This window comes from Nonomuraea roseola (genome assembly GCF_039535395.1).
GTDB lineage: Bacteria > Actinomycetota > Actinomycetes > Streptosporangiales > Streptosporangiaceae > Nonomuraea > Nonomuraea roseola.
In genome coordinates this window covers 1011062-1067601 of sequence record NZ_BAAAXC010000015.1, presented here as the reverse complement: position 1 = coordinate 1067601, position 56540 = coordinate 1011062, and the positions used below count along the sequence as shown (strand labels likewise).

General features: G+C 70.3%; 53 protein-coding genes (2 of these 53 running past the window's edge). 42 read left to right on the top strand and 11 right to left on the bottom strand.

The window, feature by feature from the left end; all coding sequences use genetic code 11:
- On the bottom strand, nt 1-1220 hold the 5' portion of the coding sequence (locus ABFX55_RS28070) for an asparagine synthetase B family protein (protein ID WP_346125768.1). Its footprint begins 424 nt before the window's first position; 1220 of the gene's 1644 nt are visible here — the first part of the coding sequence; the start codon lies at nt 1218-1220; the stop codon falls past the left edge of the window.
- Nucleotides 1221-1290: 70 nt separating this feature from the next.
- On the opposite strand from ABFX55_RS28070, the gene ABFX55_RS28065 reads away from it, so the two are divergent.
- From ABFX55_RS28065 to ABFX55_RS28050, 4 genes are all read left to right on the top strand, one after another.
- On the top strand, nt 1291-3135 hold the full coding sequence (locus ABFX55_RS28065; protein WP_346125767.1) for a hypothetical protein: 1845 nt from the start codon (nt 1291-1293) through the stop codon (nt 3133-3135).
- Between the two features lie 84 nt (nt 3136-3219).
- Nucleotides 3220-3843 carry an anticodon-binding protein gene (locus ABFX55_RS28060; protein ID WP_346125766.1) on the top strand — a complete coding sequence of 208 codons (624 nt, stop codon included), beginning with the start codon at nt 3220-3222 and terminating at the stop codon, nt 3841-3843.
- Between the two features lie 115 nt (nt 3844-3958).
- A complete protein-coding gene (gene lysA / locus ABFX55_RS28055) occupies nt 3959-5341 on the top strand; it encodes a diaminopimelate decarboxylase (protein WP_346125765.1) in 1383 nt (460 codons plus the stop codon).
- Nucleotides 5338-6618: a homoserine dehydrogenase gene (locus ABFX55_RS28050; protein ID WP_346125764.1), complete on the top strand. Its 1281-nt coding sequence runs from the start codon at nt 5338-5340 to the stop codon at nt 6616-6618. Before lysA ends, ABFX55_RS28050 begins: the two co-directional genes overlap by 4 nt.
- 72 nt (nt 6619-6690) lie before the next feature.
- Here ABFX55_RS28050 and ABFX55_RS28045 read toward each other — a convergent pair whose 3' ends face one another.
- Nucleotides 6691-7203 (bottom strand): DoxX family protein, encoded by a 513-nt coding sequence (locus tag ABFX55_RS28045; RefSeq protein ID WP_346125763.1) that lies wholly within the window; start codon nt 7201-7203, stop codon nt 6691-6693.
- 143 nt (nt 7204-7346) lie between these two features.
- Here ABFX55_RS28045 and ABFX55_RS28040 point away from each other — a divergent pair, with 143 nt between their 5' ends.
- On the top strand, nt 7347-8348 hold the full coding sequence (locus tag ABFX55_RS28040; protein WP_346125762.1) for a hypothetical protein: 1002 nt from the start codon (nt 7347-7349) through the stop codon (nt 8346-8348).
- 24 nt (nt 8349-8372) lie between these two features.
- Here ABFX55_RS28040 and ABFX55_RS28035 read toward each other — a convergent pair whose 3' ends face one another.
- From ABFX55_RS28035 to ABFX55_RS28020, 4 genes are read right to left on the bottom strand one after another with little or no spacing between them, the layout of a single operon-like run.
- Complete coding sequence (locus ABFX55_RS28035; protein WP_346125761.1) at nt 8373-10010, bottom strand: glycosyltransferase; 1638 nt, start codon at nt 10008-10010, stop codon at nt 8373-8375.
- A complete protein-coding gene (locus ABFX55_RS28030) occupies nt 10007-11854 on the bottom strand; it encodes a glycosyltransferase (RefSeq protein ID WP_346125760.1) in 1848 nt (615 codons plus the stop codon). Before ABFX55_RS28030 ends, ABFX55_RS28035 begins: the two co-directional genes overlap by 4 nt.
- On the bottom strand, nt 11851-13302 hold the full coding sequence (locus ABFX55_RS28025) for a glycosyltransferase family 2 protein (protein WP_346125759.1): 1452 nt from the start codon (nt 13300-13302) through the stop codon (nt 11851-11853). The genes ABFX55_RS28030 and ABFX55_RS28025 overlap by 4 nt, the downstream gene beginning before the upstream one ends.
- Nucleotides 13299-13733 carry a hypothetical protein gene (locus tag ABFX55_RS28020; protein ID WP_346125758.1) on the bottom strand — a complete coding sequence of 145 codons (435 nt, stop codon included), beginning with the start codon at nt 13731-13733 and terminating at the stop codon, nt 13299-13301. Before ABFX55_RS28020 ends, ABFX55_RS28025 begins: the two co-directional genes overlap by 4 nt.
- Before the next feature lie 224 nt (nt 13734-13957).
- Between ABFX55_RS28020 and ABFX55_RS28015 the strand changes: the two genes are divergently transcribed.
- Nucleotides 13958-15067: a family 2 glycosyl transferase gene (locus ABFX55_RS28015; RefSeq protein WP_346125757.1), complete on the top strand. Its 1110-nt coding sequence runs from the start codon at nt 13958-13960 to the stop codon at nt 15065-15067.
- A complete protein-coding gene (locus ABFX55_RS28010; protein ID WP_346125756.1) occupies nt 15064-16677 on the top strand; it encodes a glycosyltransferase family 2 protein in 1614 nt (537 codons plus the stop codon). The genes ABFX55_RS28015 and ABFX55_RS28010 overlap by 4 nt, the downstream gene beginning before the upstream one ends.
- A 33-nt stretch (nt 16678-16710) precedes the next feature.
- On the opposite strand, the gene ABFX55_RS28005 is transcribed toward ABFX55_RS28010, so the two are convergent.
- Complete coding sequence (locus tag ABFX55_RS28005) at nt 16711-18156, bottom strand: glycosyltransferase family 2 protein (protein ID WP_346125755.1); 1446 nt, start codon at nt 18154-18156, stop codon at nt 16711-16713.
- Nucleotides 18157-18322: 166 nt separating this feature from the next.
- Here ABFX55_RS28005 and thrC point away from each other — a divergent pair, with 166 nt between their 5' ends.
- The 3 genes from thrC (at nt 18323) to rho (ending at nt 23055) form a co-directional block, all read left to right on the top strand.
- Nucleotides 18323-19363 carry a threonine synthase gene (gene thrC / locus ABFX55_RS28000; RefSeq protein ID WP_183649148.1) on the top strand — a complete coding sequence of 347 codons (1041 nt, stop codon included), beginning with the start codon at nt 18323-18325 and terminating at the stop codon, nt 19361-19363.
- A 149-nt stretch (nt 19364-19512) separates the two neighbouring features.
- Nucleotides 19513-20514, top strand: coding sequence for a homoserine kinase (locus tag ABFX55_RS27995; RefSeq protein WP_346125754.1), 1002 nt, complete (start codon nt 19513-19515; stop codon nt 20512-20514).
- 444 nt (nt 20515-20958) lie between these two features.
- Nucleotides 20959-23055 carry a transcription termination factor Rho gene (rho, locus tag ABFX55_RS27990; protein WP_346125753.1) on the top strand — a complete coding sequence of 699 codons (2097 nt, stop codon included), beginning with the start codon at nt 20959-20961 and terminating at the stop codon, nt 23053-23055.
- Nucleotides 23056-23345: 290 nt separating this feature from the next.
- Here rho and ABFX55_RS27985 read toward each other — a convergent pair whose 3' ends face one another.
- Nucleotides 23346-24440 carry a COG1361 family protein gene (locus ABFX55_RS27985; RefSeq protein ID WP_346125752.1) on the bottom strand — a complete coding sequence of 365 codons (1095 nt, stop codon included), beginning with the start codon at nt 24438-24440 and terminating at the stop codon, nt 23346-23348.
- 250 nt (nt 24441-24690) lie between these two features.
- Here ABFX55_RS27985 and rpmE point away from each other — a divergent pair, with 250 nt between their 5' ends.
- From rpmE to ABFX55_RS27890, 19 genes are all read left to right on the top strand, one after another.
- A complete protein-coding gene (gene rpmE, locus ABFX55_RS27980; protein ID WP_183649136.1) occupies nt 24691-24906 on the top strand; it encodes a 50S ribosomal protein L31 in 216 nt (71 codons plus the stop codon).
- Nucleotides 24907-24998: 92 nt separating this feature from the next.
- Complete coding sequence (gene prfA, locus ABFX55_RS27975) at nt 24999-26051, top strand: peptide chain release factor 1 (RefSeq protein ID WP_346125751.1); 1053 nt, start codon at nt 24999-25001, stop codon at nt 26049-26051.
- The gene (gene prmC / locus ABFX55_RS27970) at nt 26048-26902 is read left to right on the top strand and encodes a peptide chain release factor N(5)-glutamine methyltransferase (RefSeq protein WP_346125750.1); all 855 of its coding nucleotides are present in this window, start codon (nt 26048-26050) and stop codon (nt 26900-26902) included. Before prfA ends, prmC begins: the two co-directional genes overlap by 4 nt.
- 11 nt (nt 26903-26913) lie before the next feature.
- Nucleotides 26914-27558 (top strand): L-threonylcarbamoyladenylate synthase, encoded by a 645-nt coding sequence (locus ABFX55_RS27965; protein WP_346125749.1) that lies wholly within the window; start codon nt 26914-26916, stop codon nt 27556-27558.
- 60 nt (nt 27559-27618) lie between these two features.
- The gene (locus ABFX55_RS27960; RefSeq protein WP_346125748.1) at nt 27619-29604 is read left to right on the top strand and encodes a hypothetical protein; all 1986 of its coding nucleotides are present in this window, start codon (nt 27619-27621) and stop codon (nt 29602-29604) included.
- Nucleotides 29605-29616: 12 nt separating this feature from the next.
- Nucleotides 29617-29994: a hypothetical protein gene (locus tag ABFX55_RS27955; protein WP_183649121.1), complete on the top strand. Its 378-nt coding sequence runs from the start codon at nt 29617-29619 to the stop codon at nt 29992-29994.
- Nucleotides 29995-30040: 46 nt separating this feature from the next.
- Entirely contained in the window at nt 30041-31288 is a 1248-nt protein-coding gene (locus ABFX55_RS27950) for a serine hydroxymethyltransferase (protein ID WP_183649118.1), read from the top strand.
- 57 nt (nt 31289-31345) lie between these two features.
- Nucleotides 31346-32590, top strand: coding sequence for a glycosyltransferase family 4 protein (locus ABFX55_RS27945; protein WP_346125747.1), 1245 nt, complete (start codon nt 31346-31348; stop codon nt 32588-32590).
- A gap of 131 nt (nt 32591-32721) precedes the next feature.
- Entirely contained in the window at nt 32722-33147 is a 426-nt protein-coding gene (locus ABFX55_RS27940; protein WP_346125746.1) for a Cg1360 family ATP-synthase-associated protein, read from the top strand.
- Nucleotides 33148-33213: 66 nt separating this feature from the next.
- Entirely contained in the window at nt 33214-33429 is a 216-nt protein-coding gene (locus ABFX55_RS27935) for an AtpZ/AtpI family protein (protein ID WP_346125745.1), read from the top strand.
- Nucleotides 33430-33498: 69 nt separating this feature from the next.
- Nucleotides 33499-34293 (top strand): F0F1 ATP synthase subunit A, encoded by a 795-nt coding sequence (atpB, locus tag ABFX55_RS27930; RefSeq protein ID WP_346125744.1) that lies wholly within the window; start codon nt 33499-33501, stop codon nt 34291-34293.
- Nucleotides 34294-34364: 71 nt separating this feature from the next.
- The gene (gene atpE / locus ABFX55_RS27925; RefSeq protein ID WP_183649102.1) at nt 34365-34595 is read left to right on the top strand and encodes an ATP synthase F0 subunit C; all 231 of its coding nucleotides are present in this window, start codon (nt 34365-34367) and stop codon (nt 34593-34595) included.
- A 35-nt stretch (nt 34596-34630) separates the two neighbouring features.
- Nucleotides 34631-35182, top strand: coding sequence for a F0F1 ATP synthase subunit B (locus ABFX55_RS27920; RefSeq protein WP_183649100.1), 552 nt, complete (start codon nt 34631-34633; stop codon nt 35180-35182).
- Nucleotides 35182-35991, top strand: a complete 810-nt coding sequence (locus ABFX55_RS27915) for a F0F1 ATP synthase subunit delta (protein ID WP_183649097.1) — start codon at nt 35182-35184, stop codon at nt 35989-35991. Before ABFX55_RS27920 ends, ABFX55_RS27915 begins: the two co-directional genes overlap by 1 nt.
- A gap of 23 nt (nt 35992-36014) precedes the next feature.
- Nucleotides 36015-37664 (top strand): F0F1 ATP synthase subunit alpha, encoded by a 1650-nt coding sequence (gene atpA / locus ABFX55_RS27910; RefSeq protein WP_346125743.1) that lies wholly within the window; start codon nt 36015-36017, stop codon nt 37662-37664.
- A 3-nt stretch (nt 37665-37667) separates the two neighbouring features.
- A complete protein-coding gene (locus ABFX55_RS27905; protein ID WP_346125742.1) occupies nt 37668-38570 on the top strand; it encodes a F0F1 ATP synthase subunit gamma in 903 nt (300 codons plus the stop codon).
- 1 nt (nt 38571) lies between these two features.
- A complete protein-coding gene (gene atpD / locus ABFX55_RS27900) occupies nt 38572-40005 on the top strand; it encodes a F0F1 ATP synthase subunit beta (protein WP_346125741.1) in 1434 nt (477 codons plus the stop codon).
- 68 nt (nt 40006-40073) lie between these two features.
- Entirely contained in the window at nt 40074-40478 is a 405-nt protein-coding gene (locus ABFX55_RS27895; RefSeq protein ID WP_183649088.1) for a F0F1 ATP synthase subunit epsilon, read from the top strand.
- 25 nt (nt 40479-40503) lie between these two features.
- Nucleotides 40504-40881, top strand: coding sequence for a DUF2550 family protein (locus ABFX55_RS27890; RefSeq protein WP_346125740.1), 378 nt, complete (start codon nt 40504-40506; stop codon nt 40879-40881).
- Between the two features lie 21 nt (nt 40882-40902).
- Here the strand turns inward: ABFX55_RS27890 and ABFX55_RS27885 are convergent, their stop codons facing one another.
- Nucleotides 40903-41493 (bottom strand): cob(I)yrinic acid a,c-diamide adenosyltransferase, encoded by a 591-nt coding sequence (locus tag ABFX55_RS27885; RefSeq protein WP_346125739.1) that lies wholly within the window; start codon nt 41491-41493, stop codon nt 40903-40905.
- Between the two features lie 126 nt (nt 41494-41619).
- Between ABFX55_RS27885 and ABFX55_RS27880 the strand changes: the two genes are divergently transcribed.
- From ABFX55_RS27880 to ABFX55_RS27860, 5 genes are all read left to right on the top strand, one after another.
- The gene (locus tag ABFX55_RS27880; RefSeq protein ID WP_346125738.1) at nt 41620-42570 is read left to right on the top strand and encodes an ABC transporter ATP-binding protein; all 951 of its coding nucleotides are present in this window, start codon (nt 41620-41622) and stop codon (nt 42568-42570) included.
- Nucleotides 42567-43283: an ABC transporter permease gene (locus tag ABFX55_RS27875; RefSeq protein ID WP_346125737.1), complete on the top strand. Its 717-nt coding sequence runs from the start codon at nt 42567-42569 to the stop codon at nt 43281-43283. Before ABFX55_RS27880 ends, ABFX55_RS27875 begins: the two co-directional genes overlap by 4 nt.
- Before the next feature lie 13 nt (nt 43284-43296).
- On the top strand, nt 43297-44376 hold the full coding sequence (locus ABFX55_RS27870) for a sensor histidine kinase (RefSeq protein WP_346125736.1): 1080 nt from the start codon (nt 43297-43299) through the stop codon (nt 44374-44376).
- Nucleotides 44373-44966 carry a response regulator gene (locus ABFX55_RS27865; protein WP_346125735.1) on the top strand — a complete coding sequence of 198 codons (594 nt, stop codon included), beginning with the start codon at nt 44373-44375 and terminating at the stop codon, nt 44964-44966. The genes ABFX55_RS27870 and ABFX55_RS27865 overlap by 4 nt, the downstream gene beginning before the upstream one ends.
- A gap of 101 nt (nt 44967-45067) precedes the next feature.
- Nucleotides 45068-45385 carry an STAS domain-containing protein gene (locus ABFX55_RS27860; protein ID WP_183649070.1) on the top strand — a complete coding sequence of 106 codons (318 nt, stop codon included), beginning with the start codon at nt 45068-45070 and terminating at the stop codon, nt 45383-45385.
- Between the two features lie 161 nt (nt 45386-45546).
- On the opposite strand, the gene ABFX55_RS27855 is transcribed toward ABFX55_RS27860, so the two are convergent.
- Nucleotides 45547-46140, bottom strand: a complete 594-nt coding sequence (locus ABFX55_RS27855; RefSeq protein WP_346125734.1) for a TetR/AcrR family transcriptional regulator — start codon at nt 46138-46140, stop codon at nt 45547-45549.
- A 103-nt stretch (nt 46141-46243) separates the two neighbouring features.
- Entirely contained in the window at nt 46244-47707 is a 1464-nt protein-coding gene (locus tag ABFX55_RS27850) for an aldehyde dehydrogenase family protein (RefSeq protein WP_346125733.1), read from the bottom strand.
- Nucleotides 47708-47890: 183 nt separating this feature from the next.
- Between ABFX55_RS27850 and ABFX55_RS27845 the strand changes: the two genes are divergently transcribed.
- The 8 genes in view from ABFX55_RS27845 to ABFX55_RS27810 are tightly spaced (at most 34 nt apart) and all read left to right on the top strand, a layout consistent with a single transcriptional unit that may run on beyond the window.
- Nucleotides 47891-48301, top strand: coding sequence for a hypothetical protein (locus ABFX55_RS27845; RefSeq protein WP_346125732.1), 411 nt, complete (start codon nt 47891-47893; stop codon nt 48299-48301).
- Nucleotides 48302-48316: 15 nt separating this feature from the next.
- Complete coding sequence (locus ABFX55_RS27840) at nt 48317-50218, top strand: Hsp70 family protein (protein WP_346125731.1); 1902 nt, start codon at nt 48317-48319, stop codon at nt 50216-50218.
- Entirely contained in the window at nt 50205-51683 is a 1479-nt protein-coding gene (locus ABFX55_RS27835) for a hypothetical protein (RefSeq protein ID WP_346125730.1), read from the top strand. Before ABFX55_RS27840 ends, ABFX55_RS27835 begins: the two co-directional genes overlap by 14 nt.
- Nucleotides 51680-53182: a DEAD/DEAH box helicase gene (locus ABFX55_RS27830; protein WP_346125729.1), complete on the top strand. Its 1503-nt coding sequence runs from the start codon at nt 51680-51682 to the stop codon at nt 53180-53182. The genes ABFX55_RS27835 and ABFX55_RS27830 overlap by 4 nt, the downstream gene beginning before the upstream one ends.
- Nucleotides 53175-53462 carry a hypothetical protein gene (locus tag ABFX55_RS27825; protein ID WP_183649054.1) on the top strand — a complete coding sequence of 96 codons (288 nt, stop codon included), beginning with the start codon at nt 53175-53177 and terminating at the stop codon, nt 53460-53462. The genes ABFX55_RS27830 and ABFX55_RS27825 overlap by 8 nt, the downstream gene beginning before the upstream one ends.
- Nucleotides 53463-53474: 12 nt before the next feature.
- Nucleotides 53475-53840 (top strand): hypothetical protein, encoded by a 366-nt coding sequence (locus tag ABFX55_RS27820; RefSeq protein WP_346125728.1) that lies wholly within the window; start codon nt 53475-53477, stop codon nt 53838-53840.
- Nucleotides 53841-53874: 34 nt separating this feature from the next.
- Nucleotides 53875-55266 (top strand): tetratricopeptide repeat protein, encoded by a 1392-nt coding sequence (locus ABFX55_RS27815; RefSeq protein ID WP_346125727.1) that lies wholly within the window; start codon nt 53875-53877, stop codon nt 55264-55266.
- Nucleotides 55266-56540, top strand: the 5' portion of a protein-coding gene (locus ABFX55_RS27810) for a TIR domain-containing protein (RefSeq protein ID WP_346125726.1). It continues 393 nt past the right edge of the window; only the first 1275 of its 1668 coding nucleotides appear in the window; it begins with the start codon at nt 55266-55268; the stop codon falls past the right edge of the window. The genes ABFX55_RS27815 and ABFX55_RS27810 overlap by 1 nt, the downstream gene beginning before the upstream one ends.

Here is a 56540-nt window from a genome sequence, read left to right as displayed (position 1 = left end):
AGGTTGACCGCCGAGCGGGCGATGCCGCGCACGGTGCGGGTGTGCAGCACCGACAGCGGCAGCTCGGCCCTGTGCCCGTGGAGCATCGAGGTGGAGGCGTCGAACTGCTCGCGCACGACCTGCCCGATCCAGCCCTCGGCCGCCTCGGACAGGAACGGCGCGGACGGCGCGCCGAGCGAGAGCGAGTTCAGCACCGCGGCCGAGCGCTCCTGCTGCGTCCTGGCCCCCAGCGCCGCACCGCTGACCATGAAGTTCTTCAGCAGCGGCCCGCCCGCCAGGCCGTCGATCAGGACGCGGCCGGAGCCGTGCACCTCCTTGGCGAAGGGCGCGTACCAGGCGTGGTGCGGCGTCATGAACTCGAGCCGCCGCGCCACCTCCAGCGCGTCGCCCGGGTAGGCGGCGGCGTCCTGGGTGATCACGCGGTGCCGTACGCCGAGCTCGCGGGTGATCGCGCGGGCGAAGGCGATGTCGGTGTCGGTGCCGTCGTCGGGACTGGTCGTCCACGACTCCACGTCGGCGCCCTTCGCCACCGCCACCGAGCACAGCAGCCGCGAGTCGTAGCCGCCGCTGACCGGCACCAGGAGCGGGCGCCCCTCGTACTCGTCGTAGACCGCGTGCAGGATCTCCAGCAACTCCCCGGCGCTGCGCCAGGCCTCGTAGGGCTCCTGCCGCAGCCAGCGCGGCAGCCGCCGCTCGGTGGACAGCCCTTCGGCGGTGTGCACCAGCGCGCTGGAGCCGGGCAGCCGCCTGATCCCCGCGTACGGCGTGGCGTCGCCCAGCGGGAAGGTCACCTGGATGATCGAGGCCCACGCCGCCCAGTCGATGTCGACGGGCACGAGCTCGAGCAGCGGCTTCAGCAGCGAGGAGAAGTAGATCGCCTCGTCGGTGCGCACGTAGTAGACGTCGACCAGGCCGAGCGCGCCCGCGTGCAGGATCGTGCGCGCGCCGTCGGAGATCAGCCCGGGTGTCTCGTAGGTCTCGGCGACCGTGATCCAGTCGGCGGCCTCCGCGGGCCTGCGCTCGCCCCAGGAGAAGGCGAACGTCGTGGGCGTGCGATGGTAGGGCGGCAGCGGCTGCGAGCTGTAGAGGGCCGCCTCCGCCGTCTGCAGGGCGGGGCGCACCTTCGGCCCCGACCCGGCGAGTTTGTCGAGCAGGCCCGTGTCGAAGCGGCCGAGGGCGCCGCATACGTACGGCCTCACATTGAACGCCGGCCACTGCACGCGATCTCACTCCTCCACGCCGATTCCAAGCGAAAGAGTATCCTTTGCCGGGCCGAGAGACGGAGGGCCTGTGACTACTGAGCTTGAGAGCACGCGACGCGCGCTGCGCGACGCCATCGCCGAGGCGGAGCGCGCCGCGGAGCTGGCAAGGCTGCTGGACGCCGCCCAGGCCAAGCTCGCGGAGGCCGAGAGGGCCACCGAGGAGCTCAGGTCGATGAACGAGCGACTGGCCGAGGCCGAGGGCGAGCTCGAGACCGAGCGCACCGCCGCGGAGCGGCTCCGCAAGGAGCTGGCCGAGCAGCGCTACCAGGCCGAGGTGGCCCAGTGGAAGCTGTCCTCGCTCAAGGTCGCGAGGTGGAACCGCATCGGCGACGCGATCAAGACGGGCAAGAGCAACCCCGTCCGGCTGGCCAAGGGGCTGAAGGGCGCGGCGAAGCCGGTCAAGCGGCCCGTGGCGCCCAAGCGCAAGCCCGTCGCCGTCACCGCGCAGAAGGACGACCGCCCCGGCGCCGCCTTCCAGGCGACCAGCACCACCAGGACGATCGAGGGCAGATCGGTACGGCTCAAGCCGTTCAGGATCCCGACAGGACCCAACACCCGCCCGCACCTGACCGCGGCCGTGATCGCCGACCCGCACGCCGAGGCGCTGCTGCGCTACGAGTGGCGGCAGACGACCGGGTTCACCCCTCGCGACTTCGCCCGCGTGCTGGCCGCCGAGGTGCCGCACCTGCTCGTGGTCGAGTCGGTCACGCAGGGGCCGTGGGCCGAGGAGATCACCGGCGAGCCGGGCGAGGGGGTGCGCGAGCTGCTGTCCTGGTGCGCCGCGCGCGGCATCCGCACCGTCTTCTGGCACACCGGCGGCGCGGTCGCCGACTACGCCGCCACCGCCGAGCTGTTCGAGCACCGCTTCACCACCGACCTCGCAGCGGGCTGGCCGCGCCTGCCGTTCGCGGTGCAGCCGCGCGTGCACAACCCGCTGCCGCTGTCGGGCGGGCGCTACGACCGGGTTCTCACGCTCGAGCAGCTGCTTCCCGCCCATCTCGGCTACCCCGACGTGCTCACGTCCTACCGCTGGCCCGTGGCGGTCGACTGCCCGCCAGGCACGCCGCACTGGCGCCTCGCCGAGCTGGCCGCCTGCGGCACCTCCATCGGCCCCGAGGCCGACTCGCGCCGCGCGCACGCCGCGCTGCGCAGGGCCTACGCGGCGGGCACCATGACCGAGCGCGTGGACGAGCTGCTCGAGACCATCGGCCTGCCCAGCGCACGCCCGACGCTGAACATCTCGGTGATCCTGCCCGTGCCCGACTCCTCGCGGCTCGAGCACGCCCTCGCCCAGGTCGTCAAGCAGTCGGGCGTGACCCAGGTGATCGTCTTCGGGCATCACTCGATCGAGGAGCGGGCACGAGAGGTGCTCGCCCCCCGCGAGGTGGTCTTCAGGGAGCAGGACCCGTCCGTGAGCACCGGCGCCATGCTCAACAGGGGGCTCGACCTGTGCGAGGCCGACCTGGTCGCGATCATGGACCCGCGCGACGTCTACGGCTCGCACTACCTGGCCGACCTCAGGCGCGCCTTCCTCTTCAGCACGGCCGACATCGTGGGCAAGGCCTCCTACTACGCGCACCTGCGCGGGGCGCACGCGACGCTGCTGAAGCAGCCCGAGTCGGAGTACACCTACACGCCCGAGGTGAACGGGGCGACGCTGCTGGCGCGCCGCAACGCGCTGCGCGCGATCGGCTTCGCCGACCTGACCGAGGGCTGGGACGAGGTGCTCATGCGGCAGTGCAGGACCGACGGCATCAAGGTGTTCTCCGCCGACAGGTTCGGCTACGTGAGGGTGCGCGACGAGGACCGCTGGCTGCTGGGCGCCGCCCACCTGGTCGAGTACGGCTCCGCCGAGCCCCACGCCCTCATCTGATCCGGCGAGGGCCTGCCCGCCCTGCGCCCCGGCCGGCCCCGTGGCCGCCTCCGGCTCGGGCGGAGGGGTTTAGGCTCGGGTGCTGTGAGACCGGGGCGGCTGGCCGAGGTGCTCGGCGAGCCGCCGGCGCCCGAGGGGACATGGGAGCACGAGGCCGTCTACCTCTCCGCCGCCGCCCTGCGCCGCAGGGTCGCGCCAGGCGACCTCGCCGCCGAGCTGCGCGCCCTGGCCGGAGTCGTGGCGGTGGAGGTCGTGGGCAACGGGTTCCTGCGCATCACCGTCGACACCCCTGGCGACCTGCTGGACGACCCCCACGAGCCGGTGGACTTCCCTTGCCCGTGGCAGGACCTGCCCCGCACGTGGGACAACCCCGGCTTCGTCGTGAGATACGCGCACGCCAGAGCCGCGGCCGTCCTGCGCTGGGCCCGCGAGCTGGACGTGCCCCGCGAGGGGTTCACCCCCTGCGCGCTGTCCGATCCCCACGACAGGGCCGTCCTCAGGCTGCTGGCCGAGCTGCCGGGGCGCAGGGCGGGGCGCGACCCGGGATGGGCCGCCTACCTGCCCAGGCTGGCCCTCGCCTACCACGACGCCCACGAGCGGGCGCCGGCCGTACCGAGGGGTGAGGAGGAGCCGGGGCCCGTCCACACGGCCAGGGTACGGCTGGCGGAGGTGGTGCGGGTGGTGCTCCCCGGACCAGAGCGAATCTGAAAATATCCAGTCATATGGCGAATTAAGGCAAAAATTTCCGCAGAATAGCGAGATCGCGTCTCGATCCGTGGGCAGTCGTCCCACCAGCGCCACCGGGTCCGATAGCCTCGATCGGGTGAGTCGATTCGCCCATCCAGCAGGGGACAGGCACGCTGAGATGCTGCCCCATGAGCGCCCGCCGCTGGCGCCCGCCGACCTCAACCGGATCAACCACGCGATCTGGCCGCGAACGTCGACGCGAACGGATGGCGCGCTCACGATCGGCGGCGTCGACGTGCGTGACCTCGCCGAGCAGTACGGCACGCCGCTCTACGTCGTCGACGAGGACGACGTCCGCTCGCGCATGCGCGACTACGCCACCGCCTTCGCGGGCTCCGACGTGCACTACGCGGGCAAGGCGTTCCTGTGCAAGGAGATCGTGCGCTGGCTGATGGACGAGGACCTGGGCCTCGACGTGGCCAGCGGAGGCGAGCTGGCCGTCGCGCTCAGTGTCGGCTTCCCGCCCTCGCGCATCACCCTCCACGGCAACAACAAGTCCGCCGCCGAGCTGAGGCGCGCCCTCGAGGTCGGCGTCGGGCACGTCGTCGTCGACTCCTTCGAGGAGATCGCCAGGCTGGGCTACTTCGCCGAGCAGATGGACGTCAGGCCCCGCGTCATGGTCCGCGTGACCACGGGGGTCGAGGCGCACACGCACGAGTTCATCGCGACGGCGCACGACGACCAGAAGTTCGGCCTGTCGCTCAACACCGGCGCGGCGGCCGAGGCCGTCCGCCGCATCCTGGCCCTTCCGCAGCTCGAGCTCGTCGGCCTGCACTCCCACATCGGCTCCCAGATCGTCGACACCGCGGGGTTCGAGGTCGCGGCCACGCGGCTGGCCACCCTGCTGGTGCAGATCAAGGACGAGCACGGCGTGGTGCTGCCCGAGCTCGACCTCGGCGGCGGCTACGGCATCGCCTACGTCGAGGGTGACGTCGCCCCCGACATCAAGGTCATCGCCGACGCGCTGCGCGAGATCGTCGAGAAGGTCTGCACGAGCTCGGGGCTGCCGGTGCCGCGCCTGACCGTCGAGCCGGGCAGGGCCATCGTCGGCCCCGGCGGCGTCACGCTCTACGAGGTCGGCACGGTCAAGGACGTCGAGGGACTGCGCACCTACGTCAGCGTCGACGGCGGCATGAGCGACAACGCGCGCACCGCCCTGTACGGCGCCGAGTACACCACCGTGCTGGCCTCCCGCGAGTCGGAGGCGGCGCCGATGCTGTCGCGCGTGGTGGGCAAGCACTGCGAGAGCGGCGACATCGTGGTCCGCGACCACTACCTGCCCGCCGACCTCGCGCCAGGCGACCTGCTCGCCGTGGCCGCGACGGGCGCCTACTGCAGGTCGCTGGCCAGCAACTACAACTACCTGCCCAAGCCCGCCGTCGTGGCCGTCTCGGGCGGCAAGGCGCGGGTCATCGTGCAGGGTGAGACCGAGGACGACCTGTTGAGGGGGCAGCTGTGAGCAAGCCGCTGAAAGTCGCGCTGCTGGGGTGCGGCGTGGTCGGTTCGCAGGTCATCAAGCTCATGGAGGAGCAGGCCGACGACCTGGCCGCCCGCATCGGAGCCCCGCTCGAGCTGGCGGGTGTCGCGGTCAGGAAACCTGGCCGTAAACGCGAGGTCTCCTTCGACCCCGCCCTGCTGACCACCGACGCCGAGGGCCTGGTCACCCGCGACGACGTCGACATCGTCATCGAGGTGATCGGCGGCATCGAGCCCGCCCGCTCGCTCATCCTGGCCGCCATGGCCAGCGGCAAGTCGGTCGTCACGGCCAACAAGGCCCTGCTGGCCGAGGACGGCGCCACCATCCACGCCGGCGGCGGCGACCTCTACTACGAGGCCAGCGTCGCCGGGGCGATCCCGCTGCTGCGCCCGCTGCGCGAGTCGCTCGCGGGCGACAGGGTGAAGCGGGTGCTCGGCATCGTCAACGGCACCACCAACTACATTCTCGACAAGATGGACTCCACCGGCGCCTCCTTCAACGACGCGCTGGAGGAGGCCCAGGCGCTGGGGTACGCCGAGGCCGACCCCACCGCCGACGTCGAGGGCTTCGACGCCGCCGCCAAGGCGGCCATCCTGGCAGGTCTCGCCTTCCACAGCAGGGTCACGGCCGCGGACGTGCACCGCGAGGGCATCACCGAGATCACCGCGACCGACGTGGCCAGCGCCAAGGCCATGGGCTACGTCATCAAGCTGCTGGCCATCTGCGCCCGCTCCGACGACGGCCGCTCGATCGGCGTGCGCGTCCACCCCGCGATGATCCCGCGCTCCCATCCGCTGGCAGGGGTCCGCGAGGCCTACAACGCGGTCTTCGTCGAGGCGGAGTCGGCGGGGCAGCTGATGTTCTACGGCAAGGGCGCGGGCGGCGCTCCTACGGCCTCGGCCGTCCTCGGTGACCTGGTGGCGGTGGCCCGCAACCGCCTGGCCCGCACCAGGGGCCCCGAGGAGTCCGTCTACGCCTCGCTGGCCGTCCACCCGATGGGGGAGACCGTCACCCGCTGCCACGTCTCGCTCGACGTCGCCGACAAGCCCGGCGTTCTCGCGCAGGTGGCGACGCTCTTCGCCGAGCACGACGTCTCCATCCAGACCGTCCGCCAGGAGGGCCACGGCGACGACGCCCAGCTCGTCATCGTCACGCACAGGGCGACGGACGCGGCGCTGTCGGCGACGATGGAGGGGCTGCGCAGGCTCGACATCGTCAGGGCCATCGCCAGCGTGATGCGCGTCGAGGGCGACGACTGACGGCGCCATCGGGCACGCGAAGGCGGCTCGGGGCTCCCCTGTGGAGCCCCGAGCCGCCTTTCTCGTCGGGGGTCACCTCGACGTCGAGCCCGCGAGCCTCAGCGAGGCCGGCCAGGCGCGGGACGCCGAGCGGGTGGCCCACAGGGCGACGGCGATGTAGACGACCTGCTCGGGCACCCTCAGCCACAACGGTGAGGCCTCGCCGCCGTTGAACGGCACCTGGGCCACGGCCGCGTAGATGTTGGCGGGGAGCAGCAGCACGAACATCGCCGCTACGCAGAACCCCGCCGCCCAGCGGGTCCTGGTGACGACCAGTCCGGCAGCCCCGAGGAGTTCGAGCACCCCGGTCGCGTAGACCATGAAGCCGGCGAACGGCACGAACGGCGGCACGATCTTCACCAGGTCGGCATGGTTGGGCATCACGGTGACGCTCTCGGGGACGAAGTGCGCGCTGGCCGTCATGACGAGCATGACCGCCATCGCGTGGGCGGCGCTCGCGGGCCAGGTGGCGAAGCGGCTGACGCCGAGCGCTCCGAGCGCGCGGAAGACGAGAAGGGCGACTCCCAGGACGACTACCGGATCCATGATGTCTCCATTGGATAGTGACACTGTCTAATATTGGATAACGCCACTATCCAATGGAGTGAGGGAGATGTCAACCCCGTCGGGGGAGCCTCGTCCCCCGCCAGGGGGAGGGGACGGCGGGCCCTGCCGAGCAGGCTTGGGGTGTGAGCGAGACAGAGATGCGCAAGAGGGCCAGGACGGCGCGGCCCACCGTCGAGACAGGGAAAGAGACCAGGGCGCGCCTGTCGTGGTCGGCGCCCGCGGCGGGCCTGTGGTCCGTGGCCTTCGGGCTGACCGGCGCCTACTGGGCCCTCGGCGGCGTGGGGTCCCCCCTCGGCGCGGGCGACCCCCGCGCGGGCCAGGTGGGCTCCCTGCTGGCCTCGGTGGAGCAGGGCCCCGCGGGAGCCGTCATGGCGGCACTCGGCCTGCTCGGCGCGCTGGTCGCGGTGGCGATGACCCGTTCGGCCGCGCGCGGCCTGTCGCTCGTCTTCGCCTGGACGATGTGCGTCGGCCTGATCGTGGCCGTGCCCGATGTGCGGGTGATGCAGAATTTCGGCTACCTGTTCATGGGTTACACGGGCCTCTGGGACGGCCCGCTGCTGTTCATGCTCTTCTGCATCGTCGGCGGCGCGCTCTGGGCGGCGGCGGCCTGGGCCAGGAGGGACGGCGGCGACTCCGGAGGCGGCGCGCGAACGGTGCGATGGGGGAGGCCCGTCACCTACCTGGCCGCCGTGCTGGCCCTGCCGTACGGCATCTCGCGGATCTCCTGGGCGATGGGGATCCCGCTCGGCGTGCCCGACGGCTTCCTGGCCGTGGGACAGCAGGACGCGTGGATGGCCGAGGCGGTGCTCGGCGGGCTGTGCGTCGTGGGGGCGCTCCTGACGCTGGGCCTGGTTCAGCGCTGGGGCGAGGTCTTCCCCCGCTGGATCCCCTTCATGGGCGGCCGGCGCGTGCCGGTCTGGCTGGCGGTCGCGCCCGCGCTGTGCGCGTCGGCGATGCTGATCCAGGCGGGCTCGCGCCTGTTCCTCTGGATGGTCACCGGCCAGATCACCATGACCGCCGAGGACTGGGGCAGCTTCGGGCCAGGACTGTCGTGGCTGCCGTGGGGCCTGGCGCTCGTCGCCGCCACCTACGCCTACTACCTTCGCAGGCGCAGCGCCCCCTGACCGCCGCTCGCCGGGAGCGAGGGGTCAGCGCCCGGGGAAGGTGAGGTTGCGCATCCTGCGCACGGCCTTGTCGAGCACGGTGCGGTCCTGTTCGCGGGCGAGCCTGACCGCCTCGCGCCGCCAGTGCTCGGCCTTCTCCTTCCAGCGCGCGGTGTCCCTGCGCCCCTTGGCCGCCTCCCTGCGCAGCTGGGCGACCTCGGCCCGCAGCGCCGCCGTCCGCTCACGCAGCGTGTCCAGCTCCTTGTCGCGCTGCCTGGCCAGCCGCTCGTGCTCGGGCACAGGGCGCCGGCGCGGAGGGTAGAGGCGGGGCCTGCGGGCCAGCCCGAAGGCGGCGCCGTCCACCCACTCCAGCCCGAACACCTCGTCCAGGACGTCGTCGAGGTGCTCGCCCTCCTTGATCAGGAACGACGCTCGCGCGAGGGCGGCGGTGCGCTCCAGCCTGGCGCACACCACGCCCTCGGGGCTCTCCTCGAGCGCGACGCACAGCGCGCCCCCGTCGGTGGCCTCCAGGTGGCCGACGAGCCGTTCGACGGTGGTGGGCTCGGGCATCCAGCCGGGCGGGCAGAGCAGCCGGAAGGGCGCGACGGGCTCGGGCGCGGGCCCCAGCCGTACGCGGGGGTCGTGTTCGAACTGGGCGCGCAGCAGCCGCAGCTCCAGCAGCGGATCGGACAGCGGCGAGCGGCGCGAGTCGGTCAGCGACTCCCACGGCCCCTCCACCGTCACCCGGACATCGGGCAGCGAGCTCGCCAGCAGGCCGTCGACGGTGGCGCGGGTGTCCTCGTAGGAGCCCGCCTCCACCACCGCCTCCACGTACGGCACCAGCCACTGCCGCCCCCGATCGGTCCGCAGGTACCGCCGGTACGGCACGCGGTCGGCGACGAACGGATCGTTGTAGCGCTTCAGCTCGGCGAAGGAGCGCATGGCGGTCGGCACCCCCACGTGCCAGGCCCGCGCCTCGGGATCGGGCACGAACACCGCTCCCGCCTGCGTCAGCCGGTAGCCGAGCTCGGTGTCCTCGGCCAGCTTGAGCGTGGTGTCCATGCCGCCGCACGCGCGCAGCAGCCACGCGGGATAGGACGCCGTCGCCCCCACGTGCACCCGCGACACCAGCGAACTGGGCGCCGTGCGCAGCCCTTCGTGGCTCGCGATGATCTCCTCGGCCCAGTCGTGCCTGTGCGGCGACATCGGGAACAGGTTCGCCACCCCCGCCGTGACCTCGGAGGGCGAGGGCAGCACGGGCGGGTCGGTGAAGTCGATCCAGCCGAGGACCACCAGGTAGGAGGCCAGATGGTGCCAGCGCATCTGCGCCTCGACGTGCTCGGGCCAGGGCACCATGTCCGCGTCGAGCACCAGCACGATCTCGCCGGTGGCCGCGTCGGCTCCTGCCTGCACGGCCGCCGCCCTGCCCCAGCTCTCGCGCACCCTGACGACCCTGCCGTTGGGGACCAGGTCGGCGCGCAGCGGCACGGGGCTGCCGTCGTCGACCACGATCACGTCGAGCAGGCGCGCGGGATAGGTCTGTTTCGACAGCGCGGCCAGCGTGAGGTCGAGCTTCTCCTGACCGCCGTGGGCGGGGACCACCACGGTCACCGTCATCGACGGTTCCCACGCGCCCAGCTCGGGCGGCTTCAGCCGGCCGAAGTCGTTGCGCCTGATCCTCACGGGGCCAGCTCCATCAGCGCGTTCGGCCTGAAGCCCCTCCACTGCTGCCTGTTGCGCTGCAGGAACGTGCCGATCGGCTCCTGCCAGGTGTGGTCGGCCGCGGGGCCGCGGCGCAGGATGTAGCCGAGGCCGTGGGTGCGGTAGATCTGCCCGCCCGCCGCCTGCAGCGCCTCCTGGAACTGCGTGTCGACCGAGCGTCTCAGCGGCCTGAACCCGCCGACCGCCTGGAAGGCCGACCGCTCCACCAGGATCGTTCCGCCAGCCACGAAACTGGTGATCTGCTCGGTGATCTGGCTGCGGTGCACCGTCACGTCGATCGACGACAGGTAGACGAATTCGGGCACGGTCCCGACCACCTGGGCGCCGGAGTAGGAGTGGGCCAGCAGCAGATCCCACAGGAAGTCGGGCCCGTACCAGTCGTCGTCGTCCATCTTCAGCAGGAAGGAGCCCGAGGCGCGGGCCGCCGCGTCGTTCAGCACCTCGCCGAAGATCGCGTCGGTCTCGAAGACCGTGATCGGCCTGTCGAACCGCTTGACGGCGTCCACGACGTCGGGATGGTCGCGCGAGACCCCGTGCAGCGCCAGGACCACCTCGAGCTGGACGTTGCGCTGCCTGGCCACCTGTTCGAGCGCGAAGCCGACCATGGAGGGCCTGCGGGTGGCCAGCAGGACAGAGGTCAGCGGGGGAGCGGGCGCGGGCGAGCCGAGCTGCTCCCACCTGGCGGCCACGCCGTGCACGCGCATGGCCTCGCGGCGCAGCCTGACGCTGTGCTCCTCGCGCCGCAGCTCGTCCGCCAGGTCCACGGGGGTGGTCAGCAGGGCCGACAGCCTGTCGCCCATCGCCCTGGCCCAGCGCGGCACCTCCGACGCCACCAGCGGCACGCCCGCGGCCGCCAGTCCCGCCAGCACCCTGACCGCGGGCAGCGGGCCGCTGTGGGCGTGGCGCCAGTCGATCTCCACGCCCCTGATCTGCCTGAGCCTGGCCACGTCGGCGTCCGTGACCCCGCCCGAGGCGGCGAACGTGACGACCGGCTTGCCGTCCAGCACGACCGACCAGCGGCCGCTCGACTCCGCCAGCATGGCCATCCCGCGCGAAGGGGTGGTCACGAAGCCCATGGGGTTCACCAGGCGTTCGTCCACCGGCGGGATCATCGAGGGCTCCACGGGGACGGCGGCCAGGTCGGTGCCGCCGGGGCGGCCGATCCGCTCCCAGCTGGCCGCCTCGACCGTCGGCCGGTCCACCGGCTGCTCGTCCTCGGTCCACTCCACGTCGTCCTCGACCGTCCGCAGCACGATGTCGCCGCCGGGCGCGCCGACCCGGTCGGGGACGGGGCCCGTCAGCTCGGCGGGTGTGGCGTTCGGGTCGCCCGGCCGCCAGTCGGCCGCGCCCACGCCCGCGATGGCGGCGGTGGGCGCGGCGATCACGTCGAGGCGGTGCCCCGCGAAGGCGCGGGCGGTGGCGGCGACCGTACGGCCCGCGGGCGTCGGCGCGGAGAAGCGCGCGTCGACCACCCACACGCGGTTCTTCGGCTGGTAGACGCGCAGCTCGGTCAGCGACCTCCAGCGGTGCGCGGGGGTGGGCGTGGGCACGGGGGCCGGGTGCGCGGCGGGGGTGTCGGCGACCGCGACGACCACCCGCTCGGCCTCGGGCAGCAGCTTGTGCAGGGTGGCGATCCTGCGCAGGTCGGCGGGGCTGCCCGCCAGGACCAGCACCTCCTTGACGCGCTCGGCGCCCGGCTCGATCAGCTCGTGGTCGAGGTCGGTGGCGCCGCTGTGCGCGTCGAGGCCCGCCTGGAAGACTCTTCCTCCGCGCTCCAGGGCCTCGCGCACGAGGTCGGCGATCATATGACGCGCCTCAGGAAGGTCGCCAGACCGGTCTTGGCCGGTTCGTTCTTCGCCTGCGCGAGCTCCGCGCGCAACGCGGCGACCTCGGCCTCCAGCGCCCTGATCTCGTCCCTGCGCCTGGCCGCGAGGGCCCGCCACTTGGCGGGATCGCCGGCGACGGGCTCGGCCTCCTCCGCGGTGGCCAGGCCGTACTCGCGCCCGCCGACCCACACCGAGCCGAACATCTCGTCCACCAGCGCGTCGAGGTCGCCGCCGACCCTGCGTGCCCTGGCGAAGGCCGCGGTGCGCTCGAGCCGCGCGGACACGACGCCGCTCCCGCTCTCCTCCAGCGCCACGCTGACCAGGCCCTCGTCGAGGGCCACCAGCCTGGCCACGGTGTCGGCGCCGAGCACCCACCCGGGCGGCACGCTCAGCAGGTACGGCGTCGGCGCCACGCTCTCGGGCGCCTTCCACGCGAACGACACGCGCGGCTCGTGCGCGTAGAGGTTGTGCAGCAGCCGCAGGTCGAGCAGCGGGTCGTCGAGGTTGGAGCGCCGTCCTTCGCCCAGCAGCGACCACGGCCCGACCAGCGTGACCGCCACGTCGGCGACCGAACCGGCCAGCGCGGAGTCGACCGTGGCCCTGGTCTGCTCGTAGCCCGCCGCCTCCACCGTCACCCGCACGTAGGGCACCAGCCACTGCCTGCGCGGATGGCTTCTCAGCCAGCGCAGGTCGGGGATGTGGTCACCGAGGTAGGACCAGTTGTGCCTGTGGACCTCCTGCTGCCTGCGCATCACCGTGGACTCGCCGACGTGCAGGCTGCGCGCCTCGCCGTCCGGGATGAACACCGCGCCCGCCTGGGCCAGCCGGTAGCCGAGCTCGGTGTCCTCCGCCATGTTCAGCCGGGGGTCGACCCCGCCCGCGTCGGCCAGCAGGCGCGCGGAGACCGAGGCCGTGGCGCCCGTGTGCAGGAGGTAGGCGCTGGTCCCCGCGTCCCTGAGCCTGCGGGTCTCCTCCAGCATCTTCGCCGTGTACGGCTGGACGGCCCCGCTGTCGAAGTCGTCGCCGAACAGGACCTCGCCGATCACCACCGCGTGGTCGAGCAGGTGGTGCCAGCGCATGTGCGCCTCGACGTGGTCGGGCGCGAGGATCATGTCGGCGTCGAGCCAGTGGATCACATCGCCCGTCGCGGCCCTCGCGCCCACGTTCCTGGCGTTGCCCCTGCCCCAGCCCTCGCGCACCCTGACGACCTTCGCCTCCGCCCGCAGCGCGGGCTCGCTCCCGTCGTCGACCACGACCACGTCGAGCAGGTGCGAGGGGTAGGTCTGCGTCGCCAGTGTGGCGAGCGTCCTGTCGAGCTCGTCCTGGCAGTTGTAGGCGGGGATCACCACCGTGACGGTGAGCTCGGGCGTCCACGCGCCGATCGCGGGCGGGCGGAGCGAGCCGTAGTCGTTGCGGCGGACCTTCACACGCGCTCCTCGCGCAGCTCGCGGAGCGCGGCCCTGAGCTCGGCCACCTCCTCGGCGTGGGTCATCGCGTTGACCCTGTCCTCGCCGAGCGAGGCGAGGATCGCGCTGAGGTCCTCGCCGCGCCTGGTCGCCGACTCCTCGACCGCGGCCGAGAGCCTGTCGATGCGCGACTCGATGCGCTTCAGGCCGGTGGCGGTCTGGGTCAGGCCGTTCTCGATCTTCTTGACTCGCAGGTCGATGCGGTGGGCCTTGCCGTCCAGGCGACGCACGGTCAGCACCAGGAAGGCGAGAGCCGACAGCGCGAGCAGGAACGCGGCCGCGGCGAGCGCGCCGGCGGGGGAGACGGCTCCGGTGAGCGAGAGCACCCCGAGGACGGCCAGCACGAGACCTCCGAGGATGGCGATCGCTGCCAGGTGGCGGGGCGAGAGCATCCGCGCATACCTTCCGTGTAACTTCGTCCGATGACGTGCGGCTGGGGATAAGTGGGGATATTTACACCATAGTCAACAGAAGGCACTACCGTGCCATAAGTTCCTGGACGATTGCTGGGAACGAACGCTCAAGCCAACTCGTTCGGAATGACCCGCTCTTCCGTCAGAGTCAAAGCGGCGTAAAGTAGGCGCGCCCGAAGACGACAGGACGAGGAGCGCCTCCCATGACCGCCATTCCCTTCGTGGAGACGCGAGGGGCCGCCGGTTACCTGCGCACCCCCACAGCGGGAATCGAGTGGTTGCGCTGGAGCGACTCGGGCTGGAGCCTCGGCGAGGGCACTGACGGGCTGCCCGGCATCGAGGCGCTGCGGCCCCTGCGCGGGCTGTCGGTGGAGTGGCCTGGCAGCATGACCGAGCAGGAGCGGCGGGCGGCCCTCGACGGGCTCATGAACCTGGCCTTCGCCGGTGTCCCGCTCACCTCGGCGCTTCCTGACCGGGTGCCTGACTGGGTTTCCCCTGACTTTGCCGCGCTTCTGACCGACAGGGGCTGGTTGTCGGTCAACAGGGAGGCGGCGCCGAGGTGCGTTGCCGATCTGCGCCGAGAGGAGCACAGCGTACGGCTGCGCCGCCTGGCGCCCAGGCCGGCGCTCACGCCCACGGTCAGCGTGGTGATGTCGAGCAAGCGGCCCCACCTGCTCGCCTCGGCGCTGGCCCAGATCGCCCTTCAGCGCCACGTCGAGGTCGAGGTGCTGCTCGGCCTGCACGGCATCGCCGACCACCCGCTGGCGCGCAGGGCCGTCGAGGAGTGCGAGCTGCCGATCAGCGTCGTGTCGGCCGACGCCGGCACGCCGTTCGGCGCGCTGCTCGACCTGGCCGCCGCCCGCGCTTCGGGCGAGTTCGTGGCCAAGTGGGACGACGACGACTGGTACGGCCCCGAGCACCTGTCCGACCTGCTGCTCGCCAGGCGCGCCTCGGGCGCCGACATCGTGGGAACGGCCGCCGAGTTCTTCTACCTGGAGCCGCTCACCACCACCATTCGTCGGATCTCCTACACGAGCGAGGTCTGGACCGACTTCGTCGCGGGTGGCACCATCCTGCTCGCCCGCGACGACTTCCCCGGCTTCGAACCGCTGCCCAGAGGGGTCGACGCGGCGCTGCTGAAGTCCCAGCACGCCAGGGGCGCCCGCATCTACCGCGCCCACGGCCTCGGCTACGTGCTGCGCCGCTCCCACAGCGAGGGGCACACCTGGCAGCTGCCCCTGGCGCACTTCCTCAAGGTCGCGCACAACCAGTGGCGCGGCTTCAGGCCCAGTCTCCTGCTGGAGGCCTCGTGACGCGGGTGCGCGGCAACGACTATCGCGTCCTCGACGTCCCCGACCTCGGCACGTGGACGCCGCACATGAGCGTCAGCGTGATCATCCCCGCGTACGGCGGGCAGGACAAGCTCGACCTCGTCCTCGAGGCGCTGCGGTCGCAGAGCTACCCCGCGCACCTGGTCGAGGTCGTCGTCGTCGACAACGGCAGCGCCCCGCCGCTTCGCGCGCCGTCATGGGCCAAGCTCGTCGTCTGCGAGAGCCCCGGACGCGCCGCCGCCCGCAACGCCGGGCTCGCCGTGGCCTCCGGCGAGGTCATCCACTGGCTCGACTCCGACGTGGTGCTGACGCCGCGCGCGATCGAGGCGCACATGCGCTGGCACCACCAGGCGCCCTACCTGGTCGTCACCGGCTACATCCGTTTCACCTCCGCCCCCGTGCCCGCCGGGCTGCCCGACGACCTGGAGTCGGCCTTCGAGCCCGCCGAGCCGCACGCGTGGATCGTGGAGCTCGTCGAGAGGACAGACGGCCTGACCGCCAACCCGAGCAGGCCCTTCAGCCTGCACGTCGGCGGCGCGACCTCGGTCAACGCCGCGCTGGTCGCGGCCGCGGGCCCGATGGACGAGGAGCTGATCCTCGGCCAGGACACCGAGATGGGCTACCGCCTGGCGCAGGCAGGGGCCGTTTTCGTGCCCGAGCCCCAGGCTCGCGCCTACCACCTCGGGCCCACCATGCGGATGCGCGACAAGGCCCCGATCGACAGGGTCAGCCACGCCACCGTCGCCGACCGCATCCCCGCCTACCGCTGGCTCCGCTCCCATCCAGGACGCCAGTGGAAGACCCCCTTCGTCGAGGCCGTCGTGCGCGCCGACGAGGGCGGCTACGAGGACGTGCGCGCCACCGTGGACGCGCTGCTGGCAGGAACCGTGCCCGACGTGTCCGTCACGCTGGTCGGCCCCTGGGAGGGGCTCGAACGCGACCGCAGGGCCCCGCTCAGGGACCCCGCGCTCGACCTGGTACTGCTGCAGGGGCACTACGCCCACGAGGGCAGGGTCCGGCTGGCGGTCACCGACGAGACCGACCCCGCCGTGCCGTACGTCCTGCGCCTTCCCGCGGGCTGGACGCCGGCGGAGGACAGCCTCGCCAGGCTGCTGGACCTGGCGAAGGACGAGGGCCAGGGGCTGGTCAACGTGCTGCTGTCGGAGTCGGGCGGGCAGGTCGTCACCGCGCGCCTCGAACGGAAGGCCGCCTTCGCCAGGGCCCGCGTCGTGCTCGAACCGGGTGAGGAGCTCGACGACGCCGTCGACGCGGTCTTCGGGGTGCGCTGGGTCGAGGGCGAGACCCACGGCTTCGCCAGGCAGCCACGCGTCCCGCTCGGCCGCCGCGGCGCCTACAGGGCCAGGAGCGAGGCCCAGGCCGAGGCGGCCAAGCTCAGAGCCGAGGTCGAACGGCTGCGCGGCCAGGTCGACAGGTGGCGCGAGGAGTCGGGCAAGTGGCGCAGGAGCACGGTCGAGCTGCGCCGCGAGGTCGGCACGCTACGCCGTCAGCTCGCCGCGGCGGGACGGGTCCAGCAGGGCCTGCGGGCCGCCCTCACCGCCTCGGTGAAACGCGCGCTCAAGCGCAAGGTCTGAGCCAGGACATCGGACCTCTGGCCGTCGTCTGGGTCAGTTGGGGCGCAGCGCGGACTTCAACTTGCGCAGGAACGTGCGCTCCTGCGCGACGGCCGGCGGGGGCGCGGGGATCGACACCGGCTTCGGGGCGGCGGGAGCGGGCCAGAAGCGGTCGGGCGGCTCGTGCCGTACGCCGTGGGTGACCTCGATGATCTCGTCGAGGTCGGCGCAGGGCTCGGCCAGCAGCCTCGCCCGAGCCAGCGCGGACGTGCGCTCCAACCTGGCCGTGCGGCCGTCGGGCAGGTCGACGACCAGCACGCCCGTGAGGTCCTTCTGGACCGACTCGATCATCCGCTCCAGCGTCGCCTTGTGCAGCGGCACGTCCACGGGCCCGACGTAGCGGAACGGCGTGGGCGCGGGCGTCGGGGCGGCCTCGTCGATCATCCTGATCCGCTCGTCGTGCGCGTAGAGCTCGCGCATCACCCGCAGCTCGAAGCAGGGGTCGCCGAGCACGGAACGTCGCTCGTCGCTCATCCGCGACCACGGGCCGACCAGCGTCACCACGACGTCCTGCACCTTGCCGTCGAGCGCGGCGGCCACCGCCTGCCGTACCGTCGACTCGGAGGTGTCGGTGACGTCAAGGACGATCTCCACGTAGGGCACCAGCCACCGCCGCCCCCTGTCCTTGCGCAGGTCGCGCCTGAGCGGGATGCGGTGGGCGAGGAACGGCTCGACCACCCGCACCGCGCGCTCACGGTCGCGGTGCTGGGCGGGCAGTCCGAGATGGACGGCCTCGGCGAGCGGCTCGGGAACGAACACCACGCCGTGCATCGCCAGGCGGTAGGCGAACTCGGTGTCCTCGCCACGCAGGACGTGCGGGTCGAGCCCGCCCACGGCGTGGAAGACCTCGCGGGGAAGGGCGAAGGTCGGCCCCGTGCACACGTGGTAGGGATTGCGGCTCTTGCGCAGCCCGTCGGTCTTCTCGATCGTCGCCTCGGTCGAGCTGGGAACGGCCGAGGCGAGGTCGAACAGCTCCCCGAGCCGCGCGGCGCCGAAGACCTGCGTGGGCGTCAGCGGCGGCTTCTCGACGAACCTCTTCATCCCGATAGAGACCACGTAGTCGCTCACGTGGTGCCAGCGGGCCATGGCCTCGATGTGCTCGCGCCCTGCCACCATGTCGGAGTCGAGCCGCTGGATGATCTCGCCGTCGGCCGCCTTCACGCCCGTGTTCACCGCGTGGGAGATGCCCCAGCCGTCGGTGACGCGCATGATCCTGGTGTTGACCGGCCTGATCTCCGGCAGCTCGATCGGCGGGGCGCTGCCGTCGTCGACGACCACGACCTCCATCAGGTGCTCGGGGTAGGTCTGCGCGGCCAGCGCGGCGAGCGTGAGGTCGAGGTGCGGGCCGCCGTGCGAGGGAACCACGACGCTCACCGACAAGGAGGGCGACCATCGGCCCACCTGTGGCGGTGTCAGTGCGGAGTAGTCGTTCTGCGTCATCGCAGTCATCGTGGTCCAGCCTCCCCGTCCCCTGTGGGAGACCTTATCCGGGGTTGCTGGGTATTGGCTGAGGAGTCTGTCCATCAGATGGACGCTCGTACCGCTCGCCGAGCCGGGTGCCCGTAGACTCGGTGCACAACACCGCAGGTAGTCGCAGGAGCGAATCATGACCAGGGCATGGCGAGGCCTCATCGAGGAATACCGGGACCGGTTGCCGGTGAGCGAGACGACGCCCGTGGTCACGCTCCTGGAGGGCGGCACGCCGCTCGTCCCGGCCCAGCGCGTCTCCGCGCTGACGGGCTGCGAGGTCTACCTCAAGGTCGAGGGCGCGAACCCGACCGGCAGCTTCAAGGACCGTGGCATGACCATGGCCATCAGCAAGGCCGTCGAGGAGGGCGCCAAGGCGGTCATCTGCGCATCCACGGGCAACACCTCCGCCTCGGCCGCGGCCTACGCCGTACGGGCGGGGCTGACCTGCGCCGTGCTGGTGCCGCGCGGCAAGATCGCGATGGGCAAGCTGGCCCAGGCGCTCGTGCACGGCGCGACGCTGCTGCAGGTCGAGGGGTCCTTCGACGACTGTCTCGAGATGACCCGCAAGCTGTCGGAGAACTACCCGATCGCGCTGGTCAACTCGGTCAACCCCTACCGCCTGCAGGGCCAGAAGACGGCCGCCTTCGAGATCGTCGACACGCTCGGCGGCGCGCCCGACATCCACTGCATCCCCGTCGGCAACGCGGGCAACATCTCCGCCTACTGGATGGGCTACCAGGAGTACGGCACATCGCCGCGGATGTTCGGCTTCCAGGCCAGCGGCTCGGCCCCGATCGTCAACGGCGCGCCCGTCACGCACCCGCACACCATCGCCACCGCCATCCGCATCGGCAACCCCGCCTCGTGGCAGCTGGCCGAGGCCGCGCGCGACGAGTCGGGCGGTGTCATCCAGGCGGTCACCGACCGGCAGATCGCCGCCGCCTACAAGCTGCTGGCGCAGGAGGAGGGCGTGTTCGTCGAGCTCGCCTCCGCGGCGAGCGTCGCCGGCCTGCTGCACGCCCACGCGCAGGGTCTCGTCGAGCCCGGCCAGCGCATCGTCTGCACGGTGACAGGCAACGGCCTCAAGGACCCCGACTGGGCGATCTCCGGCGCTCCCGCGCCTGTCACGATCCCCATCGACGTCCACGCGGCCGCGTCGGCGCTCGACCTGCTGTAGACGCCGTCCCGTACGGCACGCTTGAGACCACATCTCGTACGGCAAGCCGCGAAGGGCCCCCGTGTCCGCCGCGCGCCCTCTCGCGGGGGCGCGCGCCCAGCAGGACTCCGGTTCCCGCCGTCACGGCGCGTCCTTACCCGAGGAGCTGCATGACCGACAGCACGGTCGTCGTCCGGGTTCCGGCGACCTCCGCCAACCTGGGCCCCGGATTCGACTCCCTCGGCCTCGCGCTGGCCTTCCACGACGAGGTCGAGGCGGAACTGTTCACGCCCGCGGACGGCGCTTCGCGGGTCGAGGTGACGGTCGAGGGCGAGGGCGCCGGAGAGCTTGAACTCGGCGACGAGCACCTCGTCGTGCGGGCGATGCGCAGGACGTTCGACCGGATGAACGCCCCCCAGCCCGCGGGGATCCGGCTGCGCTGCCGCAACAGGATCCCGCACGCGCGCGGACTGGGGTCCTCCTCTGCCGCCATCTGCGCGGGAATCCTCGCCGCCCGTGCTCTCGCGCGCCTGCCGTACACGCCGCTGGCGGGTCAGGACGGCGCGGACGAGCACGCGGCGCTCGGCTCTGAGCGAACAAGAGAGCTCACCGACGACGAGGTTTTCGCGCTCGCCACCGAGATGGAGGGGCATCCCGACAACGTCGCCCCCTGTCTCGCGGGAGGACTGACCGTGGCGTGGACCGACCAGCTCGGTACCGCGCGTATGGTGAAACTGGTTCCCGACGCGAGCATCAGGCCGGTCGCGCTCATACCCGCTACGCGACTGTCCACCGAGACCGCGCGGGGGCTTCTACCGAAGGAAGTGCCTCACAAGGACGCCTCCTTCAACGCGGGGCGCGCAGCGTTGCTGATCGCCGCGTTGACCCAGCGTCCCGACCGTGAACTGCTGCTCGCAGGCACGGAAGACCGTCTCCACCAGCACTACCGCGCGCCTGCCATGCGGCGGACGGCGGATCTGGTAGAACGGCTTCGTGCCATGGGCGTGCCCGCCGTCGTCTCGGGAGCGGGTCCCACGATCCTTGCGTTTTCGACACCGGATGCGCAGGATTTGATCGCGCCAGAAGTGGGTAATGACTGGCACATCCAGCTAATGGACGTCGACCAGGATGGTGCGACCGTTCAGTCTCCGAGACACGCTGATGCCTCTTAGACCTTCAGGGAATAGCCGTGTGCGCTGGTGATGTTAGGCTGGTAGCCGCACCAGATGCCCCCTTGTTGGGTGCGTGCTTGTCAGCCACACATCGTTGCATCATGCTTCACGTCGCGAGGCGTGAGCAGCGCGGCTGTCTCCCCGAATCCGTTCGCTCCGGTTGGCCCACACCCGGTCGGCGCGACGCGAGGCGGCGAATCCGGGGAAGTGCGCGTTCGAACCACCTCGACATCTGGCTGGCGACAGCAATCTGGGGGGTCCCCTCCACGCGCCACCGTCCTGTGGCGACCTGGACGAACCCCTCCCCAACCGTGGCGGCCGTCCTGCGCGGCGGCCGAAGATCGCAAAGTGCACCCCGACCCGGTCTGTCCCGCCGGATCGACAGCACCTCCGGGACGATCGGCTGATCATGGCCGACGCCCGACCCCTGGGAAGGACCCTTAGTTGAGCGACACCACCGAACTCCTCTCCGACGCTTCCGGCTCGTCCGCGAGCGCGTCCGGCGACACCCCCACCCGCGCCGCGGCCAAGCCTCGCGCGCGTCGCTCCGGCACCGGACTGTCCGCGAAGGTGCTGCCCGAGCTGCAGAAGATTGCCGCCGAGCTGGGCATCAGCGGGACCGGGCGGATGCGCAAGAGCGAGCTCATCGCGCGTATCCAGGAGAAGCAGGGAGTCGGCGCCGGTGACAGCGCCCCCGCCGCCCCCGCCGCGGAGGCGCCCGCCGCCCCCGCCGTCGCGGAGGCCCCGGCCGTGGCCGAGCGCCCCGCCCGCAGCCGTCGGGAACGTTCCCGCCCCGCCGCGGCCGCAGAACCTGTCGCCACCCCCGAGCCCGTCGCGGCTCCCGAGCCTGTCGCGGCGGCTGCCGCACCGGTCGTGGAGCAGCAGCAGCCCGTCGTGGAGCAGCAGCAGAACGACAACCAGGCCGACGGCCGCGACCGTGGCGAAAGCCGTCGCGACCGTGGTGAGCGCCGCAGCCGCCGCGAGCGCGGTGAGCGTGGCGAGCGCCAGGAGCGCGGCAGCGACCGCCAGGAGCGCGGCGAGCGCTCCGAGCAGCAGCCGCAGCGCACCGACGCCGAGCGCACCCGCGACCGCGGCGACCGCGTCCAGGACCGTGCTCAGGACCGCGAGCGCGTCCAGGACCGTGACCGCGGCGCCGACCGCGGCCAGGACCGTGACCGTGGCCAGGACCGTGGCGCCGACCGTGGCCAGGACCGTGGCCAGGACCGTGGCGCCGACCGTGGCCAGGACCGTGGCCAGGACCGTGGTCCCGACCGCGGCCAGGACCCGCGCGGCGGTGGCGACGACGACGAGCGCGGGCGCGGCAGGCGCGGCAGGTTCAGGGAGCGCAACCGCGGCCGCGGCCGTGACCGCTTCGACAGCAACGAGCCCGTGGTCAGCGACGACGACGTTCTCATCCCGATCGCCGGCATCCTGGACATCCTCGACAACTACGCGTTCGTCAGGACCAGCGGCTACCTGCCCGGCTCCAACGACGTCTACGTGTCGCTGGCCCAGATCCGCCGCAACGGCCTGCGCAAGGGCGACGTCATCACCGGCGCCGTCCGCCAGCCGCGCGACGGCGAGCGCAGGGAGAAGTTCAACGCCCTGGTCCGCCTCGACACCGTCAACGGCATGGACCCGGAGCAGGCCCGCAACAGGCCCGACTTCAACAAGCTGACCCCGCTCTACCCGCAGGAGCGGCTGCGCCTGGAGACCGAGCCCAACATCCTGACCACGAGGATCATCGACCTCGTGGCCCCGATCGGCAAGGGCCAGCGCGGCCTCATCGTCTCCCCGCCCAAGGCCGGTAAGACGATGGTGCTGCAGGCGATCGCCAACGCGATCACCCGCAACAACCCCGAGTGCCACCTGATGGTCGTGCTCGTGGACGAGCGGCCCGAAGAGGTCACCGACATGCAGCGCTCGGTCAAGGGCGAGGTCATCCACTCGACCTTCGACCGTCCCGCCGAGGACCACACCACCGTCGCCGAGCTCGCCATCGAGCGCGCCAAGCGTCTGGTGGAGCTGGGCCACGACGTGGTCGTCCTGCTCGACTCCATCACCCGCCTCGGCCGCGCCTACAACCTGGCGGCCCCGGCGTCCGGACGCATCCTGTCCGGTGGTGTCGACTCGACCGCGCTCTACCCGCCGAAGCGTTTCTTCGGCGCCGCGCGCAACATCGAGAACGGCGGCTCGCTGACGATCCTCGCCACGGCCCTGGTCGAGACCGGGTCGAAGATGGACGAGGTCATCTTCGAGGAGTTCAAGGGCACCGGCAACGCGGAGCTCAAGCTCAACCGCTCGCTGGCCGACAAGCGCATCTTCCCCGCGGTGGACGTCGACGCGTCCGGCACCCGTAAGGAAGAGATCCTCATGGGCAAGGACGAGCTCCAGATCGTCTGGAAGCTGCGCAGGGTCCTCCACGCGCTGGACATGCAGCAGGCGCTGGAGCTGCTTCTGGAGAAGATGAAGGAGACGAAGTCCAACGCGGAGTTCCTCCTCCAGGTCCAGAAGACCACGGTCAGCTCCGAGCGCGACTAGCAGCACCACCTGCACGGTCCCGGCCCCGAGTTCTGGGGCCGGGACCGTGTCGTATGGGGGCGTCCCCACACGGCACGGTCCCCGGGCTTGCCCGGTGAGGGCTTGGCACCCACGCCCCCGCATGGTCCTCGCCTGTGGCTCGGGTGGGTTCCGGCTCCATCGACTCCAGGTCACCGGTCTCGAACCGGGAGACCTCGCCTGGGAGATTCGCGGCGGCCCGTCCTCGCGAGCCGTCCAAAGACGATGGCCCGCTCCTTCGAGGAGCGGGCCATCGGCTCAACCAGAGGGTGTTACTTCACGTCCACGAACTTCTGGCTGGACCAGGAGCCGTAGGTCTTGCTGGTGGCGGGGACCTTGACGCGCCAGTAGCCGTCGTAGCGCTGCTTGACCGACTTGGAGTACTTGCCGGTCGAGCTGGCCTTGGCGAAGCCCATGAACTTGTACTTCGTGGTGCCCTTCTTCTTGAAGTACACCTCCACGATCTTGCCCGCGTACGCCTTGGAGCCGCGGTAGACCTTGCCGTACAGCTTGAAGGCCTTGCTGGCCTTGCTCTTGGCGGGCGCGCCCAGCGTGACCTTCGACTTGGCCTTCTTCGAGGCGCCGCCGCTCGGCGCGTTCACCGTGAACGCGCCGACGCCCTTGAGCGTCTCGCCGCCGCGGTTGGCGGAGATCTCCAGCGTCCACTCGCCCGGCGCGCTGTCGTCGGTGAAGTAGACGGTGCCGGTGTAGTAGCCGTCCGTGCCGAGCTCGAGGCTGCCGAGGTCGTAGTACTCGGAGGTGGTGTCGCTCGTCATCTTGGCGCTGACGAGGGAGGCGTCCTTCACCGCCGCCTGGACGGTGACCTTGACCTCCTGACCCTTGACCAGGTTGACCGGGTTCGGGTTGACCGAGGCGCCGGTGATGCCCTGCTTGCCTGCCACCTTGACGGTGAAGCTGTTCGTGCCGCGGGAGGTCACGATCTTCAAGGTCCAGTCACCGGACGGGTCGTCCTTGGTGATGGTGAACTTGCCGCTGCCCGAAGCGGACGCCGGGCGTGTCTGGGTGGCCTCGGTGAGGTTGGCGGGCGCGGTGTAGGTGAGCGACACCGCCTTCGCGCTCTTGCCGGGCGGGGTGATGTCGGCGGAGGTGACCGCGACCTTGTCGGCGTCAGTGGTCGGCCCGTTGCCGGTGCCGAGCGGGTTGGCCACCGCGAAGGTGAAGCCGACCTCGATCTCCTTGTCCGCGGGAACGTAGGCGCTGCCGCTCATGGAGACGTTCGTGATGTCGTCGGCGGCCACGTACGCCGCCTGCGACACGGATGCGCTGGCCGAGGAGAGGCTGGCGCCCCCGACGAGCACAGCCACCCCCGTTGCGGTCGCCAGCAGCAACCGCATCCTTTTCTTCATGTGATGGGGCCCCTTGCATCGGTGTATATGTGAGAAAAGTTACGGATTGGACGTTTGAGACTACTGGGGCTGATTCGAGCCGTCCATCGGATCGCGTGGAATGACCTGTGGCCTGGGATGGTTGAAGGATCTGGCACACTGGTAGCTGAACCGAAAGCGGTACCGGTTCCCGCCGCGCGCGAAATCACTCAGTGTGTCAGCGCGCAAGCCGTACGAGCGACCCGGCGACCGCACCCCGAAAGGACTTGCAATGAAGCGCGACATCCACCCCGAGTACAACGTGACCCAGGTGACCTGCACCTGCGGCAACACCTTCACCACGCGTAGCACCGCGAAGAACGGCTCCATCCACGCCGACGTGTGCTCCGCCTGCCACCCGTTCTACACGGGCAAGCAGAAGATCCTCGACACCGGCGGTCGCGTGGCGCGCTTCGAGCAGCGCTTCGGCAAGAAGGCCAGCAAGTAGCTTCCCTGACGCCGGCCCGGAGACGCGCATGCGCGCGCCCGGGTCGGCGTTCTTGGTGAAGAGGCGGCGACAAAGCGGAAGAAGGACGCACGGTGAACCTCGACGAACTACTCAGTGAGTACGCCGAGCTGGAGCAGCAGCTCGCGGACCCCGCCGTGCACGCAGACCAGAACAAGGCCCGCACGCTCGGCAGGCGCTACCGCCAGCTGACCCCCATCGTCGGCACCTACCGCGAGCTCGAGGGCGTCAGAAGCGACCTCACCGCCGCCAAGGAGCTCGCCGCCGAGGACGAGGGCTTCGCCGAGGAGGCCGTCCAGCTCGAGGAGCGCATCCCCAAGCTGGAGGAGAAGCTCAAGCATCTGCTCATCCCGCGAGACCCCAATGATGACAAGGACATCATCATGGAGATCAAGCAGGGTGAGGGCGGCGAGGAGTCCGCGCTGTTCGCGGGCGACCTGCTGCGGATGTACCTACGCTACGCCGAGCGCCTCGGCTGGAAGACCGAGATCATCGACGCCCAGCACTCCGACCTCGGCGGCTACAAGGACGTCACCGTCGCCATCAAGGCCAAGGGTGAAGAGGGCGTCTGGTCCAGGCTGAAGTACGAGGGCGGCGTCCACCGCGTGCAGCGGGTGCCCGTCACCGAGTCGCAGGGTCGCATCCACACCAGCGCCACCGGTGTGCTGATCTATCCCGAGGCCGAAGAGGTCGAGGTCAACATCGACCCCAACGAGCTGCGCATCGACGTCTACCGGAGCTCAGGCCCCGGCGGGCAGAGCGTCAACACCACCGACTCGGCGGTCCGCATCACCCACCTGCCGACCGGTGTGGTCGTCTCCTGCCAGAACGAGAAGAGCCAGCTCCAGAACAAGGAGTCGGCGATGCGGATCCTGCGCGCCAGGCTGCTGGCCGTGGCGCAGGAGCAGGCGGAGGCAGCGGCACAGGCCGAGCGCAAGTCCCAGGTGCGTACCATGGACCGTTCTGAGCGCATCAGGACTTACAACTTCCCGGAGAACCGCATCTCCGACCACCGCGTCGGCTTCAAGGCGTATAACCTCGACCAGGTGCTCGACGGAGAACTGAGCGCAGTCACCCAGGCCCTCATCGACGCCGAAATGGCGGAGAAGCTCGCACAACACTCATGACATTCCTGCTGGACGAGATCGCTCTCGCAACCGCCCGGCTCGCCGAGGCCGGAGTGCCGTCCCCGCGCACCGACGCGGAGGAGATCGCGGCGTTCGTCCACGGCGTGCGCAGAAGCGAGCTCCACACGGTCAAGGACGCCGACTTCGACGCCCTCTTCTGGGAGGGCGTCGCCAGGCGTGAGGCCAGGGAGCCGCTGCAGCACATCACGGGACACGCCTACTTCCGCTATATGGAACTCGCGGTGGGCCCGGGTGTGTTCGTGCCACGCCCAGAGACCGAAGTGGTCGCCGGCTGGGCCATCGAGCGGTTGCGCGAGATGGACGTCGCCGAACCCCTGGTCGTCGACCTCGGCACCGGTTCGGGCGCCATCGCGCTGTCGATCGCGCAGGAGGTCGCGCTCGCCCAGGTGCACGCGGTGGAGGTCGACCCCGACGCGTACGGCTGGGCCAAGCGCAACATCGCCGAGCACGGCCAGGGCCGTGTCCACCTGCACCCCGAAGACCTCGCCGACGCGCTTCCCGAGCTCAACGGCAAGGTCGACCTCGTCATCTCCAACCCGCCCTACATCCCGCCAGGCGCGATCCCGCGCGATCCCGAGGTGCGCGACTACGACCCCTCACGGGCGTTGTACGGCAGCGGCGCCGACGGGCTCAACGAGGTCAGGGCCGTCGAGCGTACGGCCCGCCGCCTGCTCAGGCCGGGCGGCTGGGTGGCCGTCGAGCACGCCGACGAGCAGGGCCAGTCGGTCTACCGTCTCTTCCCCGAGGACAAGGGCTGGCGCGACGCACGTCTGCGCCAGGACCTCACCCGAAGGGACCGCTTCGTCACCGCCAAGTTCGGCCAGGAATAGGATTGCTCGCCGTGGGACGACGTTATGACTGCGCAGACGCCGAGCAGAAGGCCGCCGGGCTGACCGACGCGGCCTCTGCCGTACGCAAGGGCGAGTTGGTGGTGCTGCCGACGGACACCGTCTACGGCATCGGCGCCGACGCCTTCACCCCGTCGGCGGTGACCGCGCTGCTGGACGCCAAGGGCCGTGGGCGCGACATGCCGCCGCCGGTGCTGGTGGGCACCGTACGCGCGGCCAACGCCCTGGTCGAGGACCTCGGCGCGTACGGCCAGGACCTCATCGACGCCTTCTGGCCTGGCCCTCTGACGATCGTGTGCAAGGCGAACAGGTCGCTCTCGTGGGACCTCGGCGACACCAAGGGCACGGTCGCCCTGCGCATGCCGCTGCACCCGGTGGCGCTTGACCTGCTCAAGGAGACGGGCCCGATGGCGGTCTCCAGCGCCAACCGTTCGGGCGCGCCCGCCGCGACCACGGCGCAGAACGCCGAGGAGCAGCTCGGCGACTCGATCGCCGTCTACCTGGACGGCGGCCCCTGCGCCGACGACACGCCGTCCTCGATCCTCGACCTGACCGCGGCCGTGCCCCGGCTGCTCAGGAAGGGCGCGATCTCGGTGGAGAAGCTGCGCGGCGTCGTGGGATACGTCGCCACCGACTGATTGATGCCGTCTGTTTATCCCTGAAGCGGACGGCCGCGCACGCCACCTACCGTGAGGCCCATGGGCTCGTTCGACGGTATGGATCCGACACTGGTGCGTGACCTGCTGGCCGAGGTGCGGCGGGCCGCCGTCCAGATGCGTTCGCTGGAGAGCAGGGTCGCGCAGGCCACGCGGAGCGCGGGCCTGGCCACGCCGACGACGCACCGACCCTCCCAGGTGGCCGACGCGTGCGAGGACATGGCGCGCGACGTCACGGGGCGGCTGGCGCTGCTGGAGAAGAAGGAGGCCGCGCCACGGGTGGGGGAGCAGGCCAAGGACATCTCCCCGAACGGCACACCCGCCTCGGGTGAGACCAAGGATCCCGCGCCGAAGGACTCCAAGGAGCCGCGCGAGGACGATCGCGCCTCCAGGACGGCCAACCCCCGCGAGACCACCACCCCGCACGACCCCCCAACCTCCTCCGACCCCGCGCCCAGGAAAGACCCCACACCTGCGGATCCGGAGTCCAGGAAGGATCCGGCACCTGCGGAGCCTGCGCCGAGGAAGGACCCCACACCTCCAGAGCCGGAGTCCAGGAAGGATCCGGCGCCCACGGAGTCTGCGCCGAGGAAGGACCCCACACCTGCGGAACCGGAGTCCAAGAAGGACACGACTCCGGCGCAGCCCGAGCCGAAACAGGATCCCGCGCCTGACGAGCCCAAGGCCAAGGATCCCGCGCCTGCCGAGCCGGAGTCCAAGCGAGACCCCGCGCCTACGGAGCCGGAGCCCAAGAAGGATCCTGAGCCCGCGCCGAAGAGTGAGTCGACTCCGAGGGACGCGCCCGCCGAGCCCGCACCGAAGGCGGGGGAGACGCCCGAGCCGAGGCCCGCGCCGCAGCCGGACTCCCGCGCCGAGGACGTCCCGAGCGCCACCGACCAGCCCAAGGACGGCGACAGGGACAGCCGCCACGACAGGGGCACCGAACCCGGCACGCCTGGCCAGGACATCCTCGACACCCCTGCGAAGGACCACCCCGACGACCTCGGCCAGAGCGACGCGGGCAAACCGCAGGTCGTGGAGGTGGACGGGGTCAAGGTCCTGCAGATCCCCCTCGACCCGCCCACCGCCCGCGAGATCGCCGACCTCCTGGACGACGTCGAAGCGGTCCGACCCACCGACCTCCCCTCCGTGGAGGGCTCGGCAGCCCCCCTGGCACCGGCTGTGCAACCGCCGGTGGACACGTCCCTGGCGCCGGCGGTGCAGCCGCCGTCGAACGGACCGTCGGCTCCGTTGACGCCGGCCGTCCAGCCTCCGGTGGACGCGTCCCTGGCGCCGGCGGTGCAGCCGCCGTCGAACGGACCGTCGGCTCCGTTGACGCCGGCCGTCCAGCCGCAGGAGGGAACGAGCGGCGCGACCACCGGTGCCACCGCGAGCGGCGGGTGGGCCGACGATGGCAGCGATGTGGTGTCGGTGGATGCGAGGCCGCCGTCGGATGCGGCGTTGAGGACGTTGGTGGACAACGCCAGTGACATCGAGCCGATGGAGATGCCGAGCGTCGAGGTGCCGCCTGGGGAGTGGGGCAGGGGCGAGTGGGTGCCGAAGGACTTCGGTCCTGATGGCGCCGCGGGTTCGGTGGATCCTGGTGGTGCTGCGTCCCAGACGTCGGGTGGTGGTGATTCCCCCTCGGCGAGGGGGGCGGTCTACGAGGGCTCCACCGCCGGGCAGCAGTCCGCGCCGACGTCCTCCGCCGGGCCGACGTCCTCCGCCGGGTCGGGGTCATCCCCGGAGTCGATGCGGGCGAGTGACGCGACGGGTGCCGCCACGAGCAGGGCCGATGATGGCGGGGATGTGGTGTCGGTGGATGCGAGGCCGCCGTCGGATGCGGCGTTGAGGACGTTGGTGGACAACGCCAGTGACATCGAGCCGATGGAGATGCCGAGCGTCGAGGTGCCGCCTGGGGAGTGGGGCAGGGGCGAGTGGGTGCCGAAGGACTTCGGGCCCGACGGCGAGCCGGGGCGCGTGGAGCCCGGCGAGCCGGGCCGTCCCACCGTCCCGCCCGGCAGCTGAGAGGGAGTGCGCATGTACGTCGACCCACCGGCCCCGCAACCGCGCCAGCCAGGCGAGCAGCCGCCCGTGACCACCTCGGGAAGCCCCCTGGACGGCCAGCCGAGAGTGTGGGAGTTCAACCCCGACTACCAGCGCCTGGTCACCGCCTGGCAGACCGTGCTGCCCATGCTGGAGACGCTGACGGCCAGCCTGGACAAGGCCTACCAGCTGGCTCGCAGCCCGCAGACGTGGGAGGCCCCCGTCGGGTCGCGTTACGTGGAGGACCTGGCCGAGTGGCGTAACAGGCTGGGGCTGTACCGGCAGGCGGTGCTGACGGCCATCAGCGACCAGGCCGCCGACACCCCGCGGTGGGTGCCCGCCTCCGCTGGGGCGCCGCACGCTTTCTCCTGATCCCCGCCTGGTGGGAAATCGGAGCATTCGTGCTTACAGTGGATGGATGTACTACGGCCCGGATTTCGGGGCCCTCCAGCGTGAGGATCCCGAGATCGCGCAGGTGCTGCTCGACGAGGTCGATCGGGTACGCGGCGGCCTGCAGCTGATAGCGAGCGAGAACTTCACCTCGCCCGCCGTCTTGGCCGCGCTGGGCTCGACGCTGACCAACAAGTACGCCGAGGGCTATCCCGGCAGGCGCTACTACGGTGGCTGCGAGGTCGTGGACAGGGCCGAACGGCTCGCGGTGCGGCGGGCGACCACGCTGTTCGGGGCCGACCACGCCAACGTGCAGCCGCACTCGGGGGCCAGCGCCAACCTGGCCGCCTACGCCGCGCTGCTCCAGCCCGGCGACACGATGCTGGCCATGGCGCTGCCGCACGGCGGGCACCTCACCCACGGGTCGAAGGTCAACTTCTCCGGCCGCTGGTTCGACGTGGTGTCCTACGGCGTGCGGCGCGACACCGAGCTGATCGACTACGACGAGGTGCGCGACCTGGCGCGCAGGCGCAGGCCGAAGCTGATCGTGTGCGGCGCGACGGCCTATCCCCGCCTGATCGACTTCGGCATCTTCAGGGGCATCGCCGACGAGGTGGGCGCGTGGCTGATGGCCGACGTCGCGCACACCATCGGGCTCATGGCGGCGGGCACGATCCCCTCGGCGGTGCCGTACGCGGACGTGGTCACGTTCACCACGCACAAGGCGCTGCGCGGGCCGCGCGGCGGCGGCATCCTGTGCACGGCCGAGCTGGCCGCGAAGGTCGACAGAGCGGTCTTCCCCTTCGTGCAGGGCGGGCCGCTCATGCACGCCATCGCGGCGAAGGCCGTCGCGTTCGGTGAGGCGATGCGTCCCGAGTTCGCCGACTACGGGCGAAGGGTCGTCGAGAACGCGAGAACCCTGTGCGAAGCGCTGGAGGGGATGCGTCCCGTCTCGGGCGGCACCGACACCCACCTCGCGCTGATCGACCTGCGCGCTCTCGGCGTGACGGGGGCCGAGGCCGAACGGCGCTGCGCCGCCGCGGGCATCACGCTCAACCGCAACGCCATCCCCTACGACCCCGAGCCGCCCGCGATCACCTCGGGGCTGCGGGTGGGGACCCCGTGCGTCACGACTCAGGGAATGGGGGTGGAGGAGCTCAGAGAGGTGGGCACGCTGGTCTCGCGCGCCGTGAGATATCCAGAAACAGCGGATGAAGTGCGGGAACGGGTCTCTGAGCTGGTGGCGAAACATCAGCCTTATCTCAGTGAATTATAAGGTGATCTGTGTCGATTTCCGGTCACAGCTGGCCGATGCATCCGGGAAACTAGGTCCGTGCGCGAATACCTCTTCATGGCACTGGTAGCGGCGGCGGTGACGTACCTGCTGGTCCCGCTGGTCCGGCGGTTCGCCATCCGCATCGGAGCCATGCCCGAGGTGCGAGATCGCGACGTGCACACCGTCCCGACCCCGCGCCTGGGCGGGCTCGCGATGTACGGCGGGCTCGTGGCTGGCCTGCTGGCCGCCACCCAGCTCGACAAGACGGGCGAGGTGCTGGGCCAGGACCAGACGGTGATCGCGCTGATCGCCGCGGGCGGCCTCATCACGCTGACCGGCTTCCTCGACGACTGGTGGGGCATGGACCCCTTCATCAAGCTGGGCGGCCAGATCGGCGCGGCGGGCGTGCTGGTCTACTTCGGGCTGGCCCTGCCATGGGTGCCGTGGGTGAACGGCGAGACGATCAGCCTGCCGCCCGACCTGTCCGCGGTCATCACGATCCTGGTCGTGGTCGTCGCCATCAACGCCGTCAACTTCGTCGACGGCCTCGACGGCCTCGCCGCGGGCATCGTGGGCATCGCCGCGGCCGCCACCTGGGTCTACGCGATCTTCCTCGACCAGAGCATCGAGCTGAACAGGATCAACACCACCGCGGCCATCACCGCCGTGCTCATTGGCATGTGCCTGGGCTTCCTGCCGCACAACTTCCACCCCGCCAAGATCTTCATGGGCGACACGGGCGCGATGCTGCTGGGCCTGGTTCTGGCCTCCTCGCTGGTCACGGTGACGCCCGTCGACTCGGAGGTGATCGAGGGCATGAACAGGTTCGGCGCGCTGATGCCGATCCTGCTGCCCGCCGCGGTGATGGTGCTTCCGCTCATCGACCTCATCAGCGCGGTCGTCAGGCGCACCTCGATGGGCCTGTCGCCGTTCGCGCCCGACCGCGGTCACCTGCACCACCGCCTGCTCGACATCGGCCACTCCCACCGGCGCACCGTGCTCATCATGTACGCGTGGACGTCGGGGTTCGCGCTCGGTCTCGTCGGCATGTCGGTGAGCGGCGTGCCGGTCGTGTACTTCCCGATCGTGATCGTGATCGCGCTGGCCGTCCTGGTGCTCTTCTCGCTGCCCCGGTGGAGGGGGCGCGGCGGCGCGCACGCGGCCAAGCGCAAGGACACCCCCGACGACGATGACGACGGGCCTCCCACGGGACCCATGCCGCCCATCAGGGCGGAGTTCCAGCAGGTGCATCCGGCGAAAGAAGATGCCTCCGTTGTCCCGGTGTTTCCCGCGCGTTCTTGATCGGGAACTAGAAATGGCAGGTAAAAGCGGTCATACGTGAGCTTGTGATATCTTTCACGAGCAGGGCCCCCGTGGTGCACGGCTCATGGGGTAGCAATCGCTCGCTTGTTAACTAGCTGTCTGGAGCACCGATGCAGGCCAACGACGTGCGCGTCCTCAAGAGCGCCGCGCTGCCCACCCTCGTGGTAGGAGCCGTCGCTGTCATCGTGGCCTTCCTGGTGGCGGGCGGAAAGGGCGCGCTCGGCGCCGTTGTCGGACTCGCCCTCGTGGCGGTTTTCTTCAGCGTCAGCGTGGTAGCGGTGTCCTATGCCGCCCGAGTGTCCCCCCAGATGATGGCCATCTCCGCGATGGTCAGCTATCTCGTCAAGGTCGTGGTCATCATGGCGATGCTGCGAGCCTTCGGCGACACGACCGCATGGAACCCGAAGGCGTTCGCGTGGACGGTCGTGGTCGGCACCATCGTCTGGACCGCCGGTGAGGTGCGAGCCTTCATCAAGACCAAGATGCTGTACGTCGACCCCGAGGCCACTGTGCCGGGCCAGGAGAAGAAGTCATGAACCCCGGTAAAGTAACGGGGCCCGATATGACTAGTCCTGCCTGTGCCTGCTATCGTCGGGCGCGCGATGAGCGAAGAGAAACGCCGGCCCGAGAACGACGGTCGCGACTTCGCCAACGCCGCGTGGTCGATTCCCAGCTACCTGCTCTCCGGGATGGTTCTCTACGGCGGTGCTGGCTGGTTGCTGGACCGGTGGCTCGACACGTCCGCGTTCTTCCCCATAGGCGTCGTCCTGGGGACAGTGCTCGCCGTCTACCTGGTCTACCGGAAGCACGGCCGCTAACTCCGCGCGGCGGTCCCGCCCGCCTAAGGAACTCGTTGTGACCACCTACCACGCTGAAGGGAACGCCGCGTGATCGCGCTGACGCTCCTCGCCGACCCTGATCAGTTCAAGGCGCCGACGCCGGACGAACTGTTCCAACTCCCCCCGATCATCGCCGGGGTCGACTGGTTCACCAAGCCCGTGCTTCTGGCGATCCTCAGCTCGATCATCGTGCTGGGCTTCCTGTGGGCCGCCTTCTCCAATCCGAAGATCGTGCCCAGGGGCGTCCAGAACGTCGCCGAGTTCGGCTACATGTTCGTGCGCGACCAGGTCGCCCGGCCCTTCCTGGGCAAGGACGCCGACCGGTTCATGGGCCTGCTGCTCAGCATGTTCTTCGTGATCTGGGTCTGGAACGTGATGGGCGTCATTCCCCTCGCCCAGTTCCCCGTCGCCTCGCACATCGCCTTCCCGATCGTGCTGGCCGTCTCGGTCTACGTGCTGAAGCTCTACCTCGGCTTCAAGACGCAGGGCGTCGGCGGCTACTTCAAGAACATGATGTTCCCGCCGGGGCTCCCCAAGTTCATCTACGTTCTGCTGGCGCCGATCGAGTTCCTCTCGAACATGATCATCGCGCCCTTCACGCACGCTGTGCGACTCTTCGCCAACATGTTCGCCGGCCACATGCTCATCGCCTTCTTCAGCATGGTCGGCTTCTGGTTCCTGTTCGAGCAGCTGAGCCCCCTCGGCGCTCCGATCGGCGTGCTCGGTGTCCTGATGACGATCATCATGACCGGCTTCGAGTTGTTCATCATGTTCCTGCAGGCATTCCTCTTCGCGATGCTGGCCGCCATGTACATCGGCAACAGCCTGCACCCGGAGCACTAAGAACCATCTACCGGTATATCCAGACCGGTGATACACCGCATCACCGGCCGACCAAGTAAAGGAAAACAGCAATGAGCCTTCTCGCTGAGGTCTCCGGCAACGTCACCGCCATCGGCTACGGTCTCGCCGCCATCGGCCCCGGCATCGGCGTCGGCATCATCTTCGGTCAGGGCGTGCAGGCCATCGCGCGTCAGCCCGAGGCCTACGGTCTGATCCGCCAGAACATGCTGCTCGGCTTCGTCCTCACCGAGGCCCTGGCCCTGATCGGTCTGGTCGCCCCGTTCATCTTCCAGGCCATCTGACGATCCAGAAGTACCCCTGACGAAAGGCTGCATCCATGAATACGGCAGCTTCGCTCCTCGCGGCGGAGGGCGGCGCCAACCCGCTGCTCCCGCACGTGTACGAGCTGGTCGTGGGCATCTTCGCGTTCTTCGTCGTCTTCCTCGTCGTCGGTAAGATCCTCACCCCGCGCATCCAGAAGACTCTGGCCGAGCGGACCGACGCGATCGAGGGCGGCATCAAGAGGGCGGAGGACGCCCAGGCCGAGGCGCAGGTGCTGCTGAAGCAGTACCGCGACCAGCTGGCCGAGGCCAGGCACGAGGCGTCCCGCCTTCGCGAGGAGGCTCGCGAGCAGGGCGCCCAGATCAAGGCCGAGCTCCGCGAGGAGGCCCAGGCCGAGGCGCGCCGCATCGTCGAGGCGGCGCACGCGCAGATCGAGGCCGACCGCCAGCAGGCGTTCGCCCAGCTGCGCACCGAGATCGGTCGCCTGTCGACCGACCTCGCCACCCGCATCGTCGGCGAGTCCCTCGAGGACGAGGCGCGTCAGCGTCGCACCGTCGACAGGTTCCTCGACGAGCTGGAGAGCTCCTCTGCGCAGGCGGTGCGCTGATGCGTGGTCTGAGCAGGAGTTCGCTGGCCGCTGTCGAGGAGCGCTTCAACGCTGTCGCGGCATCGGCGGACTTCGGACGCCTTGCTGAGGACCTCAGCTCCGTCGCCGACCTGCTCGACCGTGAGCACGGACTGCGCCGGAGCCTGTCGGACCCGGCGCGGCCCGCGGCCCAGAAGGCCCAGGTCGCCCGCATGTTGCTCGAAGGCAAGGTCAGCGAGGCCGCGCTGGAGACCGTCGTCGCGGCGGTCGAGGCCAAGTGGTCGCGCTCCGGAGACCTCGCCGACTCCCTCGAGCGGCTCAGCGTCGTCGCCTCGGCCGCGCAGGCCGAGTCCGAAGGGCGTCTGGACGACGTGGAGGACGAGCTCTTCCGCTTCGGCCGCATCGTCGCCGCCAACCCTGACCTGCGTCGCGCGCTGGCCGACCCGGCCGCGCCCGCCGAAGGCAAGGAGCGGCTGCTGACGGGTCTGCTCGACGGAAAGGTCGCCGCCTCCAGCCTGCGCCTCATCACGCAGCTGGCAGTGCACCCAAGAGGACGTAGCCTGGAGACAGGGCTGGAGCAGTATTCCAGTCTCGTCGCGGCACAGCGTCAGCGACTGGTGGCCGTGGTCCGCAGCGCTGTGGCGCTGACCGACGAGCAGAAGCAGCGTCTGGGTGCGTGGCTGCGCACCTCCTATGGCCGTGACGTTCACGTGAACGTCGAGGTGGACCCGCGAGTGCTCGGTGGTTTCTCGGTTCGCATCGGCGACGAGGTCATCGACACCACCATCGCGGGACGAATCGAAGAAGTCCGCCGCCGGTTGGCCGGCTAGGCGAATAGGGAGACAGAGAAGAGATGGCGGAGCTTACGATCCGGCCGGACGAGATCCGGGACGCGCTTGAGCGCTTCGTCCAGGCGTACGAACCGGAAGGCGCCGCGCGCGAGGAGATCGGGACCGTCGTCGACTGTGGCGACGGCATCGCCCATGTCTCCGGCCTTCCCTCGGCGATGGCGAACGAGCTGCTCGAGTTCGAGGACGGCACGCGCGGCCTGGCACTGAACCTCGACACCCGCGAAATCGGTGTCGTCATCCTGGGCGACTTCAGCAAGATCGAGGAGGGCCAGACGGTCCGCAGGACCGGCGAGGTCCTGTCGGTGCCGATCGGCGACAACTTCCTCGGCCGCGTGGTCGACCCCCTGGGCAACCCGCTCGACGGCAAGGGCACGATCGAGGCGGAGGGCCGTCGCGCCCTCGAGCTGCAGGCGCCCAGTGTCGTCCAGCGTCAGCCGGTGAAGGAGCCGCTGCAGACCGGCCTCAAGGCGATCGACGCCATGACGCCCGTCGGCCGCGGCCAGCGCCAGCTGATCATCGGTGACCGTGGCACGGGCAAGACCGCCCTGGCCGTCGACACCATCCTCAACCAGCGTGAGAACTGGCTGACCGGCGATGCCGAGAAGCAGGTTCGCTGCGTGTACGTCGCCGTCGGCCAGAAGGGCTCGACGATCGCGCAGGTCAAGGCTCGCCTGGAGGAGGCGGGCGCGATGGAGTACACCACCATCGTCGCCGCTCCCGCCTCCGACGCCGCCGGCTTCAAGTACATCGCCCCCTACACCGGCTCTGCCATCGGGCAGCACTGGATGTACCAGGGCAAGCACGTACTGATCGTCTTCGACGACCTGACCAAGCAGGCCGACGCCTACCGCGCGGTCTCGCTGCTGCTGCGTCGTCCGCCGGGCCGTGAGGCCTTCCCCGGCGACGTCTTCTACTTGCACTCGCGTCTGCTCGAGCGTTGCGCGAAGCTGTCGAACGACATGGGCGGCGGCTCGATGACCGGTCTGCCGATCATCGAGACCAAGGGCAACGACGTCTCGGCGTTCATCCCCACCAACGTCATCTCCATCACCGACGGCCAGTGCTTCCTCGAGACCGACCTGTTCAACGCGGGTGTGCGTCCGGCCATCAACGTCGGTGTGTCGGTCTCCCGAGTCGGTGGCTCGGCGCAGATCAAGGCGATGAAGAAGGTGGCGGGCACGCTGCGTTTGTCGCTGTCGCAGTACCGCGACCTGGAGGCCTTCGCCTCCTTCGCGTCCGACCTCGACGCGGCCTCCCGCGCCCAGCTGGAGCGCGGCATGCGCCTGGTCGAGCTGCTCAAGCAGGCGCAGTACTCCCCGTTCCCCGTCGAGAAGCAGGTCGTCTCGGTCTGGGCCGGCACCACCGGCGAGCTCGACGAGGTCCCGGTCGGCGACGTGCGCAGGTTCGAGTCGGAGTTCCTCGACTACCTGCAGACCGGCCACAAGGGCGTCTTCGACGCCATCCGTGAGACCAGGGATCTGTCCGACGACACGGTGACCGCTCTCAAGGACGCCATCACGGAGTTCAAGAAGGGCTTCACCACGTCCGAGGGCGAGCTGCTCATCCACGACGAGCCCGTCGCGGCGCTCGGCGCGGACGAGGTCGGCCAGGAGAAGATCCGCAAGGTCGTCCGCCCGGCAGAGAAGAAGTAGCCGATGGGTGCCCAGCTAAGGCTGCTGAGGCGGCGGATCAAGTCGGTCAAGTCGACCGCCAAGATCACGCGGGCCCAGGAGCTCATCGCCTCCTCACGGATCGCGAGGGCGCAACAGCGGATGCAGGCGGCCGTGCCGTACGAGCGCGAGATCACTCGCGCCGTCACGGGCGTCGTCAGCAACACCGGCGCCGTCGACCATCCGCTGACCGTCGTCAAGGAGAAGCCGGCTACCGCCGGTGTGCTGATCGTGACCAGCGACAGCGGCTTCTGTGGTGGCTACAACGCGAACATCCTGCGCGAGGCCGAGGCCCTGCGCGGCTTGCTCGAAGAGCGCGGCCTGACTGTGGTGCCCTTCGTGACCGGCCGCAAGGGCGTCGCCTGGCACTCCTTCCGTCAGAGGGAGATGGGCGGCCAGTGGGTCGGGTTCTCCAGGAAGCCGGCCTACGCCGACGCCAAGGAGATCGCGAACACGCTGATCGACGCGTTCAAGGACGACAACGGGATCGACGAGATCCACATCGTCTCGACGGAGTTCGTCTCCATGCTCACGCAGAACGTCGCGGTCAAGCGCGTCCTGCCGCTGGAGGTCGAGGAGTCCGAGGCGGAGGCGTCCGAGACCATTCCGCCGTACTTCGAGTTCGAGCCAACCGCGGGCGACGTCCTCGACTCGCTGCTGCCGCGTTACGTGGAGTCGCGCATCTTCAGCGCGCTGCTCCAGGCGGCGGCGTCGGAAGAGGCTTCGCGTCGCCGGGCCATGAAGTCGGCGACGGACAACGCCAACGAGCTGATCCGCGTGTTCACCATGCAGATGAACCAGGCTCGCCAGGCCGAGATCACCCAGGAAATCAGCGAGATCGTCGGTGGCGCCAACGCGCTGGCTGACTCCGCAGCGGGGAAAGAGTGAAATGACTGCAGAGACTGTTGAGACCACGACCGGCACGGGCCGCGTGGCTCGCGTCACGGGTCCCGTCGTCGACGTGGAGTTCCCCGTCGAGGCCATGCCCGAGATCTACAACGCCCTCAACGTCGAGGTCACCCTCGGCGGCGAGACCAAGACGCTGACCCTTGAGGTCGCCCAGCACCTCGGCGACAACATCGTCAGGGCCATCTCCATGCAGCCCACCGACGGCCTGGTCCGCGGTGCGGCGGTCACCGACAGCGGCCAGCCCATCTCGGTGCCGGTCGGCGACGTCGTCAAGGGCCACGTGTGGAACGCGCTCGGTGAGTCCCTGGACGTGCCGACCTCTTCGCTCCAGGTCACCGAGAAGTGGGGCATCCACCGCCCCGCTCCCGCCTTCGACCAGCTCGAGTCGCGTACCGAGATGCTGGTCACCGGCATCAAGGTCATCGACCTGCTCACGCCGTACGTGCAGGGTGGAAAGATCGGTCTGTTCGGTGGCGCCGGTGTCGGCAAGACCGTTCTGATCCAGGAGATGATCCGCCGAGTCGCTCGTAACTTCGGTGGCACCTCCTGCTTCGCGGGCGTCGGTGAGCGTACCCGTGAGGGCAACGACCTCTGGCTGGAGATGGAGGAGGCGGACGTCCTCAAGGACACCGCTCTCGTCTTCGGTCAGATGGACGAGCCGCCGGGCACGCGTCTTCGCGTCGCGCTCTCCGCGCTGACCATGGCGGAGTACTTCCGTGACGTGCAGAAGCAGGACGTGCTTCTGTTCATCGACAACATCTTCCGCTTCACGCAGGCCGGTTCGGAGGTCTCCACCCTCCTCGGCCGTATGCCGTCCGCCGTGGGTTACCAGCCCACGCTGGCCGACGAGATGGGTGTGCTCCAGGAGCGCATCACCTCGACGCGTGGTCACTCGATCACCTCGATGCAGGCGATCTACGTGCCCGCGGACGACATCACCGACCCGGCCCCGCACAACGCGTTCGCGCACCTCGACGCGCAGACCGTTCTGTCGCGGCCGATCTCGGAGAAGGGCATCTACCCCGCGGTGGACCCGCTCGACTCCACCTCCCGCATCCTCGACCCGCAGATCGTGGGCGCCGAGCACTACGCGGTGGCCCAGGAGACCAAGCGGATCCTGCAGAAGTACCGCGAGCTCCAGGACATCATCGCGATCCTCGGTATCGACGAGCTGTCCGAAGAGGACAAGGTCACCGTTCAGCGCGCCCGTCGCATCGAGCGTTTCCTCTCCCACCCGATGTACGCCGCCGAGGCGTTCACCGGTCAGCCGGGTGAGAACGTGCCGCTGGACGAGACCATCGCCTCCTTCAAGGGTCTGTGCGCCGGTGACTACGACCACCTGCCCGAGCAGGCGTTCTACATGGTCGGCGGCATCGAGCAGGCCGTTGCCAAGGCCAAGGAACTCTCCAAGTAATCGCCTTCGGTGCCGGCGTCAGCACGGTGTGCTGATGCCGGCATCTGATCGGAAAGGAACCTACACAAGTGGCGAAGCTACGGGTAGGGGTCGTCTCACCGGAGCGTGAGATCTGGTCGGGCGAGGCCGACATGGTGATTGCCAAGACCGTGGACGGCGAGATCGGTATTATGCCTCAACACGCACCGGTGCTCGGCGTACTCGTCGAGGGCGGGGTCCTGCGTGTGAAGCGCGGCGGCGGCGAGGATGACCTCGTGGCCGCGGTGCACGGCGGGTTCATCTCCGTGGCCGACAACGAGGTGTCCGTGCTGGCCGAAGCGGCCGAGCTGGGCTCCGAGGTGGACGTCGCGGCTGCCCGCGACGCTCTGGCCAGGGCTCAGGCCTCGGTCGAGGCGAACCAGGATGACGCCGACGCGGCGGTCGAGGCCAAGCGTGCCAAGGCCCGGCTGCAGGCCGCCGGCGAGGACGTCTGATCTTTCACAACCGGCGGGGGCGGCGATGCTGACGATTCTTACGGACGCACTGCTCGCTGCCCTCCTGGTCGCTGCTCTTCTGGTGATCCGCGGTTTCGCGCTGGCACGTTCCCGCGGGAGCGTGCCGTGTCGTATCAAGGTCGGCTCCCACGGCTGGCGCAGCGGAGTAGCCCGCTACGCCGACGGGGAGCTCCACTGGATCCCCTTCATGGGTGTGCTGTTCAGGCCGCGCCACGCTATCGCGAGGCGCGGCCTGACTGTTTCCGCCCGCCGTCCCATCGACGGCGGGCTGTGGGCGGTCGACTGCGGGCTGATCTCCCTGGCGATGTCGGAGGACGCGTTGACCGGCTTCCTGGCCTGGCTGGAGTCGGCGCCGCCGAGCGCCTATCTCGACGTCGCCTGAAGCGCCGTCCGGGCGCTCCCGCTATCGCGTGCCTCCCGGCTTCCACAGGATCTCGGTGCCGTTGTGGGCGGTCCTGCACAGGATGAACAGCAGGTCCGACAGGCGATTGAGGTACGTGGCTGGCAGCGGGCTGATGTCGTTGTAGGCCTGCATGGCCGCCCAGGCCGAGCGCTCGGCGCGGCGGACCGTCACCCTGGCCACGTGCAGCTGGGCCGTCGCGGGGTCGCCGCCGGGCAGGATGAAGCTGCGCAGCGGGTTCAGCTCGGCGTTGAAGCGGTCGCACTGCTCCTCCAGCCAGGCGACATAGGAGGGCTCCACCCGCAGCGGAGGGAACTCCGGCGTGTCGACGGCAGGAGTGGCCAGGTCGGCGCCGAGGTCGAACAGCTCGTTCTGGACCCTGCCCAGCACCTCGACGATCTCGGGGGCGAGCGTGCCGTACGCCAGGGCCAGGCCGATGGCGGCGTTGGCCTCCTCGGCGTCGGCGTAGGCGGCGAGCCTGGGGTCGGTCTTCGAGGTGCGGCTCAGGTCGCTGAGCGCGGTCGTGCCGTCGTCTCCGGTACGGGTGTAGATCGTGGAGAGGACGACCGGCTTGTCCTTGTCTGCGCGGGTCATGACCCCAGCATCGCAGACGGTTCCCCGCCTCATGACAGATGTCATGTGCGACCGGAGTGATCGTCACATGAGGTCGGTGATATCGGCGACTACAGGCAGGAAGGCCCGCACAGCAGGCTTGGACGCATGAGGACGACACAGGCGGCGGACACCGCGGAGCGCGGGGCGGTGGGCGGACCGGCGATCGAGGTCGCGGGGTTGCGGCAGCGCTACGGAGCTTTCGAGGCGGTGAGGGGGATCTCCTTCGAGGTGCCCCAGGGAGAGCTGTTCGCGCTGCTGGGCACCAACGGCGCGGGCAAGACCACCACGATGGAGGTCCTGGAGGGGTTCACCAGGGCGAGCGACGGCATGGTCAGGGTCCTCGGCCTCGACCCCGTGAAGGAGCGCAGGGCGCTGCGCCCGCGCATCGGGATCATGCTGCAGGAGGCGGGCTTCTTCGGTGACCTGACCGTCGCCGAGACCGTCGACGTCTGGCGGGGGATGAGCGCCGACGCGGGCCGTCAGCCCGTGAAGGAGGACGTCCTGGAGCTGGTGGGGCTGGCGAACAAGGCCAGGACCAGGGTCAGGCAGCTGTCGGGCGGCCAGAAGCGCAGGCTGGACCTCGCCCTCGCGGTGCTCTCGCGGCCCGAGGTCCTCTTCCTCGACGAGCCGACCACCGGCATGGACCCCGAGGCCAGGCAGGCCACCTGGGAGGTCATCAGGGGGCTGAAGGAGCGCGGCACCACGGTGCTGCTCACCACGCACTACCTGGAGGAGGCAGAGCGCCTGGCCGACAGGCTCGCCATCATGCACGAGGGCGTGATCCACACCTACGGCACGGTGGACGAGGTCGTGGCCACGACCGGCGACCAGATCACCTTCAGACTGCCGCGTCCGGCCGAGCCGCCCTTCCTGGACGGCGCGGCCCCCGTGACCGAGCGCGGGCACGTCGTCTACACCCTGCGCGGCGAGGCCCATCCCGCTCTCAGGGCGCTGCTGGCCTGGGCCGACGACATGGAACTGACCCTGGAGCGGCTCGAGGTGCGCAGGGGCACCCTCGAGGACGCCTTCCTGCGAGTGGTGGAGGACAAGCGATGAGAACCGACGTGCTGCACGCCGTACGGCTGGCCAGGATGGATCTGAAGCTGCTCGGCCGCAACACCACGGCCGTCTTCAACGTGCTGCTGCTGCCGTTGCTGTTCGCCTGGATGCTCTCGCAGGGCGGCAGCGATTCGTTCATCCTGACGGGGATGCCGGGGGTGCTGCTCGCCTTCGCGGTCTTCATGAACCTCGTCAACTCCTTCACCGCGCGGCGCGAGGAGCTGGTGCTCAAGCGGCTGCGCGGAGGTCAGGGTTCGGCGGTGGCCATCTTCGGCGGGGCCGGACTTGCGGCGCTGGCGGTCTTCGTCCTGCAGGTGGCGCTGCTGGTGGTGTGGATCGACCGCACGGGCGGTGGCCTGCCGGAGAACGTGCCGATGATGCTGGTGGCCGCGGTGCTGGGCGTGGCGGTGTTCGCGCTGCTGGCCGCCGCCTTCTCAGGGATCACGCCGAACGCCGAGCTGGCCCAGGTCGCGGTGCTGCCGGTGCTGATCGTGGCGCTGGTCGGCTCCCCGCTCATCGTTCCGCTGTCCGAGATGCCCTTCGCCGTCAGGCTGGTGCCCACCACGCCGATCGTGGAGATGATGCGGATGGGCTACGGAGGTGGGTCCTGGGCGGCGGCGCTGCCCTGGATCGGGGTGCTGCTCGCCTGGGTGGTGGTCGCGGGCCTGCTGGCGAAGTGGCTGTTCCGCTGGGATCCCAGGCACGGCTAGGTTGGCTCCCACCATGAGCGACCGCAGGACCGACTACCAGCGCCTCAGGCGAGCCACCATGTGGAGTGTCGCAGGAGGCGCTCTGCTGCCGTGGGTGGGCCTGTTCTGGACGGCGACGGCACCCGGCCCTCCACCGCCATGGCAGCTGGTGGTGGCCGGGGTCTCGGCCGCCGCCTTCACCGTCGTCTACTGGCGGGCCGCCAGGATCACCGTGACGGGGATCCACGCCCGCACCGAGGTCGTCATCACGGGCGTGCTGGCGCTGGTGATCTTCATCATGACCCGCGAGCCCGAGTTCGCGGGCGCGATGGCGGCGCTCGCATGGGGGGCGCTCGCCGGTCTGCATGTCTCCAGGTTCACCGCCGCGCTGATGATCCTGATCGCGACGGCGGCGTGCGCGGCCTTCCAGCCCTACGCCGTGGTCTTCTACGCCGTGACGATCAGCATGGTGGTGTGGCTCAACCGCTTCCAGTTCTGGTTCTGGACGGTGGTCAAGGCTTCGCTCGAGGGCAGGGACGCCCAGGCCAAGCTGGCGGTCACCGAGGAGCGGCTGCGCTTCTCCCGCGACCTGCACGACGTGGTGGGCCACAGCCTCTCGGCCATCGCGGTCAAGAGCGAGCTGGCCGCCCGCCTGGCCTCGGGCCCCGCGGCCGAGGAGATGCTGGAGGTCAGGAGGCTGGCGCGTGAGTCGCTCAAGGAGATCCGCTCGGTCGTCCGCGGCTACCGCACGGTCGACCTCAACGCGGAGCTGCGCAGCGTCAGGGCGGTCATGGAGGCGGCGGGCATCAGCTGCGCCCTCGAGCTGCCGGAGACGGCGCTGGGCGACGAGGTGAGCACGCTGCTGGCCTGGCTGGTACGAGAGAGCAGCACCAACGTGCTGCGACACAGCGCCGCCACCCGCTGCCGCATCAAGGTCGTCTCCACGGGCGGGTGGGTCGAGCTGACCGTGAGCAACGACCACCCCAAGCCGCCCGGCGGTACGGCGGGCAGCGGCCTGGCGGGAATGAGCGAGCGGGTCGCCGCGCACGGCGGCGCGCTGACGGCGGGACAGAGCGACGGTCAGTTCACGGTGAGGGCGAGGATTCCCGCATGATCAAGGTATTGCTGGCCGACGACGAGCACCTCATCCGCCAGGCGCTGGCCACCCTGCTCGGCCTGGAGCCCGACATCCAGGTGGTCGTCCAGGTCGGCAGGGGGGACCAGGTGGTGGGCGCGGTCGAGGCGCACAGCCCCGACGTGGTCGTGCTCGACATCGAGATGCCGGGCATGGACGGCCTGAGCGTCGCCGAGGCCCTCCCCGGCCAGGCGATCGTGATCCTCACGAGTTTCGGCAGGCCAGGCTACCTGCGCAGGGCGCTGGCGGCGGGGGTGCGCGGCTTCATCCCCAAGGACGCCTCCGCCAGCGAGCTGGCCGCGGCGATCAGGAAGGTCCGCGACGGCGGACGCTACCTGGACCCCGAGATGGCCGCCTCGGCGATGATGGCGGGGGAGAGCCCGCTGACCGAGCGTGAGCGGGGAGCGTTGGAGCTGGCCGCGACGGGGCTGTCCGTGGGGGAGATCGCCTTGGCCATGCACCTGACCGAGGGAACGGTGCGAAATTACCTGTCGAGCGCCATCACGAAGTTGGGCGCAAGCAACCGAATCACCGCAATTCGGATGGCGAGGGACATGGGTTGGCTCTGAGTGGGTAACCGTAGTCGTGGCTGGTGTGTGTTGATTCTCACCTTGCGAGAGTGAATGACTACGTTGCGTGATTTAATGGCGGCGTGACCTGAGGAGGTGGCATGCGGGTCCGAGGGAAGCCGGGGGCACAGGTGGTGTATGTCGGGCATCGGCTCGACGTGGGGACCGTTGCCGAGATACGGCCGCATCTGCACGACGCGGTCGATTCGGGCAAGGGCGACCTGATCGTCGACCTCTCCACCCTGGAGATGATCGACTCCACTGGTCTCGGTGTGCTCGTGGGCACGCATCGTCGCGCGTTGAGCGCGGATCGCCGCCTCGTTCTTCGGGGAGTGCCACCACGGATCATGCGGGTGCTGGCGGTGACTCGGCTGAATCGAGTGTTGCGCGTGGAGGTGCCGGCGGCCGCGGTGGCCTGAAAGTGACATCCGGCGGTGGTCGGGAGCGCGCCGGAGGCCACACCATATTCGAGGGCAGGGTGCGATCAGCCGCCCCTGCCCTCGCCCGCGCCTGATCGCCCGGTCTGGCCGGCGTCCCGGCGGTGTGAATATCCCCCGATGTACTCGATCATGCCATCACGCTAAGTGATCACGTGGTTGGAAAAGGATCTGTGGAAGATATGGACCGCCGCGGCCACGAGTTCCTCGATGGAAGGCGGTTCCTCGGCCAGCACCCATTCGATGAGCAGCTCCTGGAGCGCTCCTATCACACCGAGTGCGAGCAGGTGCCGATTGATCGGAGCGGGGTCGGGAAAGCTGTCCGTGACGTCCTCGACCATACGGGCGAAGGACTCTATCGCCCGCTGTCTCGAGGCGGTCAGGACATCCCCTGACCTGCGCACTTCGACGTGCATGATGCGCGCTCGCCGCCAGTCGGCCGTCGCGAAACCGATATAGCTGGAAATCCCGGCTCTGATGCGCTCGTCGAGCTCCTGGGGCGCCTCCTGCAGGGCCTTGGAGACCGCGGCGATGGTTTCGTCGACACACCGTTCGTGCAGTGCCTGGAGTAGCTCCTCCCTGCCGCCGAAACATTCGTAGAAGGCGCGATTGGAGATCCGGGCCTCCGTGCACAGCCTTTCGATGGTCGTGGCGGCGAATCCTGGTTTCGCATAGAGCGTGTATGCGGCGGCCATCAGCCGCTCCCGTCTGTCAGCCAGTCTTTGCTCGGCCGACATTCCCCGGTAAGACCGGTTCACATTCCACCCGTTCCGCATGATCGTGAGCCCCCAGAGCCCACAATTATGGATGGATGATCGCATTCGGGAAAGAGTGTTTACATTAGCGCTTACGTCGCCCATGCAAGATGGTCACCATCCTGATCAGTCGCTCAAGTTCTCCGGGAGCGCGGGAGAAGGATGTCAGGTTCATTCCCGGCAGGGCGAAGCGCTGGCGGGCGATGGCCTTGGGCCTGGCGAACTCCCTCAGGCCGTCGGCGCCGTGGATCCTGCCGAACCCCGAGTCGCCGACGCCGCCGAAGGGCAGCGAGGGCACTCCCGCGAACGAGATGACCGAGTTGATCGCGGTCGCCCCGCTGCGCATGAGCCTGGCCAGCCGCATGGCGCCGCGCGTGTCGCGGGAGAAGACGGTGCCGCCCAGCCCGTAGGCGGAGGCGTTGGCCAGCTCCAGCGCCTCCTTGGCGTCCCTCGTCCTGCGTACGGTGATGGTCGGGCCGAAGGTCTCCTCCCGTACCGCCGCGGAGTCCTCGGGGACGTCCTCAACGATGACGGGATCGACGTAGGGCGCGCGCACCGACTCGGGCCCTCCCTTGACCGCCCTGCCCGTCTTGACCGCGTCCTCGATGTGCCGCCTGATGATGTCGAGCTGGGCGGGCATGGTGATGGGCCCGTAGTGCTCGCCCGCCTTGACCGTCGAGGCCAGCTCCTTCAGCTCGCGCATGAACGGCTCGTAGACCTGGTCGACGACGTAGACGCGCTCCACGCCCACGCACGTCTGCCCCGCGTTGGACAGCGCTCCCCACAGGCAGGCGTCGGCCGCGGCCCTGAGGTCGGCGTCCGCGTCGACGATGAAGGCGTCCTTGCCGCCGCACTCGGCGACGATCGGGGTGAGGTTGCGCGCGCAGGCCGCCATCACCCGCTTGGCGGTGGCGGTGGAGCCGGTGAACGCGACCTTCTTCACCCTCGGGTCGCCGGCCAGCGCGGCGCCTGTCTCCCCGAGTCCTGTGATCGTCTGCAGGACTGGGTGCTCGGGCACGGCCTGGGCGAACAGCTCCGCCAGCCTTACGCCGACGCCGGGGGTGAGTTCGCTCGGCTTGAACACGACGGCGTTGCCCGCGGCCAGCGCGTAGGAGATGGAGCCCATCGGGGTGAAGACGGGGTAGTTCCACGGGCCGATCACGCCCACGACGCCGAGCGGTAGATACTCCAGCGTGGCGGCCAGGTTGAGCCCGATCAGGCCGGTGGCGACCCTGCGCCTGCCCAGCACCTTCTCGGCGTTGCGCGCGGCCCAGTCGAGGTGCGTGATCGTCAGGACGATCTCCAGGACGGCGTCGCCCCTGGGCTTGCCCGTCTCCTGGTGGACCAGCTCGGCCAGCGGCCTGAGGTTCTGGGTGACGATCGCCTTGTAGTCGAGGAGCCTGCGTCGGCGCTCGCCCGAGCCCAGCTCCGCCCACCAGGCGGCCGCCTGCTCGGCCCTCGTGACGGCCAGCTTGACGGCCTCGGCGTCGTGCTGGGGATGCGTTCCCACGACCTCGCCTGTGGCCGGGTTCAACGAGTCGAAAGTCATGGCGCCACGATAGATTCGTAACCACTCACTTACAAGGGTCTTATCGGCCCGAAAATTGCATTTTCGGCCCACCGGATTGTCGCTCTGGCCTGCGCGGACACTTGTTTATCCGGAAGGGGTTGCTGCCCTGACAGGGGAGCAAAACAATGGCATTCCAGATCCACAGCTCCCCCGAAAGGTGTCATGTCGCTTTTCCCCCTTCCGCTCGTGCTGCCCCACCACACCCACTACGCCCGGCTGGGAGTCGGGCCCGAGGCCACCGCCGAGGAGATCAGGGCCGCGGCCGCCAGGCTCGACGCCCGGTTGAAGGCGCGCAACGCAGGGGTCCAGGAGATGGTCGAGGCCCACGCGATCAACCTCGAGAGCGCCGCCGCGCGGGCCGAGCACGACGATGACCACCCGCCGCTGGCCCTCATGCGGCTGGAGCCCACCTGGGCTCCCGTCTTCGAGGACCGCGCCGCCGGGCTGGCCGTCCTGCGCCGCGAGCTCGAAGGGTTCCTCGAGTCCAGGGGAGAGCGCGTCTACCGCCCCTCCGACCTGACCCGCGCCGACTTCAGTGCTGATCACACCTACTGCCCCATGCTCGACGACTGACCTCACGGAGGATCCATGGACGACGCTCTCCACCGCGTCATCGGCATCGATCTGGGCACCACCTACTCGGCCGTCGCGGCCTACAACGCCGACGAGTTCGAGTCGGAGATCATCTATGACGGCGCCATCGCCGACAGGCAGGGAGCGGCGACCCCCTCCGTCGTCAGGCTCGGGCCCGAAGACGGGCGCGTCATCATCGGTCACGAGGCCAAGAACGCCATCGGCCTGCCGGGCGCTCCCGGCGAGACCATCATCGAGATCAAGCGCGAGATGGGCGCGGAGTTCACCGAGGCCTCACTCGACGCCTTCGGGGTCAGGGGCGAGCGCGAGGTGGGCCAGCCTGTCGAGGTGCGTTTCGGCGGGGCGTGGCTGAGGCCGCAGGAGGTCAGCGCGCTGATCCTGATGCGGATGAAGGAGATCGCAGAGACCAGGCTGGGCGGGCGGATCCGCGACGCGGTCGTCACCGTGCCCGCCTACTTCACCGAGCGGCAGAAGAAGGCGACAGAGGAGGCCGCGCTGCTGGCGGGGCTCTACCCCCGCCAGCTCATCCCCGAGCCGACCGCGGCCGCCATCTGTTACGGCGTCGACAGGGGCGAGGCCGAGCGCCAGATCTACCTGGTCTTCGACTTCGGTGGCGGCACGTTCGACGTCTCCATCATCGAGACCCGCGACGAGGAGATCGTGGTGCTGGCCACCGCGGGCGACCAGCGGCTCGGCGGCGGCGACATCGACGACGCGATCGCCGCGTGGGCGATGGAGCGCAGCGGGGGCGCGGGCGACCCGATGCGGGTCAAGGCCGCCGCCGAGGGCGCCAAGCGCGAGCTGTCCTTCAGCGAGCAGGCGACCATGTCCCTCGACGACGGCGTCACGCTCACGCTCGACAGGCCCACCTTCGAGGCGCTGGCCAGGCCCGTCCTGGACAAGACGCTCGCGCAGGTGGAGGAGGCGCTGCGCTTCGCCGCCGAGCAGAAGGGCCTCGACAGGGCCGACGTCGACGCGGTGCTGCTGGTCGGCGGCTCCACCAGGATCCCGCGCGTCACCCAGATGCTGCTGGAGTACTTCGACAAGGACGAGGAGTTCGTCAGGAGCGACGGCAACCCCGACACGCTCGTGGCCAGGGGCGCGGCGATCGTGGCCCGCAAGTTCGAGCCCTCGCAGGAGTTCGACCTGGCAAGGGCCGAGGAGGGCGGGCTCAGCGACGAGGCGGACGAGCTCAAGATCACCCTGATCACGGAGCACACGCTGGGCGTGGCCGTACAGGAGGGCCGCTTCGACCCCCTGATCAGCAGGGGCGCGAAGATCCCCGCGAGCCAGAAGAAGATCTACACCAACCCGCCGCTGGCCGAGCACATCGAGGCGGCGATCTACCAGGGCGAGGGCAAGTACGTCTACGAGGACGGCACCACCCTCGTCGGCACCATCCACCTGTCCGACATCGAGCCGCGCCCCGAGGGCTACCACAACTTCGAGGTCGAGTTCGCGCTCGACATCAACGGGCTGCTGGAGGTGCGGGTCAAGCACGTCAACACCGGCAGGGACTACGAGGCCACCTTCGAGCAGAGCACCAGCATCGGCCAGGTCAACGAGCTGGCCGAGCGCAGGCAGGCGCTGCTCGCGCTCTACTCGGGCCATGACAGGTTGACGCCGGGGCAGGCCGCCGCCCCCACACCCGCGCCGTCGTCCTCCATCCCGCGGCCCGTCGACGACGACGAGCCCGCGCTCGACCTCGGCCAGGTGCCACGGGAGTTCACCAGGCTGGTCAGGCGCGTCCACGACCACCTCGACAAGGAGCGGGGGCCGCTCTCCCTGGTCGCCGCCTACGAGGACTTCGCCTCCGCGATCAGGTCGGGCGCCCCCGAGCACGTGCTCGAGGAGCTCGGCGACAGGCTGGAGGAAGCCTTCGATGCCAGACGATGAGGACGTCGCCGCGGCGCTGGAGTCGCAGCTGGTCGGCGTGGGCATGTGGGGGACCGTCTACACCGCGGCGAACGGCCCGCGCTGCTACCGGCTGATCCCCAACGACCACCTCGACGCGGGCGGCAGGGCCGGCCTGCACGAGCTGAGGGCCAGGCCGCGCAGGCCGGGGGTGGCTCCCGTCGTCCGTCACCTGGCCGGCGACCAGCAGGAGATCGGCAGGCAGTGGTTCCAGGTGGTCTGCTACGAGCTGGCCGCCGACTGGTCGCTGGCCGACTCGCTGGCCAGCCCCTATCCCATACGCAGACTCACCGACATGGCGGCGGTGCTGCGCGCCGTGCCGGGGTGGTGGGCGCGAACCGCGGGCTTCCTGCCCACGCCCAGCGACATCGCCTTCACCCACCAGACCCCGCAGCTGCTGGCGGTGCCGCGCTGGGGCGTGCCGTCGCTGCGGGCGCTGTTCATGGCGCCTGAGCGGATCGGCTACCTCGCGCCCCAGCTGCTGCTCGGAGTTCGCGACGACAGCGGCAGGGCCGAGGACATGTACGCGCTGGCCGTCATGAGCCTGCGCTGCTTCGCCAGGCTGCCCTCCTGGGAGCCCGGCGAGCTGATGGCCAGGGCCGCCTGCTCGGCGCTCTACTCCTCTGACAGATGCGAGAGCCGGCTGCCGAGCTGGATGCGCAGGCTGGAAGCCGTGCGGCAGGCGCTGGCCGCCATCGACGCCCTGCTCGCCCATGACCCGTCGGCGCGCGCCACCATGGCGCCCACCGACCTGGCCGACCTGCTCGAACGCTGCGTCGAGGAGATGGACCCCGTCGCGACCGTGGCGGCGCTGCGCGAGGAGGGCAGGGCGAAGGAGGCGATGGAGCTGGCCAGGACCGTGCTCATCGACGACCCCTCCTACGAGCTGCTGCTGCTGGCGGCCGCCATCGCGGTCGACGACCTCGGCAACCCGCTCGAGGGTCTGGAGCTGCTGGAGCGGGCCGTCCTGGCGGAGCCGCGCAGGCGCGAGGCCTACGCCGCGCAGTTCGCGCTGGTGCGCGACTCCAGGGCGGTGGTCATGGCCCAGCTGGTCGAGGCCGTCGACCCCTCCTTCGCGCGACGCCTCGACGACAGCGTCCTGCGCGCCTTCGACCAGCTTCCCCCGCGAGAGCAGCGGGCAGGCGCCCACGACCTGGCCCGCTACCTGCTCGACAGGGGCGACGCGCGCAGGGCCAACAAACTCGTCTTCACCTGGCTGCACGACGGCGACACGCTGATGTGGTGGCAGTTCGACCTGATGATCGACTACGTCGAGACGTTCCTGCGCCTCGGCAGGATCAGGGAGGCCAGGGAGCTGGTCGCCAGGATCAAGGCCGACCTGACCAGGATGCGTGAGAGCGGTCACCTGCCGGCCGGGCAGATCCACGACCACGGCATGCGCCTGGCCGCGGTCGAACGCCTCCTGCTCGGTGAGGGGCCCTCATGACGACGATCGTCCTGCTCGTCCTGGTGATCGCGCTGGTGGGCTACATCGCGCTCGTCCAGCCCAACCGCTGGCGCGTCCCGCTGCACGAGGCGCTGGCGCTGCTGCCGAGCGACGACCCAGACGACCTCGCCCGCGCCGACCGGCTGCTCGGCCAGGCCGTCGCCGGAGGCATCAGACGGCGAGCCCTGGGCGACGCCCGCTTCGCCCAGGCCTACGTCAGGGCCAGGCTCGGCCGCTACGACCCCGCCATGTACGGCGCCGCCGCGGCGAGCGTGGCCGACCTGGTCGCCGCCGACGGCTACGACAGGCACACCGCCTATCTCGATCTGTGGCTGCAGGCCAGGCTCGACCAGCACGACAAGGTCCTCGACCTGTTCCAGCAGCACAGGGCGCTGCTGGAGGAGCGCAGACCGGCCAGGCTCATCGCCGCGATCGCCGCACTGAACAAGGCCGTCGCGCACTGGCGGCGCAGGGAGGTCGAGGGCGCGCTGCACTACTTCGACCAGCTGCGCGAGCTCGGCGAGCTGACCGACCAGATCCCCGCCCATGTCGAGGACCTGCAGCTGGTCAACGGGGTCCAGGCGTTGTTCGACGGCAGGGCCGAGGACGCCAGGCGCTCCTTCGAGGGCTCGCTCGCCAGAGCGGCGCACGAGTCACGGGCGCAGGACTCATGGGCGGAGGCGACGCTCGGGCTGATCGCCTGCGACTGGGAGAGCGGCCCGCTCGACGAGCTCGACCGCAGGCTCGGCCAGGTCCTCGACGAGCTCGGTCCCGCCAAGGCCGGCGACGAGGAGGCCGTGGCGCTGCGGGCGCACGCGGCGCTGCTCCACGTCGTCTCCCTGCTGCGCCGATGGAGGGAGCAGGGCGCGCCCGACCCGCGCGAGCTCGACGCGCGGGTGGAAAGGACGCTGGCGGCCGACGCCGGCCTGGGCGACGCCCACCTGATCCGCGGGCTGATCGGCTACTACTTCGCCACCGGCAAGGACGAGCGCGACAGGGCGGTGGCGGAGCTGGAGCGCGGGGTGGCGACGGCGAAGGGCGTCACCCTGCGCGAGGTGCTCGACCTGGTCGACAAGGAGCGCGAGCTCGCCGACGAGAAGGGCACCGTGGCCCGCTACGTCGGCCTGGTCGAGGAGTACCTCGCCGACCCCTCGGTGCCTGCGCGCCACAGGGCCGAGCTCGAGGCGATCAGGCGGCTCATGGAGCCGTTCCTCGATCCTGCCGCGGTCGCCGCCGACCTGCGTCCGCACGAGAACCTCACCGCGGAGGAGCAGCGCGACCGCTCGCGCCTGCTGGGCGTGCGCGTCAACAGGATCCTGTACGGCAAGGTCCGCGACCTGGCAGGCGATCCGAGGCTGTCGGAGATCAAGGACCTGTCGGGGCGCAGGCAGCAGGCGCTGACCGGGTTCAACGAGAGCGAGAGGGAGCTGAGGGAGATCGAGACCCCGTTGCTGAAGGCGACCGGCCTGCTGCTCCTGCCGGAGGACCCCCATGGCTGACAGGTTCAACCCGGGAGCAGCCCTCGAACCCCTGCGCGGCACCACGGCCGCGGCCAGGAGGAGGCGGCTCGACCGCGAGCGCCTGCTCGACAGGCTCGAGCCGGTCACCCACCGCCCGCAACCCGACGACCAGCGCCTGTTCGAGCAGTCCAGCATCGGCAGGGTCCTGCTCCTGCTGGTCAAGGTGGACCAGGAGCAGGAGTACCAGCTCTGCAGGGACGTGGCCGAACGCGTGCTCGGTCACGTGCCCGACCCCGACGCCGACGATCTCCCCATGTGAAACGAGGACCACGTGACACTCCACGAGATCAAGCCGGTAGCGACGCTGCGCACGCCCGTCGTGGAGATCGCGCCCGTCACCAGGGAGAGCGACCTGAACGCCGAGCTCGACTCCAAGGTGAGCGAGCTGCGCAGGCGCATGGCCGAGGAGGGCAGGGGCGAGGGGCTGCGCATCAAGCTCGCCGACCAGTCCGTGGCCGACCTGAGCCTGGTCATCGAGTCGGAGGAGGAGGGGCTGCTCCAGGACGCCAGGGTGAACGTCGCCAGCGGCTCGTACGACCTGGCGCTCGAGCTGCTCGACGAGCTGCTCGAGCTGGTCCCCCGGCATCAGGAGGGCCGCTACCTGACGGCCTGCTGCCACTACGGCAGGGGGGGGTGACGGCCTGCGTCACGCCCTGCGCCTGCTCAGGCCGTTGCGCGACGAGCCACTGGCCGAGGAGCTGGCCGAGCAGGTGCGGCAGCTGCGTGCCGAGCTGAGGCGGGTGCTCACGCCGTCCGAGGTGATCGAGTTCGCCGCGCTGGCCCAGGCCGACAGGGGCGCGGCCACCGCGCGCATGCGCGAGTTCATCGAGCTGGCCCCCGAGGAGGGCTCCTGCTACCAGGTGCTGGCCATCTCGCTGGCCTCCACCGGAGCCGCCGAGGAGGCCCTCACGGTCGTCGAGGAAGGCCTGGCCGTCGCCGAGCAGGACAGAGCCCCCGTCGAGGCCCTGGCCCGGCGGCTGCGGATCATGCTGCTGCGGCCGAGGGCGGCGGCGGCGCTCGACGCGTTTAAGACGGGCGGCTACGAGCAGGCCCTCGCCGAGCTGCGCCGCCTCGAGCCCAGGTGGCGCGGCCTGCCCGTGGCCCGTGACCTCGACGACTACCTCGCGGAGCTGGCGGCGACGGGCCGCCTGGCCGCGCCGAAGGTGCCCTTCGACAGGGCGGAGGACCTCTACTCGCTGATCGCCGAGCATGAGGCCTCGATCGCTCTCACGCTGCTCAACGAGGGCAGGATGGAGCAGGCGGAGCCGCTGCTGACGGCCGCGCTCGGCTACGTGCCGCTCTTCCCCTGGATGAACTTCCTCTACGCGCTCTGCCTCTACCTGCGCGGCGGCGACACCGTCCGCTCCAGCAGGGCGGTCGAGATCGCGCTGCGCGATCCCACGATCGCGCAGGCGGCTGAGCTGCGCCAGGCCATCATGGCCCAGAGGGAGGCGCAGCTGATCAACCCGTTGGTGCTGCGGTTCAACGCGATCCTGGAGCACGTTCCAGCCGAGGGGCACACCGCCGAGAGCCTGGGACAGATGGCGCAGCGGCTGCGGGCGCTCGGCGAGGAGGTCCCCGGGCTGCACCAGAGGATGCTCACCTCCGCGGGCGAGGCCACGCTCGAACGGCTCAGCGAGGCCGTGCGGACCAACCTCGCCGACGTGCTCGAGCTCATGGAGTTCGCGCAGCTGAGCGAGGAGTTCGGGCAGATCATGTCGCAGGCGAGAGGGGTGCCGAGCTCGCGGCTCAGGGATCGGCTGACCGCGCTCGACGGGAAGGTGCGCCGCAGGGCACGCGACGCCGACGTCGGCAGGAAGCACTTCGACGACCTGACGGGCGCCATCCGCCAGGCCATGGCGGCGGTCGGCGAGCAGGATCTGGTCGTGCGCTTCAACGCCCTGTTCGAGGGACGGCCGCCGGACCGCTGGCGGCTGTCGCAGGAGCTCGACGCGATCGCCTCGGAGATCCCCGGGCTGCGCTCCTCGGCAAACCCCGAGACCGTCAGGCGCCTGGACGACCTCGACCAGGCCATCCGCCGGATCAAGAGGCAGATCTCCTGATGGCAGGCCACCGATGGGACATCTTCCTCAGCTACGCGCACGAGGAGTACCGCGAGGCGGAGAAGCTGCGCGACTACCTGCGCAGGCACAGGACGAGCGACGACCGCACGCCCGTCGTCTTCCTCGACGAGTCGAAGGAGGGCATCAGGCCAGGCGCCGACTGGGCGCAGGCGCTGAGAGAGGGCATCAGGCACAGCAGGTTCTTCGTGCCGCTCTACTCCAGGGCCTACTTCAACAAGCACATGTGCCGCAACGAGCTGACCGAGGCGCTCAACGTGCGCGACGCGCCGCCGGGCTGGATCATCCCCGTGCTGCTCGAGCAGGTCAGCGAGATCCCCATCACGGCGAGCCACATCCAGTACCTGCCCGTCACCAACCCCGACTGGTCCGAGCGGCTGCGTGACCTGCTGGGGCTCACCACCAGGCCGGTCAGGCGCGCGCTCGCGGTCACCCGCCCGCCCGGCACCGTCTACGCCAGCCTCACCGCCACCTGTGAGGTGAGCGTCGACGACGACGACTTCGCCGAGCAGGTGACGATCAGGGCCGAGCCGGCGAGCGCGGGGCTCAACGGCACGCTGACCACGCGGGCGAGGGCGGGGGTGGCCGCCTTCACGGACCTGTCCTTCACCGCCCCCACCCCGCTGGTTCGTCTCATCGCCGAGGCCGCGGGCCACGAGCCGGGCGTGAGCGACGCCTTCGAGGTCAGGGCGCAGGCCACGCGCCCGCCCGCGGCCCACGGCACCCGCTTGGCCGTACGGGGGCAGCCGGTGTTCCTGCCCGACGGGCAGGCCCTGGCCGTCTGCTCCGACGAGGCGCTCGTGCTCAGCCGGTACGGCCAGAGCGAACACGTCGAGCTGCGGGCCGGCCCCAGGCTGACCGCCACCGGCGCGACCTGCCTCGCCGTGGCCGACTGGACGGGAAGGGTCGTGCTGACCCCGCCCACCACGGTGTTCGACGCGCCGGGCAAGGGGCTCACCGTGCCGGGGGCGCTGGCCTTCGAGGGCGACACCCTCTACGCGGGCATGTGGAACGGCGAGATCTGGACCGTCTCGGCGGGACAGCCGCCCGCGCCGCACCTGCGGCATCCGGCGGGTGTTCAGGCGCTGGCCGTCCACGAGGGGGCGCTGCTGGTGGCGGGGCACGACGGGCGGCTCGCGGTCTACGACAAGACCGACCTCGTGGCCGAGCACGAGGTGGAGCCGCTGATCAGGGGGTTGCGCGGGCACGAGGGCTGCGCGGTCGTGGTGGGGGAGCGGCATGTGTACAGGGTCGAT

What these genes read in the sequence shown, in the direction of transcription:
- ABFX55_RS28045 (WP_346125763.1), bottom strand. Translation starts at nt 7,203, where the DNA reads ATGGATCCGGTAGTCGTCCTGGGAGTCGCCCTTCTCGTCTTCCGCGCG.
- ABFX55_RS28030 (WP_346125760.1), bottom strand. Translation starts at nt 11,854, where the DNA reads ATGATCGCCGACCTCGTGCGCGAGGCCCTGGAGCGCGGAGGAAGAGTC.
- ABFX55_RS28020 (WP_346125758.1), bottom strand. Translation starts at nt 13,733, where the DNA reads ATGCTCTCGCCCCGCCACCTGGCAGCGATCGCCATCCTCGGAGGTCTC.
- ABFX55_RS28015 (WP_346125757.1), top strand. Translation starts at nt 13,958, where the DNA reads ATGACCGCCATTCCCTTCGTGGAGACGCGAGGGGCCGCCGGTTACCTG.
- ABFX55_RS28005 (WP_346125755.1), bottom strand. Translation starts at nt 18,156, where the DNA reads ATGACGCAGAACGACTACTCCGCACTGACACCGCCACAGGTGGGCCGA.
- thrC (WP_183649148.1), top strand. Translation starts at nt 18,323, where the DNA reads ATGACCAGGGCATGGCGAGGCCTCATCGAGGAATACCGGGACCGGTTG.
- ABFX55_RS27995 (WP_346125754.1), top strand. Translation starts at nt 19,513, where the DNA reads ATGACCGACAGCACGGTCGTCGTCCGGGTTCCGGCGACCTCCGCCAAC.
- ABFX55_RS27985 (WP_346125752.1), bottom strand. Translation starts at nt 24,440, where the DNA reads ATGAAGAAAAGGATGCGGTTGCTGCTGGCGACCGCAACGGGGGTGGCT.
- rpmE (WP_183649136.1), top strand. Translation starts at nt 24,691, where the DNA reads ATGAAGCGCGACATCCACCCCGAGTACAACGTGACCCAGGTGACCTGC.
- prmC (WP_346125750.1), top strand. Translation starts at nt 26,048, where the DNA reads ATGACATTCCTGCTGGACGAGATCGCTCTCGCAACCGCCCGGCTCGCC.
- ABFX55_RS27960 (WP_346125748.1), top strand. Translation starts at nt 27,619, where the DNA reads ATGGGCTCGTTCGACGGTATGGATCCGACACTGGTGCGTGACCTGCTG.
- ABFX55_RS27955 (WP_183649121.1), top strand. Translation starts at nt 29,617, where the DNA reads ATGTACGTCGACCCACCGGCCCCGCAACCGCGCCAGCCAGGCGAGCAG.
- ABFX55_RS27950 (WP_183649118.1), top strand. Translation starts at nt 30,041, where the DNA reads ATGTACTACGGCCCGGATTTCGGGGCCCTCCAGCGTGAGGATCCCGAG.
- ABFX55_RS27940 (WP_346125746.1), top strand. Translation starts at nt 32,722, where the DNA reads ATGCAGGCCAACGACGTGCGCGTCCTCAAGAGCGCCGCGCTGCCCACC.
- ABFX55_RS27935 (WP_346125745.1), top strand. Translation starts at nt 33,214, where the DNA reads ATGAGCGAAGAGAAACGCCGGCCCGAGAACGACGGTCGCGACTTCGCC.
- atpE (WP_183649102.1), top strand. Translation starts at nt 34,365, where the DNA reads ATGAGCCTTCTCGCTGAGGTCTCCGGCAACGTCACCGCCATCGGCTAC.
- ABFX55_RS27920 (WP_183649100.1), top strand. Translation starts at nt 34,631, where the DNA reads ATGAATACGGCAGCTTCGCTCCTCGCGGCGGAGGGCGGCGCCAACCCG.
- ABFX55_RS27915 (WP_183649097.1), top strand. Translation starts at nt 35,182, where the DNA reads ATGCGTGGTCTGAGCAGGAGTTCGCTGGCCGCTGTCGAGGAGCGCTTC.
- atpA (WP_346125743.1), top strand. Translation starts at nt 36,015, where the DNA reads ATGGCGGAGCTTACGATCCGGCCGGACGAGATCCGGGACGCGCTTGAG.
- ABFX55_RS27905 (WP_346125742.1), top strand. Translation starts at nt 37,668, where the DNA reads ATGGGTGCCCAGCTAAGGCTGCTGAGGCGGCGGATCAAGTCGGTCAAG.
- atpD (WP_346125741.1), top strand. Translation starts at nt 38,572, where the DNA reads ATGACTGCAGAGACTGTTGAGACCACGACCGGCACGGGCCGCGTGGCT.
- ABFX55_RS27890 (WP_346125740.1), top strand. Translation starts at nt 40,504, where the DNA reads ATGCTGACGATTCTTACGGACGCACTGCTCGCTGCCCTCCTGGTCGCT.
- ABFX55_RS27885 (WP_346125739.1), bottom strand. Translation starts at nt 41,493, where the DNA reads ATGACCCGCGCAGACAAGGACAAGCCGGTCGTCCTCTCCACGATCTAC.
- ABFX55_RS27880 (WP_346125738.1), top strand. Translation starts at nt 41,620, where the DNA reads ATGAGGACGACACAGGCGGCGGACACCGCGGAGCGCGGGGCGGTGGGC.
- ABFX55_RS27875 (WP_346125737.1), top strand. Translation starts at nt 42,567, where the DNA reads ATGAGAACCGACGTGCTGCACGCCGTACGGCTGGCCAGGATGGATCTG.
- ABFX55_RS27870 (WP_346125736.1), top strand. Translation starts at nt 43,297, where the DNA reads ATGAGCGACCGCAGGACCGACTACCAGCGCCTCAGGCGAGCCACCATG.
- ABFX55_RS27865 (WP_346125735.1), top strand. Translation starts at nt 44,373, where the DNA reads ATGATCAAGGTATTGCTGGCCGACGACGAGCACCTCATCCGCCAGGCG.
- ABFX55_RS27860 (WP_183649070.1), top strand. Translation starts at nt 45,068, where the DNA reads ATGCGGGTCCGAGGGAAGCCGGGGGCACAGGTGGTGTATGTCGGGCAT.
- ABFX55_RS27855 (WP_346125734.1), bottom strand. Translation starts at nt 46,140, where the DNA reads ATGTCGGCCGAGCAAAGACTGGCTGACAGACGGGAGCGGCTGATGGCC.
- ABFX55_RS27850 (WP_346125733.1), bottom strand. Translation starts at nt 47,707, where the DNA reads ATGACTTTCGACTCGTTGAACCCGGCCACAGGCGAGGTCGTGGGAACG.
- ABFX55_RS27845 (WP_346125732.1), top strand. Translation starts at nt 47,891, where the DNA reads ATGTCGCTTTTCCCCCTTCCGCTCGTGCTGCCCCACCACACCCACTAC.
- ABFX55_RS27840 (WP_346125731.1), top strand. Translation starts at nt 48,317, where the DNA reads ATGGACGACGCTCTCCACCGCGTCATCGGCATCGATCTGGGCACCACC.
- ABFX55_RS27835 (WP_346125730.1), top strand. Translation starts at nt 50,205, where the DNA reads ATGCCAGACGATGAGGACGTCGCCGCGGCGCTGGAGTCGCAGCTGGTC.
- ABFX55_RS27830 (WP_346125729.1), top strand. Translation starts at nt 51,680, where the DNA reads ATGACGACGATCGTCCTGCTCGTCCTGGTGATCGCGCTGGTGGGCTAC.
- ABFX55_RS27825 (WP_183649054.1), top strand. Translation starts at nt 53,175, where the DNA reads ATGGCTGACAGGTTCAACCCGGGAGCAGCCCTCGAACCCCTGCGCGGC.